Source organism: Streptomyces sp. CA-142005 (genome assembly GCF_050942335.1).
In the GTDB taxonomy this organism is placed as follows: domain Bacteria; phylum Actinomycetota; class Actinomycetes; order Streptomycetales; family Streptomycetaceae; genus Streptomyces.
In genome coordinates, this window is sequence record NZ_CP192078.1 from 8,552,759 (window position 1) to 8,607,792 (window position 55,034).

At 71.4% G+C, this 55,034-nt stretch carries 55 protein-coding genes, 1 tRNA gene, 1 pseudogene and 1 riboswitch (2 of these 58 running past the window's edge); of the genes and pseudogenes, 24 read left to right on the top strand and 33 right to left on the bottom strand.

What is annotated here, in order from left to right; genetic code table 11:
* The 3 genes from ACQPXS_RS39460 to ACQPXS_RS39470 all read left to right on the top strand — a co-directional run.
* A protein-coding gene (locus ACQPXS_RS39460) for an ATP-binding cassette domain-containing protein (protein WP_433454284.1) crosses the window boundary here: on the top strand, positions 1-131 show its 3' portion. Its footprint begins 775 nt before the window's first position; 131 of the gene's 906 nt are visible here — the last part of the coding sequence; the start codon falls outside the window, past its left edge; its stop codon occupies positions 129-131.
* A gap of 2 nt (positions 132-133) precedes the next feature.
* Complete coding sequence (locus tag ACQPXS_RS39465) at positions 134-1,042, top strand: sugar phosphate isomerase/epimerase family protein (protein ID WP_433454286.1); 909 nt, start codon at positions 134-136, stop codon at positions 1,040-1,042.
* 147 nt (positions 1,043-1,189) lie between these two features.
* The gene (locus tag ACQPXS_RS39470; protein ID WP_351808067.1) at positions 1,190-1,384 is read left to right on the top strand and encodes a hypothetical protein; all 195 of its coding nucleotides are present in this window, start codon (positions 1,190-1,192) and stop codon (positions 1,382-1,384) included.
* Between the two features lie 46 nt (positions 1,385-1,430).
* Here the strand turns inward: ACQPXS_RS39470 and ACQPXS_RS39475 are convergent, their stop codons facing one another.
* From ACQPXS_RS39475 to ACQPXS_RS39485, 3 genes are all read right to left on the bottom strand, one after another.
* Positions 1,431-2,435: a Gfo/Idh/MocA family protein gene (locus ACQPXS_RS39475; RefSeq protein ID WP_433454288.1), complete on the bottom strand. Its 1,005-nt coding sequence runs from the start codon at positions 2,433-2,435 to the stop codon at positions 1,431-1,433.
* Positions 2,436-2,506: 71 nt separating this feature from the next.
* Complete coding sequence (locus tag ACQPXS_RS39480; protein ID WP_433454289.1) at positions 2,507-3,295, bottom strand: SDR family oxidoreductase; 789 nt, start codon at positions 3,293-3,295, stop codon at positions 2,507-2,509.
* Positions 3,296-3,313: 18 nt separating this feature from the next.
* Entirely contained in the window at positions 3,314-4,480 is a 1,167-nt protein-coding gene (locus ACQPXS_RS39485) for a phytanoyl-CoA dioxygenase family protein (protein ID WP_433456166.1), read from the bottom strand.
* A gap of 209 nt (positions 4,481-4,689) precedes the next feature.
* Here ACQPXS_RS39485 and ACQPXS_RS39490 point away from each other — a divergent pair, with 209 nt between their 5' ends.
* Both ACQPXS_RS39490 and ACQPXS_RS39495 read left to right on the top strand, forming a co-directional pair.
* The gene (locus ACQPXS_RS39490) at positions 4,690-5,721 is read left to right on the top strand and encodes a LacI family DNA-binding transcriptional regulator (protein WP_356316273.1); all 1,032 of its coding nucleotides are present in this window, start codon (positions 4,690-4,692) and stop codon (positions 5,719-5,721) included.
* 14 nt (positions 5,722-5,735) lie between these two features.
* A complete protein-coding gene (locus tag ACQPXS_RS39495) occupies positions 5,736-6,323 on the top strand; it encodes a poly-gamma-glutamate hydrolase family protein (RefSeq protein WP_433454291.1) in 588 nt (195 codons plus the stop codon).
* Positions 6,324-6,378: 55 nt separating this feature from the next.
* Here the strand turns inward: ACQPXS_RS39495 and ACQPXS_RS39500 are convergent, their stop codons facing one another.
* Entirely contained in the window at positions 6,379-6,723 is a 345-nt protein-coding gene (locus tag ACQPXS_RS39500; protein ID WP_433454293.1) for a cupin domain-containing protein, read from the bottom strand.
* 130 nt (positions 6,724-6,853) lie between these two features.
* Here ACQPXS_RS39500 and ACQPXS_RS39505 point away from each other — a divergent pair, with 130 nt between their 5' ends.
* Positions 6,854-7,369 (top strand): hypothetical protein, encoded by a 516-nt coding sequence (locus ACQPXS_RS39505; RefSeq protein WP_433454295.1) that lies wholly within the window; start codon positions 6,854-6,856, stop codon positions 7,367-7,369.
* 57 nt (positions 7,370-7,426) lie between these two features.
* Here the strand turns inward: ACQPXS_RS39505 and ACQPXS_RS39510 are convergent, their stop codons facing one another.
* The gene (locus ACQPXS_RS39510; protein ID WP_351808074.1) at positions 7,427-8,005 is read right to left on the bottom strand and encodes a TetR/AcrR family transcriptional regulator; all 579 of its coding nucleotides are present in this window, start codon (positions 8,003-8,005) and stop codon (positions 7,427-7,429) included.
* A 194-nt stretch (positions 8,006-8,199) separates the two neighbouring features.
* Here ACQPXS_RS39510 and ACQPXS_RS39515 point away from each other — a divergent pair, with 194 nt between their 5' ends.
* Together ACQPXS_RS39515 and ACQPXS_RS39520 are read left to right on the top strand one after the other, a co-directional pair.
* On the top strand, positions 8,200-9,627 hold the full coding sequence (locus ACQPXS_RS39515) for an MFS transporter (protein ID WP_433454297.1): 1,428 nt from the start codon (positions 8,200-8,202) through the stop codon (positions 9,625-9,627).
* A gap of 45 nt (positions 9,628-9,672) precedes the next feature.
* Positions 9,673-9,749 (top strand) — tRNA-Pro (locus ACQPXS_RS39520).
* Between the two features lie 96 nt (positions 9,750-9,845).
* On the opposite strand, the gene ACQPXS_RS39525 is transcribed toward ACQPXS_RS39520, so the two are convergent.
* Positions 9,846-10,757: an MBL fold metallo-hydrolase gene (locus ACQPXS_RS39525; protein ID WP_433454299.1), complete on the bottom strand. Its 912-nt coding sequence runs from the start codon at positions 10,755-10,757 to the stop codon at positions 9,846-9,848.
* 293 nt (positions 10,758-11,050) lie between these two features.
* On the opposite strand from ACQPXS_RS39525, the gene ACQPXS_RS39530 reads away from it, so the two are divergent.
* Both ACQPXS_RS39530 and ACQPXS_RS39535 read left to right on the top strand, forming a co-directional pair.
* Positions 11,051-11,842 (top strand): AfsR/SARP family transcriptional regulator, encoded by a 792-nt coding sequence (locus ACQPXS_RS39530; RefSeq protein ID WP_433454301.1) that lies wholly within the window; start codon positions 11,051-11,053, stop codon positions 11,840-11,842.
* Positions 11,843-11,995: 153 nt separating this feature from the next.
* Positions 11,996-12,577 (top strand): NADPH-dependent FMN reductase, encoded by a 582-nt coding sequence (locus ACQPXS_RS39535; protein WP_433454302.1) that lies wholly within the window; start codon positions 11,996-11,998, stop codon positions 12,575-12,577.
* Positions 12,578-12,665: 88 nt separating this feature from the next.
* Here ACQPXS_RS39535 and ACQPXS_RS39540 read toward each other — a convergent pair whose 3' ends face one another.
* The 9 genes from ACQPXS_RS39540 to ACQPXS_RS39580 form a co-directional block, all read right to left on the bottom strand.
* A complete protein-coding gene (locus ACQPXS_RS39540; RefSeq protein ID WP_433454304.1) occupies positions 12,666-14,372 on the bottom strand; it encodes an NAD(P)/FAD-dependent oxidoreductase in 1,707 nt (568 codons plus the stop codon).
* Positions 14,373-14,477: 105 nt separating this feature from the next.
* The gene (locus tag ACQPXS_RS39545; protein ID WP_433454305.1) at positions 14,478-15,785 is read right to left on the bottom strand and encodes a cation:proton antiporter domain-containing protein; all 1,308 of its coding nucleotides are present in this window, start codon (positions 15,783-15,785) and stop codon (positions 14,478-14,480) included.
* A gap of 17 nt (positions 15,786-15,802) precedes the next feature.
* A complete protein-coding gene (locus tag ACQPXS_RS39550; protein ID WP_433454306.1) occupies positions 15,803-16,720 on the bottom strand; it encodes an aromatase/cyclase in 918 nt (305 codons plus the stop codon).
* A gap of 14 nt (positions 16,721-16,734) precedes the next feature.
* Positions 16,735-16,989 (bottom strand): acyl carrier protein, encoded by a 255-nt coding sequence (locus ACQPXS_RS39555; RefSeq protein ID WP_365322697.1) that lies wholly within the window; start codon positions 16,987-16,989, stop codon positions 16,735-16,737.
* Positions 16,990-16,991: 2 nt separating this feature from the next.
* Positions 16,992-18,209 (bottom strand): ketosynthase chain-length factor, encoded by a 1,218-nt coding sequence (locus ACQPXS_RS39560; RefSeq protein WP_433454307.1) that lies wholly within the window; start codon positions 18,207-18,209, stop codon positions 16,992-16,994.
* Entirely contained in the window at positions 18,206-19,474 is a 1,269-nt protein-coding gene (locus ACQPXS_RS39565) for a beta-ketoacyl-[acyl-carrier-protein] synthase family protein (RefSeq protein WP_433454308.1), read from the bottom strand. Before ACQPXS_RS39565 ends, ACQPXS_RS39560 begins: the two co-directional genes overlap by 4 nt.
* Positions 19,471-19,983, bottom strand: coding sequence for a lipocalin-like domain-containing protein (locus ACQPXS_RS39570; RefSeq protein ID WP_433454309.1), 513 nt, complete (start codon positions 19,981-19,983; stop codon positions 19,471-19,473). The genes ACQPXS_RS39565 and ACQPXS_RS39570 overlap by 4 nt, the downstream gene beginning before the upstream one ends.
* A gap of 21 nt (positions 19,984-20,004) precedes the next feature.
* Positions 20,005-21,165, bottom strand: a complete 1,161-nt coding sequence (locus ACQPXS_RS39575) for an alpha/beta hydrolase family protein (RefSeq protein ID WP_433454310.1) — start codon at positions 21,163-21,165, stop codon at positions 20,005-20,007.
* Positions 21,166-21,197: 32 nt separating this feature from the next.
* On the bottom strand, positions 21,198-21,989 hold the full coding sequence (locus ACQPXS_RS39580) for an SDR family NAD(P)-dependent oxidoreductase (RefSeq protein ID WP_433454311.1): 792 nt from the start codon (positions 21,987-21,989) through the stop codon (positions 21,198-21,200).
* 237 nt (positions 21,990-22,226) lie between these two features.
* On the opposite strand from ACQPXS_RS39580, the gene ACQPXS_RS39585 reads away from it, so the two are divergent.
* Positions 22,227-22,652 (top strand): nuclear transport factor 2 family protein, encoded by a 426-nt coding sequence (locus tag ACQPXS_RS39585; protein ID WP_433454312.1) that lies wholly within the window; start codon positions 22,227-22,229, stop codon positions 22,650-22,652.
* A gap of 78 nt (positions 22,653-22,730) precedes the next feature.
* Here the strand turns inward: ACQPXS_RS39585 and ACQPXS_RS39590 are convergent, their stop codons facing one another.
* Positions 22,731-23,612, bottom strand: a complete 882-nt coding sequence (locus ACQPXS_RS39590) for an NAD(P)H-binding protein (RefSeq protein WP_433454313.1) — start codon at positions 23,610-23,612, stop codon at positions 22,731-22,733.
* A 119-nt stretch (positions 23,613-23,731) separates the two neighbouring features.
* Here ACQPXS_RS39590 and ACQPXS_RS39595 point away from each other — a divergent pair, with 119 nt between their 5' ends.
* Positions 23,732-24,322, top strand: coding sequence for a TetR/AcrR family transcriptional regulator (locus ACQPXS_RS39595; RefSeq protein WP_433454314.1), 591 nt, complete (start codon positions 23,732-23,734; stop codon positions 24,320-24,322).
* A gap of 17 nt (positions 24,323-24,339) precedes the next feature.
* Here the strand turns inward: ACQPXS_RS39595 and ACQPXS_RS39600 are convergent, their stop codons facing one another.
* From ACQPXS_RS39600 to ACQPXS_RS39640, 9 genes are all read right to left on the bottom strand, one after another.
* Entirely contained in the window at positions 24,340-25,770 is a 1,431-nt protein-coding gene (locus tag ACQPXS_RS39600; RefSeq protein ID WP_433454315.1) for an FAD-binding oxidoreductase, read from the bottom strand.
* An 84-nt stretch (positions 25,771-25,854) separates the two neighbouring features.
* Complete coding sequence (locus tag ACQPXS_RS39605; RefSeq protein WP_433454317.1) at positions 25,855-27,387, bottom strand: long-chain-fatty-acid--CoA ligase; 1,533 nt, start codon at positions 27,385-27,387, stop codon at positions 25,855-25,857.
* Positions 27,384-28,610 (bottom strand): 5-aminolevulinate synthase, encoded by a 1,227-nt coding sequence (gene hemA / locus ACQPXS_RS39610; protein ID WP_433454318.1) that lies wholly within the window; start codon positions 28,608-28,610, stop codon positions 27,384-27,386. Before hemA ends, ACQPXS_RS39605 begins: the two co-directional genes overlap by 4 nt.
* Before the next feature lie 9 nt (positions 28,611-28,619).
* Positions 28,620-30,185 carry a class I adenylate-forming enzyme family protein gene (locus tag ACQPXS_RS39615; RefSeq protein ID WP_433454319.1) on the bottom strand — a complete coding sequence of 522 codons (1,566 nt, stop codon included), beginning with the start codon at positions 30,183-30,185 and terminating at the stop codon, positions 28,620-28,622.
* A 47-nt stretch (positions 30,186-30,232) separates the two neighbouring features.
* Positions 30,233-31,477, bottom strand: a complete 1,245-nt coding sequence (locus ACQPXS_RS39620; protein WP_433454320.1) for a cytochrome P450 — start codon at positions 31,475-31,477, stop codon at positions 30,233-30,235.
* Positions 31,478-31,526: 49 nt separating this feature from the next.
* Complete coding sequence (locus ACQPXS_RS39625) at positions 31,527-32,762, bottom strand: NAD(P)/FAD-dependent oxidoreductase (RefSeq protein WP_356317141.1); 1,236 nt, start codon at positions 32,760-32,762, stop codon at positions 31,527-31,529.
* Between the two features lie 35 nt (positions 32,763-32,797).
* Complete coding sequence (locus ACQPXS_RS39630; protein WP_433454322.1) at positions 32,798-33,202, bottom strand: SCP2 sterol-binding domain-containing protein; 405 nt, start codon at positions 33,200-33,202, stop codon at positions 32,798-32,800.
* A complete protein-coding gene (locus ACQPXS_RS39635; RefSeq protein ID WP_433454324.1) occupies positions 33,199-34,461 on the bottom strand; it encodes a cytochrome P450 in 1,263 nt (420 codons plus the stop codon). Before ACQPXS_RS39635 ends, ACQPXS_RS39630 begins: the two co-directional genes overlap by 4 nt.
* 14 nt (positions 34,462-34,475) lie before the next feature.
* The gene (locus ACQPXS_RS39640; protein ID WP_433454325.1) at positions 34,476-35,531 is read right to left on the bottom strand and encodes a methyltransferase; all 1,056 of its coding nucleotides are present in this window, start codon (positions 35,529-35,531) and stop codon (positions 34,476-34,478) included.
* Between the two features lie 262 nt (positions 35,532-35,793).
* Between ACQPXS_RS39640 and ACQPXS_RS39645 the strand changes: the two genes are divergently transcribed.
* The 3 genes from ACQPXS_RS39645 to ACQPXS_RS39655 are packed head-to-tail and all read left to right on the top strand — an operon-like array spanning position 35,794 to position 37,787.
* Positions 35,794-37,341 (top strand): acyl-CoA carboxylase subunit beta, encoded by a 1,548-nt coding sequence (locus ACQPXS_RS39645; RefSeq protein ID WP_433454327.1) that lies wholly within the window; start codon positions 35,794-35,796, stop codon positions 37,339-37,341.
* A gap of 37 nt (positions 37,342-37,378) precedes the next feature.
* Complete coding sequence (locus ACQPXS_RS39650; protein WP_433454329.1) at positions 37,379-37,546, top strand: carboxyl transferase domain-containing protein; 168 nt, start codon at positions 37,379-37,381, stop codon at positions 37,544-37,546.
* A gap of 37 nt (positions 37,547-37,583) precedes the next feature.
* Positions 37,584-37,787 (top strand): acyl-CoA carboxylase subunit epsilon, encoded by a 204-nt coding sequence (locus ACQPXS_RS39655; RefSeq protein ID WP_433454331.1) that lies wholly within the window; start codon positions 37,584-37,586, stop codon positions 37,785-37,787.
* Between the two features lie 17 nt (positions 37,788-37,804).
* Here the strand turns inward: ACQPXS_RS39655 and ACQPXS_RS39660 are convergent, their stop codons facing one another.
* The gene (locus ACQPXS_RS39660) at positions 37,805-39,226 is read right to left on the bottom strand and encodes an amino acid permease (RefSeq protein WP_433454332.1); all 1,422 of its coding nucleotides are present in this window, start codon (positions 39,224-39,226) and stop codon (positions 37,805-37,807) included.
* Between the two features lie 502 nt (positions 39,227-39,728).
* On the opposite strand from ACQPXS_RS39660, the gene ACQPXS_RS39665 reads away from it, so the two are divergent.
* A complete protein-coding gene (locus tag ACQPXS_RS39665; protein WP_433454334.1) occupies positions 39,729-39,869 on the top strand; it encodes a hypothetical protein in 141 nt (46 codons plus the stop codon).
* Here ACQPXS_RS39665 and ACQPXS_RS39670 read toward each other — a convergent pair.
* The 6 genes from ACQPXS_RS39670 to ACQPXS_RS39695 all read right to left on the bottom strand — a co-directional run bounded on the left by ACQPXS_RS39670 (position 39,866) and on the right by ACQPXS_RS39695 (position 45,448).
* Positions 39,866-40,555: a GntR family transcriptional regulator gene (locus ACQPXS_RS39670; protein WP_356317125.1), complete on the bottom strand. Its 690-nt coding sequence runs from the start codon at positions 40,553-40,555 to the stop codon at positions 39,866-39,868. The genes ACQPXS_RS39665 and ACQPXS_RS39670 overlap by 4 nt on opposite strands.
* A 33-nt stretch (positions 40,556-40,588) precedes the next feature.
* Positions 40,589-41,590: a proline racemase family protein gene (locus tag ACQPXS_RS39675; protein ID WP_433454336.1), complete on the bottom strand. Its 1,002-nt coding sequence runs from the start codon at positions 41,588-41,590 to the stop codon at positions 40,589-40,591.
* 22 nt (positions 41,591-41,612) lie between these two features.
* Positions 41,613-42,509: a dihydrodipicolinate synthase family protein gene (locus ACQPXS_RS39680; protein WP_433454337.1), complete on the bottom strand. Its 897-nt coding sequence runs from the start codon at positions 42,507-42,509 to the stop codon at positions 41,613-41,615.
* Between the two features lie 77 nt (positions 42,510-42,586).
* On the bottom strand, positions 42,587-43,987 hold the full coding sequence (locus ACQPXS_RS39685; RefSeq protein ID WP_433454338.1) for an FAD-dependent oxidoreductase: 1,401 nt from the start codon (positions 43,985-43,987) through the stop codon (positions 42,587-42,589).
* The gene (locus tag ACQPXS_RS39690; RefSeq protein ID WP_433454339.1) at positions 43,980-44,282 is read right to left on the bottom strand and encodes a (2Fe-2S)-binding protein; all 303 of its coding nucleotides are present in this window, start codon (positions 44,280-44,282) and stop codon (positions 43,980-43,982) included. Before ACQPXS_RS39690 ends, ACQPXS_RS39685 begins: the two co-directional genes overlap by 8 nt.
* Complete coding sequence (locus ACQPXS_RS39695) at positions 44,279-45,448, bottom strand: NAD(P)/FAD-dependent oxidoreductase (protein WP_433454341.1); 1,170 nt, start codon at positions 45,446-45,448, stop codon at positions 44,279-44,281. Before ACQPXS_RS39695 ends, ACQPXS_RS39690 begins: the two co-directional genes overlap by 4 nt.
* A gap of 152 nt (positions 45,449-45,600) precedes the next feature.
* Here ACQPXS_RS39695 and ACQPXS_RS39700 point away from each other — a divergent pair, with 152 nt between their 5' ends.
* The 8 genes and pseudogenes from ACQPXS_RS39700 to ACQPXS_RS39735 all read left to right on the top strand — a co-directional run bounded on the left by ACQPXS_RS39700 (position 45,601) and on the right by ACQPXS_RS39735 (position 53,865).
* Positions 45,601-45,723: a putative leader peptide gene (locus ACQPXS_RS39700; protein WP_433454343.1), complete on the top strand. Its 123-nt coding sequence runs from the start codon at positions 45,601-45,603 to the stop codon at positions 45,721-45,723.
* Positions 45,724-45,787: 64 nt separating this feature from the next.
* Entirely contained in the window at positions 45,788-46,675 is an 888-nt protein-coding gene (locus ACQPXS_RS39705; RefSeq protein ID WP_433454344.1) for a glutathione S-transferase C-terminal domain-containing protein, read from the top strand.
* 78 nt (positions 46,676-46,753) lie between these two features.
* Positions 46,754-46,865: riboswitch (SAM riboswitch) on the top strand.
* Between the two features lie 371 nt (positions 46,866-47,236).
* Positions 47,237-48,217 (top strand): amino acid ABC transporter permease, encoded by a 981-nt coding sequence (locus ACQPXS_RS39710; protein ID WP_433454345.1) that lies wholly within the window; start codon positions 47,237-47,239, stop codon positions 48,215-48,217.
* On the top strand, positions 48,214-49,005 hold the full coding sequence (locus ACQPXS_RS39715) for an amino acid ABC transporter ATP-binding protein (RefSeq protein ID WP_433454347.1): 792 nt from the start codon (positions 48,214-48,216) through the stop codon (positions 49,003-49,005). Before ACQPXS_RS39710 ends, ACQPXS_RS39715 begins: the two co-directional genes overlap by 4 nt.
* A gap of 52 nt (positions 49,006-49,057) precedes the next feature.
* Positions 49,058-50,077, top strand: coding sequence for an ABC transporter substrate-binding protein (locus tag ACQPXS_RS39720; protein WP_433454348.1), 1,020 nt, complete (start codon positions 49,058-49,060; stop codon positions 50,075-50,077).
* Between the two features lie 43 nt (positions 50,078-50,120).
* A pseudogene (locus ACQPXS_RS39725) lies at positions 50,121-50,947 on the top strand (GNAT family N-acetyltransferase).
* A 301-nt stretch (positions 50,948-51,248) separates the two neighbouring features.
* Positions 51,249-52,457 carry an LLM class flavin-dependent oxidoreductase gene (locus tag ACQPXS_RS39730; protein WP_433454350.1) on the top strand — a complete coding sequence of 403 codons (1,209 nt, stop codon included), beginning with the start codon at positions 51,249-51,251 and terminating at the stop codon, positions 52,455-52,457.
* 25 nt (positions 52,458-52,482) lie between these two features.
* Positions 52,483-53,865, top strand: a complete 1,383-nt coding sequence (locus ACQPXS_RS39735) for an NtaA/DmoA family FMN-dependent monooxygenase (protein ID WP_433454351.1) — start codon at positions 52,483-52,485, stop codon at positions 53,863-53,865.
* 109 nt (positions 53,866-53,974) lie between these two features.
* Here the strand turns inward: ACQPXS_RS39735 and absR1 are convergent, their stop codons facing one another.
* Positions 53,975-55,034 carry the 3' portion of a beta-glucuronidase AbsR1 gene (gene absR1 / locus ACQPXS_RS39740; RefSeq protein ID WP_433454352.1) on the bottom strand. Its footprint extends 32 nt past the window's final position, so only the last 1,060 of its 1,092 coding nucleotides appear in the window; its start codon lies off the right edge, out of view — the gene reads right to left on this strand; its stop codon occupies positions 53,975-53,977.

Consider the following 55,034-nt stretch of genomic DNA (forward strand, 5'->3'; position numbering starts at 1 on the left):
TGGCCGGCGGTGCCGAACTCGCCGCCCTCAAACACGAACTGGCCCAGGTACGCGGCGTCGACACCGACGAACTGCCCGAAGAGGACGACCTCACCGCACCCGTCGCGCCCTCTGCGGAAGGAACCCCCTGACCATGGCCACCCCCACCCCGCTGGACCGCATCCGGGTCGGCTCGGCCCCCGATTCCTGGGGAGTCTGGTTCCCCGACGACCCACGGCAGGTGCCCTGGGAACGCTTCCTGGACGAGGTGTCCGAGGCCGGCTACGAGTGGATCGAACTCGGCCCCTACGGCTACCTCCCCACCGATCCCGCGCGGCTCAGGGACGAGGTGGCCCGGCGGAACCTGAAGGTCTCCGCGGGGACGGTCTTCACCGGCATGCACCGCGGCCCGTCCGTCTGGGCGGAGACCTGGGAGCATGTCAGCCAGGTCGCCGCGCTCACCCAGGCGATGGGCGCGCGGCACCTGGTGGTCATCCCGTCCTTCTGGCGGGACGACAAGACCGCCGAGATCCTGGAGCCGCCGGAGCTGACCGCCGAGCAGTGGGCGCACCTGACCAAGGGCATGGAGCGGCTCGGCCACGAGGTCAAGGAGACGTACGGCCTGGACATCGTGGTCCACCCGCACGCCGACACCCACATCGACACCGAGGACCACGTCGAACGCTTCCTGGACTCCACCGACACCGAGCTGGTCAACCTCTGCCTGGACACCGGGCACTACGCCTACTGCGGCGGGGACAGCGTCAAGCTCATCGAGACCTACGGCGAGCGCATCGGCTACCTCCACCTCAAGCAGGTCGACCCGGACGTCCTCGCCGAGGTGATCGCCGGCGGGGTGCCGTTCGGGCCGGCGGTGCAGCGTGGGGTGATGTGCGAACCGCCTTCCGGCGTGCCGGAGTTGGGGCCTGTGCTGGAGGCCGCGCAGGGGCTGGGGGTGGAACTGTTCGCGATCGTCGAGCAGGACATGTATCCCTGCGAGCCGGACAAGCCCCTGCCGATCGCGGTACGGACGCGGCGGTTCCTGCGGTCCTGCGGGGCCTGAGCCGCAACCTTGTGAACCGGGCTTCCCGTCGGGGGCCCGGTTCCTGCGTAACGGCAAGGGATTCGGCCCGAATCCGGCCGGGAACAACCGGGGGCACGCGGCCGTTGTCGGGACGACGGGGGATGCCCGCGCAGACGGGAGGACGAGATGACGAAGGCCAGTGAAGCCCGGGAGACCGCGCAGGACACCACCGACGCGGCGGTGCTCCGCCGCACCCGCTTCGGCTCGCTGCCCGAGCGGATACGCCCGGAGGACACGGTCGAGACCAAGCCGGCCACGGTGCCGGACCCGGCGCGGGACACCTACAACCCGGACGAGTGGCTGATCCGCTACTGCGGCTGAGACACGGATACGGCGCCGGGCGCATGCCCGGCGCCGTCCGGTTGCCTCACGCCTGCCGCACCTCGGCGATGGTCACCGGCCGGTGCTCGTGCAGCGAGAGGGTGCAGGCCTCCGCGATCCAGCCCGCCTCCAGGGCGTCCTCGACGGTGCAGGGGGAGGGGCGGGTGCCGGCCACGACCTCGGTGAACGCGGTGAGTTCGGCGCGGTAGGCGTCGGTGAACCGGTCCATGAAGAAGTCGTGCGGGGTGCCGGACGGGAAGGTCACGCCCGGTTCGACCGAGCGCAGCGGGAGCTTGTCGTCCAGGCCGACGGCGATGGAGTCGGCGAAGCCGTGGAGCTCCATGCGCACGTCGTAACCCCGGGCGTTGTGGCGGGAGTTGGAGACCACCGCGATGGTGCCGTCGTCCAGGGTGAGGATCGCGCCGGTGGTGTCGGCGTCGCCCGCCGCCGCGATGTAGTCGGCGCCCCCGTTGCCGCCGACCGCGTACACCTCGGTGACCTCGCGGCCCGTCACCCAGCGGATGATGTCGAAGTCGTGTACGGAACAGTCCCGGAAGATGCCACCCGACGCGGCGATGTACGCGGCCGGCGGCGGCGCCGGGTCCAGGGTCGTGGAGCGGACCGTGTGCAGCTTGCCCAGCTCGCCCGCCTGTACGGCGGCGCGCGCGGCGGTGAAGCCCGCGTCGAAGCGGCGGTTGTAGCCGATCTGGATCGGCACGTCGCTGTCGCGCACGGCCTTCAGCACCTCGACGCCCTCCCTCATCGTCTTCGCGACGGGCTTTTCGCAGAAGACCGGGACCCCGGCCTCGACGCCGGCCAGGATCAGGGCGGGGTGGGCGTCGGTCGCGGCGGCCACCACGATGCCGTCCACGCCCGCGGCCAGCAGCGCCTCCGGCGAGTCCACGACCTCGGCGTCGAACCGCTCGGCGGCGGCCTTGGCGGCGTCCGCGAACGGGTCGGTGACGACGAGCGACTCGACGGCGTCGAGTCCGGACAGGGTCTCGGCGTGGAAGGCGCCGATGCGGCCGAGGCCGAGGATTCCGATGCGCATGGGGATGACGCTCCTTGCGGTTCTTACGGGGACGAGCGGAGAGGAAGGTCGAGACGGGCGGAGGGGGAGGTTCAGTCGAGACCGCCGAGGACGTTCTGGTCCCAGTCGATCACCGACCCCGTCACCACCCCCGACCGGTCGGACAGCAGGAAGACCACGAAGTCGGCGATCTCCTCCGGTTGGCCCAGCTTGCCCATCGGCAGCTTCGCCGCGGCCTGCTCGCGCCAGTCGTCGCCGGCGTCGTGGAAGGCGCGCTGGGTGGCGTCCTCGCCCTCCGTCGCCGTCCAGCCGATGTTCAGGCCGTTGATCCGGATCCGGTCCCAGCGGTGGGCGTGCGCCGCGTTGCGGGTCAGACCGGCAAGGCCCGCCTTGGCGGCGACGTACGGCGCGAGGAACGGCTGACCGCCGTGCGCCGACGAGGTGATGATGTTGACGATCGTGCCGGGCGCCTTGCGGGCCACCATGTCGGCGACCGCCGCCTGCATCGCGAAGAACGGCCCCTTGAGGTTGATCGCGATGTGCGCGTCGAACAGCTCCGGGGTCGTGTCCAGCAGCGTGCCCCGGGAGGTCAGCCCGGCGGAGTTCACCAGGCAGTCGATGCGGCCGTAGGCGTCCACCACCTCGGCGACGGCCGCCTTGGCCTGCTCGGCGTCCGCCAGATCGGCGCGCACGAACATCGCCTTGGCCCCGGCCGAGGCCAGCTCGGCGACCAGCGCCTCGCCCGGCTGCGCACGGCGGCCGGTGACCGCCACGACGGCGCCCTCCCGGGCGGCCGCCCGCGCGATCGCGGCACCGACCCCCTGGCTGCCGCCGTTGACCAGGACGATCCTCTCCCGGAGGAGTCCGTCGGGAAGTCCCATGATCTGCCCCGCCCTTCCTCAGCTCTCTCGCCGTTCGGCAGCACTCCGCAGCTCCGCACGCAGCCGCTCCGGGGCCCACCCCTCGCGCACCGCCCGCCGCAGCAGGTCCGCCTGCGCCGGCGGGGCCAGACCGTCGACCGGCGGGTCGCTGTCCAGGTTGGTCGGGAAGGGATAGCCCTCGGCGCTCGCCGCGATCACGTTCTCCAGCCACGCCTCGCCGGCACCCTCGGCCGCCCGCCGCAGCAGCACCGGGAACACCGCGTTCGCCACCGCCTCCCGGTCCACCGTCTCCATCGCGCGCCCGAAGGCCGAGGACACCTGGAGCAGATTGGCCGTGCGCCGCACGTCCGCCGTGCGATTGGTGCCGGCGGCGTGGAAGAGCGCCGGGTTGAAGAAGGCCGCGTCGCCCTTGGCGAGCGGGAGCTGTACGTGGTGCGCCTCGAAGTGCGCCCGGAACGCGGGGAGCCGCCAGGCCAGATAGCCCGGCTCGTACCGCTGCGAGTACGGCAGATAGAGCGTCGGGCCCGATTCCACCGGCATGTCGCAGTGGGCGACCGCGCCCTGGAGGGTGAGCACCGGGGAGAGCCGGTGCACATGGGCCGGATAGGCGGCCGCGGCCGCGTTGCTCAGGAAGCCGAGGTGGTAGTCCCGGTGCGCGGTCTGCCCCGCACCGCCCGGGTTGACCACGTTGACCTGCGAGGTCACCTGGTAGCCGGGCCCCAGCCAGGCCGAGCAGACCAGGGCCAGGACGTCGTTCGCGTAGTAGTCGGCGAACGCCTGAGGGTCGTCCAGGGCCGTCTTCTCCAGCGCGTTCCACACGCGGTCGTTGGCACCCGGCTGCGCGAAGTGGTCGCCGGCGGTGGCCCCGGAGGCCCGCTGCTCGGCGATCAGCGCCTCGAACACGGCCGTGACCCGGTCGACGACCGCCGGGTCGGGGTAGGCACCCTGGACGACGACGATGCCGGGGCCGTCGGCGAGCGCCCGCACCAGCTCGGCGCGCAGCTCGTCCCGGTCCTCGGTGGCGCGCAGCCGCTCACCCTCGTACACCAGGACGTTCTCCGCCACCGAGGCGGCGTGCGGGTAGTCCGCGAGGCGGGTCGTCCGGTCGATCAGGGCGCGGAAGGCGTCCAGGTCGCAGTCCTGCTCGGACAGCCAGGCGCGCCCTGGCGCGGAGGCGACGGACATCGGTGTCCTCTCGGTCATGGCCTTGCGGCTCGGTCCTGGCCCGGCGGCCCCGGGCCGACGATCACGGCCCTTCGATCACGGCCCCTCGATCACGGCCCTTCGATCACGGCTTTCGGTCACGGCGACGACGCGGCCCTGTCATTCTTGTCATGACAAACCCCTCGAACAACCAGCAGCCAGCCATCAAAAACCCCTCAAGGAGTCGGCCCATGGGTCACCCCTTCCCGATCCGGGAGATCGCACGTCAGGCGGGTCTGAGCGAGGCCACGGTGGACCGTGTGCTCAACGGCAGGGGAGGGGTGCGCGAGAGCACCGCGCAGGAGGTGCACCGGGCCATCGCCGACCTCGACCGGCAGCGCACCCAGGTGCGGCTGGTCGGCCGCACCTTCATGGTCGACATCGTGGTGCAGGCGCCGGAACGGTTCAGCACCGCCGTACGGGCCGCGCTGGAGGCCGAACTGCCCTCCCTGCACCCGGCCGTGGTGCGCTCACGCTTCCACTTCCGGGAGACCGGCCCGGCCGCCGAGCAGGTCAGGACGCTGGACCGGATCGCCCGGCGCGGCTCCCAGGGCGTGATCCTCAAGGCGCCGGACGTCCCCGAGGTCACCGCCGCCGTGGGTCGGCTCACCGCGGCCGGCATACCGGTCGTCACCCTGGTCACCGACCTGCCCGCCAGCGGCCGGATCGGCTATGTCGGCAGCGACAACCGGGCCGCCGGCGCCACCGCCGCCTATCTGACGGGCCAGTGGCTCGGCGACCGGCCCGGCCATGTCCTCACCAGTCTGAGCAGCGGCTTCTTCCGCAACGAGGAGGAGCGCGAGATGGGGTTCCGGAGCGTGATGCGGGCCCGGCATCCCGAACGCACCCTGGTGGAGATCGCCGAGGGACAGGGCCTGGACGCCACCCAGTACGACCTGGTCCGCGCCGCCCTGGAGCGCGACCCGGAGATCCGGGCCGTGTACTCCATCGGCGGCGGCAACGACGCCACCCTGCGCGCCTTCGCCGACCTCGGCCGCGCCTGCGCGGTGTTCATCGCCCACGACCTCGACCACGACAACACCCGGCTGCTGCGCGAGCACAAGCTGTCCGCCGTGCTCCACCACGACCTGCGCCAGGACATGCGGGAGGCCTGCCACCTCGTGATGCGGGCGCACGGCGCGCTGCCCCCGGCCGGCCCGGCGCTGCCGTCCGCGATCCAGGTCGTCACGCCGTACAACATGCCCGCGCCGACGGCCGAGTGAAGGGGGCGATCCGGTTGACCCGCACCGAGCACGTGGAGATCGAGGGCACACCCATGGTCGCGACCCTCGTGCCGGGCAGCGCGATCGGGCTGCTGGCCCTGCACGGCAGCAACGAAGGGGGTACGGCCGAACTCGCGGACCTGGTGGCCCGCCGCTGCGGCGCCACCAGCCTCGTCTTCACCCAGCCGGGAGTACGGCGGCCCGTGCACGTCCCGTCCGCGCGCATGGCGGCCGACCACTGCGCACTCCTGCGGGAGTTCCTGGAGCGGGTCCTCGTCACGGTCTCCCTGCACGGCCACATGCGCCCCGACGCACCGCACACGATCTTCCTGGGCGGCGGCAACCGGGCCGCGGCCCACGTCCTCGCCGAGGCGCTCGCCGCCGGGGTCCCGCGGTTCCCGGTCGTCACCGACCTGGCGGCGATCCCGCCCGCCCTGCGCGGCGTGCATCCCAGGAACCCGGTCAATCTCAGCCGCCTGGGCGGGGTCCAGGTGGAACTGCCGCTGACGGCCCGCACGAGCGGGAGCACCGACGTCCCGCCGGGGCCGGTGACCGACGCGCTGACGGCGGGCGTGAAGGAGCTGAGCAGATCAGCGCCCTGAGCTGCCGCGCCCCACAGGGGCGCGGGAAACTGCGCCAGCCCGACCGCGCGCGGTCTCACAGGTTGATCGCGTAAGCCTTGCGCAGCGTCTCGTGCACGGTCCACGTCGTACGGTCGCCCGCGCGCAGCACCGCCATGTCGCCCGGGCCCACCGACAGCGTCGGCCCGTCCTGGACCTCGATCGTCGCCGAACCGCTGATCACGACGAACAGTTCGTCCGCCTCCGTGTCGGTGACCACCCCCGGCGTGATCTGCCAGATCCCGCGGATCTGCCGGCCGTCCGGCGACTCCCAGACCACCTTCCCGGTGACCTCGGGGTCGCCGGAGACGATCTGTTCCGGGTCGAGGGGCTCGGGTTCGAGGTCGGCGTCCGGGATGTGGAGCGCGAAGCTGTGCGTCATGCGGCGAGCCTAGCCAGCGCCCGTGCGGTGCCGTAGTCGACAGTGTGTGGGGTATCGGGGCTGCTGGGAGGACGGTTCGTCGGTCCGTGCGGACTGGCGGAGCGGCGTGGCACGGGTGATCGTGGGAGGCATGGCTGAGTCCCCGTCGGCCGGCCCGGCACCGCCCCGGCAGCACGGCACCCGCGAGGCCGTCCTGTTCGGCGGCGTGTACGGCGCCGTCCTCGCCAGCGCGATGGTGGCGGCGCTCACCCGGTACGGGCACACGTCGGCGAAGGTCCGTGGCTATGACGCCGCCTGGGTGCTGGTGACCGCGCTGGCCTCCGCCCTCGCCCACGGCTACGCCCACTGCATCGCCGAGCGCGCCCCGCACCGCCGCTGGGACGTGCTGCGCTCGATGTGGGAGGAGTGGCCGCTGGTGGTGGCCGTGCTGCCCACGGTCTTCCTGCTGGCGGGCGCGTACTGGCGCTGGTGGCCGGCGAAGGGCGTCGAGTACGCGGCGTTCGTGCTCAACATCCTGATCCTGTTCGGCCTCGGCCTCATCACCGCCCGCTGGTCGGCCCGGGGTTGGCCGACGGCGGTCCTCATAGGGGCCGGGGACGCGCTGCTCGGCATGATCGTGGTGGTGGCCAACGCGCTGATCAAGTAGGCGGCGATCCAGGGGCGCCGGCCCGCTGAGCGGCTCGCCGCCGCCGGACCGCCGGTCTCAGCGGCCGGTCCGCACTCCGTCAAGCGCGATGGCGAGCACCCGGTCGCGCTGGGCGTCGTCGTCGAAGGCCGTGGCCGTGATGCCGGCGACCATCCGCAGCAGGTCGACGAAGTCCATGTCCGGCCGGGCCACGCCCGCGCGCTGGGCGCGCTCCAGCAGTGGGCCTCCGGCGGCGTACATCGAGTCGCGGCAGGTCTGGAAGATCTCCGACTCGTCGTTCAGCGCCTCGCGCACCGCGCGCTTGGTGACCATGTAGCCGGCGAACCGGTCCAGCCACGCCGTCAGGGCCTCCCACGGCTGCAGGTCGGCGACGTCCTCGGCCGCCCGGCACAGGGCGTTGACCTCGTCGGCGTAGACGCTCTCGAAGAGGTCTCGGCGGGTGGGGAAGTTCCGGTACAGCGTGCCGATGCCGACGCCCGCCCGGCGGGCGATGTCCTCCAGCGAGGCGTCCGAGCCGTGCTCGGCGAACGCCTCGCGGGCGGCGGCGAGCAGGGCGTCGTAGTTGCGGGCGGCGTCCTTTCGGTGCGGCCGGCGGGCCGCCACGATCTCGCCGATGGGGAACGGCGTGGCCGTCACTGCTGCCTCCCAGGGGAATCGATGAACCGGAGGAATGCATCCGCTTCAGGTTGAACCGGAGGTGTGCCTCCGCTAGAGTGGAGGGGCACCTCCACTTTAGCAGTGCGGGGGCCGACTCCGCCTTGGCAGACGTGCCCGGCAGCACATGCCCCCCTTCTCCCATCCACAGCGCTCCCCCTCGGAGAGGCTCGCTCATGCCCCGCAAGTCCACTCGTCTCACCTTCGCGGTCCTCGCGACCGGTGCAGGCGTGTTCTCCATGCTCCAGTCGCTGATCGCACCGGCCCTGCCGACCGTCCAGCACGCCCTGCACACCTCCCAGTCGACCGCGACCTGGGTGATGACCGCCTATCTGCTGTCCGCCTCGGTCTTCACCCCGATCCTCGGCCGGGTCGGCGACCTCGTCGGCAAGAAGCGCACGCTCGTCGGCGTCCTGCTCGCTGTCCTGGCCGGCTGTCTCGTCGCCGCGCTCGCCCCTAACATCGGTGTCCTCATCGTCGCCCGGGTCGTCCAGGGCGTCGGCGGCGCCTTGTTCCCGCTGTCCTTCGGCATCATCCGCGACGAGTTCGCGCCGGGTGAGGTGAGCGGCAGCATCAGCAACCTCTCCGCGGTCATCGCCGCAGGCGGCGGAGTCGGCATCGTGGCCGCCGGACCGATCGTCTCCGCACTCGACTACCGCTGGCTCTTCTGGATCCCCGTGGCGATCGTCGCCGCGACGGTCCTGATCGCCGTGGCGTACGTCCCCGAGTCGCCCAAGCGGGCCCAGGGGAAAGTCAGTTGGTACGGCGCCACACTGCTCTCCGCATGGCTGGTGGCCCTGCTGCTGCCGCTGAGCCAGGCCGGGCGGTGGGGCTGGGGCTCGCCCAAGGTGCTCGGCCTGTTCGCCGCCGCCGTCGTGCTGTTCGCCCTGTGGCTCACGACCGAGGCCCGCTCCCGCACCCCGCTGATCGACCTGCGCGTGATGCGGCTGCCGGCGGTGTGGACCACCAACGCCGCCGCCCTGCTCTTCGGCGCGGGCATGTACGCCATCTGGTCCTTCCTGCCGGGCTTCGTCCAGACCCCGTCCACGGCCGGCTACGGCTTCGGGGCGAGCGTCACCGCCTCCGGCCTCCTCATGCTCCCGATGCTGCTGGCGATGTTCCTCTCCGGCGTCCTCTCGGGTCGCCTCGAGCCCCGCGTCGGCGCCAAGGCGCTCCTGACCGCGGGTGCCGCCCTCGGCGCGCTGGCCTGCGGCTTCCTCACCCTCTGGCACGACGCCCAGTGGCAGGTCGCCGTCGTGGCCGGGCTGTTCGGCCTCGGCATCGGACTGGCCTTCGCCTCCATGGCCAACCTCATCGTGGGCAGCGTCCCGCCCGAGCAGACCGGCGCCGCGACCGGCATGAACGCCAACATCCGCACCATCGGCGGCTCCATCGGCGCCGCGCTCACCAGCGTCCTCGTCACCGGAAGCCTCCAGCCCTCGGGCCTGCCCTACGCCTCCGGCTACACCCACGGCTGGGCCCTGCTCGCCCTCCTCTGCCTGGCGGCGACCGGCGCCGCCCTCCTCGTCCCGGCCCGCCGCCAGAGCGGTACGACGGCCACCGCCACGTCGGCGGCGACACGAGCACCCGCTCAGGTGCGGTAGGGTTGACCTGCGTGATCACACGGGACGCCCCGGGTGAGACCGCACCGGGACGTGGCGCAGCTTGGTAGCGCACTTGACTGGGGGTCAAGGGGTCGCAGGTTCAAATCCTGTCGTCCCGACCAGGACGGATGTCCATGGTCACCGGCGAAGGCCCGTATCCGCAGAGCGGATACGGGCCTTCGGTGCGCCAAGAGGGCCGCTCCCGCGCTCGGCGGGGGTCAGGCGTGGCACTGCGGAAGGCCGCCGTGCAGGTCCACCATCTCCGCGAACAGCTGGTCCACCCCGGCCGGAGTGTGCCCGGCGTCGTCGCGCAGTTCGTCGTAGGCCCGGTGCAGGTTCGGTGCGAGCCGCTCGCTGTCGAGCAGATCGCCGAACGGCCCCAGGTCCGCCTGCCGCGCGGCCTCCAGCGGGGGCAGTCCCCGGGCGAGGCCGGCCCGGGCGAGTTCGGCCAGCCAGTCCAGATAGCGCTCCGTCGCGTCCAGCAACTCCGGCCCGCCGACCGGGCCGTGCCCCGGTACGACGGTCACCGGGTCCAGCTTCCGCAGGGCCGTCACGGCGGACCGGAGCCCGCGTACGGATCCGGTGAGAACGAACGGAGTCACACCCGACATCACCAGGTCGCCGGCGAACAGCACGCGCTCGCGGGGCAGCCAGACGGCAGTGTCGCAACCGCTGTGGGCGGGGCCGAAGGAATGCAGTTCGGCTTCGTGGGCACCGAGCCGCAGCGTCACCGGTCCGCCGAAGGTCAGCTGCGGCAGCACCACCTCCACGTCGCCCCAGTCGACGTGCGGCCACAGACCGGTGAGATGCAGACCGGTCCGCTCGGCCTCCTTTCGGGTCTCCTCGTGCCCCATCACGAGCGCCTCGGGGAAGACGACGTTCCCGAAGGTGTGGTCGCCGTGCGCATGGGTGCTGACGATCAGCCTCGGCGGAGCGCCGGCGACCTCCAGCGCGTGCGCGCGCAGCAGCCTGGCCCGTGCCACGGTGGCCGCCGTGTCGACGAGCACACAGCCGCCCTCGGAGACGATCAGACCAGCGTTGTTCAGACACCAGCCGCCATCGGGCTGCAGAAAGGCGTGTACTCCCGCGGAAATCGCTTTCAGTTGCGGTTCACCGGTGAAAAGGCGCATGTGCGGGACTCTTGCAGCGGCCGCTCGACTATCGCTCAAAGCCGCTTCTGGAATTGATCATTCCGGCCACCTGATGGATATCCGTGAGAAGGCTGCAAAGTACACGCAATGCGGTGGTAAAATATCCTTTACTCGGGAGGGATGACTTCGTTCCGGAAAATGGGAACGGACAATTCCGGCACGAACCTTGTAGTCTCGCACATGCGACGCGCCGGGCGGCGGGTTTCAATGGAGCACGTGGTCGGGTAGCGTCGGTGGCTGAGTGGGCAGCATGCCGAACGGGGAGATCATAGATGATCGGCGATCGTTTACGGATCAAATTACTCGGACCCCTCGAGATCAACTATCAATCCGAATCAGGGCGAGAGGCGAGCGAATCGCCTTTCCAGGTGACCGCAATCAAACTCCGACAAGTACTGGCGATGCTCGCCGTGAACGCGAACGCGATGGTGAGCACGGAACAGCTCATCGACGAGCTGTGGCCCTATGGCCCGCCGCGCACGGTGAAGACCATCGTGCAGACCTACGTCTACCAGTTGCGCAAGCTCTTCTGCGGCAACTTTCCTGCTGCACAGGAGACGTCCGTCCTGATCACCCGGCCCGGCGGATACCTGCTGGCCGTGCCCCGCGAGAACGTCGACGTCTTCGAATTCCAGGGGCTGGTGGACAGCGGCCGGAACGCTCTGGACCAAGGGCGGGCCGGATGCGCGGCGGGACTCCTGCGGGAAGCCCTGACAGTGTGGCGCGGGCCGTTGCCGGCCGACATCGTTCATGGCCCTTCCTTGAGCGGGCTCTCCGCGTATCTGGAGGAACAGCGGCTGGAGGCCGTGTCCCTGCGCATCGAGGCGGACATGGCGAACAACCGGCACCGGGAAATCGTCGGTGAACTCCGTTCACTGGTGGCCACCCATCATCTGCACGAGCCGTTTCACGTTCGGCTCATGCAGGCATTGCACCGTTCCGGACGGCGCGGTGAGGCACTCACCGTGTATCACCAGCTGCGTCGCATTCTGGACGACGAGCTGGGCCTTGAGCCCTCGTCCGAGGCGCAGAAACTCCACCACGAGATCATTGCCAGTCGATAGCGTCATTTCCCACCGGCGCGCCATCACGGAAATTCCTGGCCATATCCGGGACTCGAGGTCGCCGAGCAGTGCGTCTTGAGCGGCTTTCGAGCCCTTTGGTGACACTGGATAGGCATGACATCCGCTGTTCCACCGACGTCACGGGAAGAGAAGATGGCGAAGGAATTCCGTCTGGCGATGCTGGTGGCCTGCTCGTCATCGAGCCGTACGGGTGCCATGATCGCGGACTGGCTCTGCGAGACGGCATCCGATGTGAGCGGTTTCGATCTGGACCGGATCGACCTCGCGGAGTGGGAACTGCCTCCCGTTCCCACCCTCGCGCCCGCTCCCGACGTCGAGGAGCGCGTGCAGCGACTGCGGGGACGGCTCGATGACGCGGACGCCTTCGTCATCGTCACACCCGAGTACAACCACAGCTTCCCCGCCCTGCTGAAGATCGTCATCGACTGGAACCACAAGCAGTGGCAGGCGAAGCCGGTGACGTTCGTGTCCTACGGCGGACGCTCCGGCGGCATCCGTGCCGCCGAGCAGCTGCGGCAGGTGTTCGCGGAACTCCACGCGGTCTCACTGCGGGACGGAATGAGCTTCCACGGCCCCCGGGACCGCTTCGACGCCGACGGACGGCCCGAGGACGTGGCGGGCACGCGCACCGCGGCCAAGGTGATGCTGAACCAGCTGTCGTGGTGGGCACGCGCGCTGGCGGACGCCCGCCGCAAGAACCCCTACACCCTGTGAACACACAAGAGCCGGCGGCCGGGCGGGAAATCCCGCCCGGCCACCGGCTCCTTCGTATGTCGGTACGGCCCGGGTCAGCCCGGGGCGATCAGGAGGCGTCCGCGAGCAGCGGGTCGGCCAGCAGGCCCTGCAACCCCTCCGCGATCTCGTCGGCCTCGGCGAGCGTCAGCAGCACGTCGCCGCCGAACAGCCCGTCGGCCTGCCAGTCGCCGGGCCGCAGGCTGACGGCGTACGGATTGACCGGCACCCCGGGGTCCGGGCGCTCGGCGAGGTTGCGGGCGGCCCGGTGGAAGATGCCCACGGTCATGGCCTCGGTCACCGCGACATTGCGCGCGAGGGCCGACCTCAGCTCCTCGTCGGTGTAGTCCTGGATGAGTGCCGTGGCGCTCTCGCGGACCGCCTTCGCCGTGTTGTGGGCCTTCGCCGGACCCGTCGGCCGCACCCGCTCCAGCAGGTTCCAGTCCCGGAAGATCTGCTGCACCCGCTCGTTGAGCGCGTAGAGCTTCTCGATGTCCCCGCTCACGCTCTTGAGGAACTCGTAGTCGAGGAACCGGTTCTGGACGAACAGCAGGACCACGCCGTAGTGGTTCAGCATCCTGTCCCAGCTCAGCTTCGGCACCATCACGGCCGGATTGCCGAAGGCCGGATAGTGGTCCTCCACCTTGGACAGCACATAGGCGAAGGTCTTCAGGTGGAAGTCGTTGTAGAACTCCAGCCGTTCGGCGATGTCCTCGCCGGCGAGGTCCCTGGTGATCAGGTCCGTGGTGGCGGAGTTGCCGTAGCCGATCATGTCGGAGCCGGGGGAGTAGAAGGCGTCGGCGAAGGCACCGGCCTCGCCGACCAGGCTCCATCGGTCGGGGGAGTAGACGCGCTCCACCCCGAAGGCGAAGTCCCGTACGCTCAGGAAGTCCGCCACGTCGTCCACGCGTTTGGCCACGGCCTCGGCCAGCTGCGGTTCGTGGCGGCGCAGCCAGTCGAGCGCCCGGCCGAAGTCGTTGATCGCCTCGTACGGGTGCAGGCGCGGATCGGCGCAGATGCCGATGCTGATGTGGTCCGAGCCCAGCGGGATCAGCCAGACCCAGTAGCCGTCCCCCATGAGGTGGTTCGTGCTGAACTGACGTATGTTCGCCCGGCGCATCCGGGACAGCCAGGCCGGGTTGTCCGCCCCCCACTGCTCGAGGTCGATGCCGCCGGCGAGGCGGAACCAGGACGCGTTGATGGTGTGGGCGACCTCGCGGCCGATGCCGAGGTGGCGCTTGATGACCCCGGCCCGGCCCGCGGCGTCGACCAGCCATCGGGACCGCAGCTCGCGCTCCTCGCCGTCCTGGGCGAAGCCGACGCGGTGCTCGGACTCCGGCCGCAGCTCCACGCCCCGCACATCGCAGCCCTGCCGCAGGTCGACGCCCAGCGCGAGCGCCACCCGGGTCAGCTCGTTCTCGAAACGGCCGCGGTCGATCTGGTAGTTGACGTGCACCGGGAAGTCCAGCGACCCCAGCTCGATCCGGTGCGTCAGGTCGCTGTTGTCACCCGACGGCTGGAAGAAGCGCAGCCCGTTCTTCTGCAGATGGAACTTCTCCAGGTGCTCCTTCATGCCGATGACCTCGGCGAAGTAGTGCGCGCCGGTGGGGACGGTCGACTCACCGACCTTGAACGCCGCCTCCGGCGCGAGTCCCTTGCGCTTGTCGAGCACGACGACGTCCGTTTCCGGGCGCGCGTTCTTGAGCTGGATCGCGAGCGTGAGGCCGGCGAGCCCGCCCCCCAGGATCACGACGTCGCGGTTGCGCTGGTCTGGCATGGGTCCTCCCGCTGTTGGGCACGTGGACAGAGAAGCTGTGGTCGGGGCGGCTCGGCGCCGCTCGACTCACCGTGGAGGGACCGCGTTCGCGGCCTCAGGTGGTACTCAGTCGGCTCGGCCGGCTTCGGTGAGCCGCAGCGAGACGTCCTCGCGCGGCCAGGTCCATCCGGTCTCCGGCGGGCGGTAGCGGATGAACACGCCGGCCGCCGCCGTGGTCACCAGCGCCATGAGAACCATGACCGTGTACATGCGGCCGTCGAGGACGCCCATGCTGACGCCCACGTTGATCACGATCAGCTCGGTGAGCCCCCGCATGTTCATCAGCACCCCGAGCGTGCCGGCGTCCCGCCACTCCAGGCCGCTCAGCCGGCCCGGAACGCTCGCTCCCAGGAGCTTGCCCGCGCAGGCGACCGCGGTGACCGCGGCGCATTCGGCCAGGTCGGCGGCGCCGAGCGAGCGGACGTTCACCGAGAGCCCGACCTGGATGAAGAACACCGGGAGCAGCAGCAGGCTGACCTGCTCCATCGGCACGCGCACCTGCCGGGTGAGCGGTTCCACGGGCTCGCGCGGCATGACACAGCCGAAGACGAAGGCGCCGAAGACGGCGTGGATGCCCATCCACGAGGTGGCGGCGGCCGACAGGAACACTCCCGCGCCGATCGGGGCCAGAAGTGTCAGGCGCCCGCCGCCCTCCTGGCCCCACCGCCTGACGAGCACGCGCAGCGCGGGGCGCACCAGCAGCCCCATGGCGAGGGCGTAGAGGAGCAGTTGGCCGGCCATCTTCAGCAGCGCCCCGGGCCCGGTCACCTGCACGATCGCCACCACCACGGCGAGCAGCAACCAGGACAGGGCGTCACAGGCCGCCGCACTGGCCAGGGCCAGCTCGCCGACCCGCGTGCCGCTCATCCTGGTGTCGACCAGAAAGCGGGCCAGCACCGGGAAGGCGGTGATGGAGATCGCCGTACCGAGGTAGAGGACGAAGGCGGCCCGCCCCACGTGGTGGCTCCCGACGTGGTCGTGCCGCCCGTACAGGGCCAGCGCCAGGGCGGCTCCGCCGAGGAACGGCACCGCCATGGAGGACAGGGACACCGACACGATCGTCGTCCGCAGCCGCCCGCGCAGGATGTCCCGGTTGAACTCCCAGCCGATCAGGAACATGAACAGCAGGATCCCGAGCTGCGAGACCACGGACAGGAACGGGCGTGCGTCCACCGGGAACAGACGTGTGCTCAGGTGCCCGGGCAGCAGCCCCAGCAGGCTGGGGCCGAGGGCGACACCCGCCAGCAGTTCGGCCACCACAGGCGGCTGACGTACCCACTTGGCGACCTTCATCAGCAGTGAGCCGACGAGAAGGATCACCGCGATGTCTGCGAGCACGACCGTCGTCGTCGACTCCAGCTGATGAGCACTCACACGTTCCCCCGGTTTCGTCAGTGAAGGCTCTCGCCGGCGAACTTGCCGGCCATGGCCAGGGTCGCCCGCCCGTTGCCGCCGAGCGCGGCACGCAGATGGCTGCGCGCCTGCGCCAGTGTGGAGTCGTGGCCCAGCACCTCGCGGGCGGCCTCGGGATCGATGGCCACCGTGTGCGTGGCCGTCACCTCGACACCGCGGTCGACGGGGGTGAACGTCCAGCGTCCGCTGTGGCCGAGCAGCATGCGCGGCGGCAGGAGCTGCTTGTAGGAGATCAGCGAGGGCGCCGTGCACACCCGTATCGAGCGAGTGGTGTGTGCCGTACCGTCCGCTGTGACGGTGTCCATCTCCATGTGCTGGATCCCCGCCGCGTCCTCGGACAGGTCCACCCGGGCGACATGCGGCAGCCGCTCGGGCCACAGGTCGCTCCGGTGGACGAACGCGTAGACGTCTTCGAGCGACCCGTCCACCACGACCGTGTCGGAGAAGGTGTCGATCACCTGGTCCACGGGGTGGCCGAGTTCGGTGATCCGGCCCAGCGCGGCCAGTTCCTCCATGCTGTTGCGGTCCACCGCGGCGCGGATGCCGGCCATGGCCTCCTCGTCGGCCACCGAGAACGTGTGGTCGAGACGCACCTCGGTCCTGCCGTCCGGCAGCGGCTGGAACGACCATGCTCCGGCCATGGCGGTGATCGGTGGATGAGTGCGTTCCTGGCGGAAGGTGATCCGCCGGGCGACCGGGTCGAGTTCCCGCCGGGACACCCAGCTGTGCACCTCCCCGCCGACCACCGCCCACAGCTGGAATCGCTCCTCGCGCTCGCTCCGGTGGGCGTGCCGGACATGCACGGTCGGTCCGAAGACCACCGGCCACAGGGTCACATCGGCGACGACGCGGTAGATGTCGTCCGCCGGCGCCGCCACCAGGCGGGTGTGTGTCATCGAGACCTGCATGGCTAGGCCGCTATCCGGTCGTTGATCAGCTTCAGCAGCTCCGCCGGGGTCCCGACCTCGGTGATCAGGTCGTCCGGGATGACCACGCCGTGGTCCAGCTTGAGCCGGGCCGCCGTCTCGATGAGCGCCAGCGAGTCGTATCCGAGGTCGTCGAAGGCGAGATCCGCGAAGTCCTCGCGCGGCGCGTCCCCGTCGTCGCCGCCCGCGCAGGCGATCAGGATGCCGCGCAGCTCCTCGATGCTCATGGTCCTGCTCATGGTCAACTCCCGTTCGGTGAACTGCGGATGACAACGGCCGCGTTGAACCCCCAGCGGCCTCGGGCGAGTACGAGCGCGGTGCTGACCCGCGCTTCACGGGGTTCGCCGAGGACGACGTCGATGCCGTACTCGGCGGGTACCGTGCCGGTGCCGAAGGTCGGCGGTATCACCTGGTCCTGGATGCTCATCAGGGCGGACACGACGTCCAGCACCCCGCCGCCGGAGAACAGCCGGCCGGTGAGCGCCTTGGGCGCCGTCACCGGGACACCGCGCACCCCGAAGACCTCGCGCAGGGCCTCGGCCTCGGACCGGTCCAGCTCGGGCACTCCCGCGGCGTCGGCGAAGACCACGTCGACCTCGCCGGCGGCGATCCCGGCGTCGGCCAGGGCGAGTTCGGCGGCGCGCCGCAGCCCGGGCGGCCGCCCGGAGTCCGGGGCGGGGTCGAACGTGGCGGCGTACCCGGCGAGTTCGCCGTACACACGGGCGCCCCGGTCGTCCGCCGACCGGGCGTCCTCCAGGATGCAGAGGGCGCCACCCTCACCGGGGACGTAACCGCTCGCCCCGGTGTCGAAGGGCCGGTAGGCGGTGTCCGGGTCGGGGTCGGCGCTGACCCGCCCGCTGGACAGATGGGAGACCCAGCCCCAGGGGTCGAAGGCGGAGTCCACACCGCCGGTCACCATGAGCGGCACGCCCGCGCGGATGCTGCGCCGTGCCTGGCCGAGCGCATCCAGCCCGCCGGCCTGTTCGGCCACCAGCGCGCAGCTCGGGCCACGCATCCCGTGCCGGATGGAGATCTGGCCGGTGTTCACCGCGTAGAACCAGGCGAAGGACTCATAGGCGCTGACATGCTGCGAGCCCTGCGACCACAGCTTCCGGAACTCCCGGTGGGTGAACTCGAATCCGCCGGAGGCATTGGCCGTGACGACGCCCATGTCGTAGTCGGTCATCGCGGCGGTGTCCAGATCCGCGTCCTCGATGGCACTCTGGGCGGCGACGAGGGCGAGCCGGGTCGACACGTCGGTCTGCGGCAAGAGCCTGCCGGGCAGGTGCTCCGCCGGGTCGATGTCGCGCACCAGGGCGGCCAGCCGCGCGGATTGCCCGGAGGTGTCGAACCGGTCCAGCTCGCCGATGCCGCTGCGGCCCGTCAGCGTCGCCGCCCAGAACTCCTTGACGCCGACACCGTTGGGTGCCACCACACCCAGCCCGGTGATCACGCTCATGCGGCCACCTGCTTCGGCCGGGTGAGGACCATCGCGCTCTGGAAGCCGCCGAAGCCGCTGCCGACGGTCAGCACCGTGTCGGTGCGGTGCTCCCGCGCCACCACCGGCACATAGTCCAGATCGCATTCGGGGTCCCTGACCTGGTGATTCGCGGTCGGCGGTACGACCTGGCGCTCGATGGCCAGCAGGGACGCGGCGATCTCCACCGAGCCGATGGCGCCCAGCGAGTGCCCGACCATCGACTTGATCGAGCTGACCGGTGTGCGGTAGGCGTGCTCGCCGAGGCTCCGCTTGAACGCCGCGGTCTCGTGGCGGTCGTTCTGCTTGGTGCCCGAGCCGTGTGCGTTGACGTAGTCCACGTCCGAGGGGTCCAGCCTGGCCTGGTCGAGCGCCGCGCGGATCGCCTCGGTCATCTCCCGGCCGTCGGGCTTGAGGCCGGTCATGTGGTAGGCGTTGCAGCGGGTGGCGTAGCCGCCCACCTCGGCGTAGACGCGCGCGCCCCGGCGCCGGGCGGCCGTCAGCTCCTCCAGGACGAACATGGCCGCACCCTCGGCCAGTACGAAGCCGTTGCGGGTGCCGTCGAAGGGCCGGGAGGCGTGTTCCGGGTCGTCGTTGTACGTCGTGGTGGCCTTGATGGCGTCGAAACTGGCCACCACGATCGGCGTGATCGGGGTGTCCGCGGCGCCCGCGACCATGATGTCGGCACTGCCCTCACGGATCAGCGAGACGGCGTGTCCGACGGAGTCGAGCCCCGAGGTGCAGCCGTTGGACACCATCGCGACCGGCCCCTCCGCACCCACCGCCCAGGCGATCTCGGCCGGCATGATGCTGGGGATCATGTAGTCGAACATGTGCGGGGACAGGTGCTCCGGCGACATCACCCACTGCCTGCCGGAGTCCGACAGCACCAGGTACTCCTGCTCCAGGCTGGTCGCCGCGGCGACGGCGCTGCCCAGGCTCACCCCGACCCGGTGCGGTGCCACCGCCTCCAGGTCGATTCCGCTGTCGGCCACCGCCTCGCGGGCGCAGACCACCGCGAACTGGGTCGCCCGGTCCATCCGCCGGATCTCGCGCGGGCTCAGGCCCTCGGCCGCGGCATCGAAGTCCACCTCCGCCGCGACCTGCGACCGGTACGGCGAGGGGTCGAAGAAGGAGATCCGGCGGGTCGCCGTACGCCCGTCGGACAGCAGCTTCCAGAAGGAGTCCCTGCCCAGCCCGCCGGGCGCCCGGACGCCCATTCCGGTAATGACCACCCGGCGGTTCACGAAGCACCACCTGCCATGTCGATGCCGTTCATCTGCGTGACTTTCTTCTCGGTAGGTGTGGGGTCGGCGCGTCGCCACTGCAGGACGAGGGAGCGCGGCGCTCCACCGAGGCGTTCGCGCAGGGTCAGCCGGCCGTTGTCCAGCCGGGCCTCCCGGACCTGCTCGGTGCCGACGATGCGGGGATGCGAGCCGACCAGGACCTCGTGGATCACCCGGTCGCCCGCCACCCGCCAGCGCCCCGAGTAGCCCATGTATGCGACCGGCGTCCCCGGGCCGTCGGCGACCGGGCGGCCGGTGCGCATCAGCGCGGCCGACATGTACCCGTGGCCGTCGTAGATCAGCAGGCCTTCGGCGTGCTCGCCGCACGGGCCGGGGCGGGTGGAGCCGTCCTCGGCGAGAAAGAAGTGGGAGACCAGGCGCCAGGAACCGACGAGGCGTTCCTCGGAGATGTCGTCCGGTGCTGTGCCGTGGACTGCTGTTCCTTCTTCTGCGGTGCCTTGTTCCGGCAACAATGCGTGTCCCTTGGATGACTAGGCCGGCCGGAGCTGATCGGCCACCCAGTCGGCCGCGTCGATGCTCCACAGGTTGACCAGATTGGGGCAGATATGAGCCTCGTTCTCGTGCACCACGAGCCGGTGCTTTCCTCCCCAGGCCCGGTCCAGCTCCTTCAGAGCCGTCACCGGGAATATGTCGTCCCTGTCGCCGTGGACGCTCAGCACCGGGGCGCCGGCGGGCACGGTGAGGTCTATCTCCAACGCGTCGAAACGCGCTTGCATGTCCACCGGTTCGCCACAGGCGAAGACGAAACGGAAATCGTCCTTCAAGCGGCGGGGAAGTCCGTCGAAAGGCGCGATGCGCGGGCCGCCCGAGAGGTTCACCAGGCAGGTGAAGAGCGAGCCCAGGTGCTGGGCCATGCGCAGTGTGAAGTACCCGCCGAAACTGATGCCGAAAAAGGCCAGCCGGTCGTCGGCGATTCGCGGGTCCCGCCGCAGCACCGCCACCAGTTCCGCCACGACCGATTCCATCTCGACGAGCAGCGGGACCTGCCCGACGTGGATGCCCTGGCCGGGTCCGTCGAACAGCAGCGCCGCGATGCCGCGTTCGAGGTAGGACTCGGCGAGCGCCAGCACCTCTACCTCGGTCATCGAGTCCAGGCCGTTGGACATGATGACGCAGGGAACCGGCTGCGATCCCGCGCGCGGCGACGGCGGCAGGACGAGCCAGTACGGCACCCGGCACGGGGTTTCGGCGGTGCCGGTTGTGACGGTCAACTCGCCTTGTCCGACCGGGAGTTCACTGCCCTTCAGGCTGCGCAGAAAGTGCTCGCGCACCTGCGAGCGCAGCCGGAGTTTGCGCTGCCGGTCGCCGAAGTCCATGAACTCGGCCCAGTGGTAGCAGACCGCCGCACTGCGCTCCGCCCGGATGCGTCCGGCGGTGGTGGACGAGTTCCGGGCCAGTTCGCCGTACCGCTCGCCATGGGCGATCCAGCGGCTCTGCCACTCGTCCCAGAAGCGCGGCGATCCCACGTCGCTGCTTTCCTCGGGGAAATCGCGCAGTACCGTTGCGATGTCCCCCCAGTGCGTCTGCGGCGCGTACCGCGAGTTCAGGAACATCAGGCGCGGAAGATAGTAGATGCACTCCGACATCAGCGAGCCCGAGGTACGGGCCGGCGACGGCGCTGTGCGCGGCATAGCGGAAGCCACCCTTCGTGAAGGCGAGGATCTCAGTAGTTGCCGAGCCCGCCGCAGACGTTGAGCGCCTGAGCGGTGACGGCGGCCGCACCGGGGCCGATCAGGTACTCGACCATGGCCGCCACCTCACTCGGTTCCACATAGCGGCCGATCGGCACGCGTGCCGTGATGCGGGCGTGGACCTCGGTCTCGTCGACCCCCCAGATCCCGGCGTAGTGCTCGCGCACCTGCTCGGCCATCGGCGTCTCGACGAAACCCGGGCAGACCGCGTTCACGGTGATCCCGGTCTTGGCGAGTTCGAGCCCCAGCGCCTTGGTGAAGCCGACCACCCCGTGTTTGGAGGCGGAGTACGGGGCGGCGTGGACGACGCCCTGCTTGCCGCCGGTCGAGGCGATGTTGATGATCCGGCCGTGGCCGAGACCGAGCATGCCGCCGGTGGTGAGGGCTTCCTTGGTCATCCTGAAGACGCTGGTGAGGTTGGTGTCGATGACCTCGCACCACAGCTCGTCGGAGATCTCCGCGGTCTGTCCGCCCCCCGGGCGGCCGGCGTTGTTCACCAGGATGTCGAGGGGGCCGAAACGGTCGACGGCCCGCCGCACCAGCTCATGGATCTGCGCCGCAGACCTCACGTCGCAGCCGTGTCCGTCGACGGTGTGTCCCTGCTGCTGCATTTCCTTCACCGTCGCCGCCACGTCGTCGTGGTTGCGGGAACAGAGAAATACCGCGATATCGCGCCCGGCCAGCATCCTGGCGATTTCCAAGCCGATTCCGCGGGTGGCACCAGTGACAAGGGCAACCGGCTGTGTGCGTTCGGCCGTGGTCATCCACATCCCCCTGCTGTTGTCGTGGTCGCCGCTTTTGCCGATGCCGTCGTGGTGATCGGGCGGCGAACGAGGAGATTTGTCATCGACGCGATCAACGTAACCAGGGCACCTAGAAGCTCCCTCAAGGCACACTGAGCGGCCGTCCGCGCAAGTCCGCGGTGCAGCGCGGCGCTCGACCGAAGTTCGAGGGGCGTGCCGGAAACTTGCGCGCTGTCGCCAGAAACCTGGGAGAGTGCCATGACCACAGTTCCCGCCCGGCTCGATCTGGGCACCATGTATCCCCGTGTTCAGCAGTTCTACGCGGCGCAGATGCAGCTGCTGGACGGGCGTGACATCTCCGGCTACGCCGGCACCTTCACCGAGGACGCCGAATTCGCGCACACCCCCGGACGTCCGCCGGCCCGGACCCGGGACGGCATCATCGCGGACCTGACGGACTTTCACCGGCGGTTCGAGGACGACCCGATGCAGCGGCGGCACCACGTCAACATGATCGACCTGCGGCCGCTGGAGGACGGCGCCCTGCGCTCGACCGCCTACTGCCTGGTCGTCAAGGTCCGGCCGCAGCAGGAGCCCATGTTCGTCAGCTGTGTCATGCACGACGTGCTCGTGGAGGCCGACGGTGAGTTCCTGACCCGCTCGCGGCACGTCAGCTACGACTGATCCGACACGAAGACGCCGTGGGGGCGTTCGACCGGTGCGACCCGGTCGAACGCCCCCACGGCGGTGGAGGTGCGTGGTTCAGGAAAGGACGGCCGGCTTGAGGACCTCCTCGCACCACTGGCGGAACGTGGTGGGGGTGCTGGCTTCCGGGGTGCGCGGCTCGACACGGTAGATGTCGCGCTCCTCGACCTCGGTCGCCATGTCGACCAGGCCCTGGGCCCAGGCCGGACTGATCCCGTTCTGCGTCAGCGAGGCCAGGTAGCCCTCGCTCGGGACCTGCTGGAAGCGGATCGGCCGGTCCAGCACCTCGGACATGATCTGCGCCATGTCGTTGGGCGACAGGTCCTCGGGGCCGAGCACCGGGACGCCGGCCTGTCCGGTCCAGGAGTCGTCGAGCAGCAGCCGGGCCGCGACGGTGGCGATGTCGCGCGTGGCGCAGGTCGGGAGCTTGTGGTCGGGGGAGATGGTCATGAAGAACATGCCCCGGTGCTTGATGGCTCCCGCCTGCAGGAGCATGTTCTCCATGAAGCCCGGCATCCGCAGGGCGCGGTAGGCGACGCCGGTGCTCTCGATCAGTTCGTCCATGGCGAGCGCCGCCGACACCTGGCCGGCGTTCTTCGCCACGCCGCGGCCCAGGGTCGAGATGCCGACGACGCGCTTGACGCCCTGGCTCCTGATGGCCTCACAGGCCGGCCGGGTGAAGTCCAGGATGTGGCCGTCGACGCTCTCGGCCCGCACGTTCGGGGGCACGAGCCAGAAGACGGTGTCGGCCCCGGCGAACGCCTCGTTCACCACGGCGGGGTCGGAGTGCGTTCCCTGCACGACCTCCACGCGCTCGCGCACATGCGCCGGGAGCTTCCCGGGATCGCGGGCGATGACACGGATGGGCCGGTCGCCTTCCAGCACTTTCTCCAGGACCTGACGGCCGATCTGGCCGGTGGGGGCGGTGATGACGAGCATGAGGACCTCCAGGCGGGGCCGGCAATAACAGGAAGCGGAACTCCACTTCCGTCTTGTGGGCTCGACGATAGTGAATTAAGGTTCCGGTTGTCAATCGACCCCGACGCGATTGCCGAGCGATGTCTGAAACCGAACGACCGCTGCGCGCGGACGCCCGTCGCAACCGTGCGCGCATCATGGCCTCCGCGCGGGAGCTCTTCGCCCAACGCGGTCGCGAGGCCCAGATGGAGGAGATCGCCGCCCACTGCGGCCTGGGCATGGGCACCCTCTACCGCCACTTCCCGAGCAAGCAGGCGCTGCTCACCGCGATGGTCCGGGAGCGTTACGAGGGGATGGCCGACCTGGCCCGTGCCGCCGAGCAGGTCACCGACCCCGGTGAAGCGTTCGAGACGGTCCTGCGCAGCTACCTGGAGGCCGCCGACGGCGACGCCAGTTTCCAGCTGGCGCTCATGGGCGCGGGCGACATCGAGTGGGAAGGCCTGGAGCAGCAGAAGGCCGAGTTCGCCGAGATCGTCACCCGCATCATCGACCGCGCCGTCGCCGCCGGGGCCGTCCGCAGCGACCTCACCTACGCCGACTTCCCGCTGCTCACCCGCGGCGTGATGTCCACCATGTACTTCCGCCCCGCGGGCAGCGCCGGCTGGCGCCGCCACCTCGAGCTGGCGCTCGACGGGGTCAGGGGCGACGCCAGGGCGAAGACCGCCCGCTGAGTCCGGCGGGCGGTGGCTCAGCGGATGTTGTGGTTGATGCGGAACCGGTTCGCCGGGTCGTAGGTGTGCTTGAGGCTCAGCAGCCGGTTCCAGTCGCTGTCGGTGTAGGCGCTGCGCACCGCTGCCACGGAGGTGTCCACGGTGCCGAGGAAGGTCGGGACCGTGCGGCCGGTGAGCACCGGAGCCAGGTTCGTGAGGATCGTCTGCTGCGCCTGCTCGATCGAGCCGGCCGCATCCGGCTGGGGCACCGTGTTGCTCAGGAACACCAGGTACTGCGCGTCCCGGTTCCCGATCGCGCTCGGCGCCGCTGGAGGCCGCGAGAACGCGCCGCCCATGTGCCGGATCTCGGCCACGCCCGACGGAAGGGTGGCGCCGAAGCCCACCGCGTTCAGCACGACCTCGACGCCGGCGGCGTCCAGGGTGCCGATGAGACCGCTCTCCACGAGGTTCGCGGTCGGCTTGGTCGGGACGTTGAAGATGGTGTCCATCTGGGCGATCGGGACGTCGGTGACCGAGTCCGAGACCGGGTTGAGGGCCCGCAACGGGGCGATCTCCGCGGCGCCGTCGGTCGCGGAGCCGACGTAGACGACCTCGATCCGCAGCACCTGGCTGGTCGGTGTGCGGATGAACGAGGCCACGGAGGTGATCCGGTCCGAGGCGGTCTTCGTCCACTCGACGTAGCCCCGGTACGCCTGCGCGGACGCCGCCGCGGGGAACACCAGGCCGCCGCCGTACACCGTCGCGGCCGGCAGCAGATCGATCTCGAAGGAGGTGACGGCGCCGAAATTGCTGCCTCCGCCGCGCACCGCCCAGAACAGGTCGGACTCCCGCTGCGGGGTCAGGCACCGCAGCCGCCCGTCCGGGGTGACCAGTTCGATGCTGCGCACCCGGTCGGAGGCGAATCCATAGGTTCGGCCGAGGACCGGCACCCCGCCGCCCGTCGCGTAGCCGGTGGCCCCGACGTCCGAGGTGGAACCGACCGGCGGGAGCAGGCCCGCCGGGGCGGCGACGGCGAGTACGTCGCTCCACCGGGCGCCGCCGGATATCCGCGCGGTCCGCGCGGCCGTGTCGACGGCGACCCCGTTCATCTCCCGCATGTTGATCAGCAGGGCACCGTCGGCGGGGACACAGATGCCGTGTCCGGTCGCCTGCACCGCGATCGGCCAGCCGGTGCCGCCGCCGATGCGCACCGCCGTCGCGACGTCCTGCGGCGTCTGCGCGAGCACGATGGCGTTCGGGCTCTGCTGGAACAGGGTGTTGAACCCGGCGCGTTCGGCGTCGTAGTCCGGATCGCCCGGGAACAGCACCTTCCCGCCGAGCGCGGTGCGCAGGTCGTCGGCGCTGAGGCGGTCGCGAGCCGCGGTGGCGACGCCCGCGCCCGGGCCGGCACCCACCGCGAGCGCCGCCACGCCCATCCCGACGGCCTTCAGAGCAGTTCGTCTGCTCACCTGTTCGCTCACTGCACGTCCCTCCCCACGTCACACGGTTCCCGCTCGGGAACGGCCGCAACTCTGGCAGAGACGGCTCAAGGATCAATCGATTCCGGCACCGCCGCGCACCGCGTCCGGGCCGAAGAGCGCGGCCAGTTCGCGCTTGAGGACCTTTCCGCTCGCGCCGACCGGGAACGCCCCGACGAACTCGACCCGGCGCGGATACTTGTACGCGGCCAGCCGTTCCTTGGTCCAGGCGGAGATCTCCGCGCCGAGCTCCGGTCCGACCGCCGTACCGGGGACCGTACGGACCACCGCGCACACCTCCTCCCCGTACCGGGGATCGGGCACGCCGATCACCGCCGCCTGGGCGACCGCCGGGTGACGCAGCAGCACTTCCTCGACCTCACGCGGATAGACGTTGTATCCGCCGCGCAGCACCATGTCCTTCTTGCGGTCGACGATGGTGAGGTAGCCGTCCTCGTCCTTGACACCGAGGTCGCCGGAGCGGAACCAGCCGTCCACCACGGCCGCGGCGGTCGCCTCCGGGCGCCCGAGGTAACCCGCCATCACATTGTGGCCGCGGACGACGACCTCGCCGACCTCGCCCGCCGGCAGGAGTTCGACGCGTTCCTCCAGGTCCGCCCGCGCGATCTCCGCCTGCACGCCCCACACCGGGAAACCCACCGTACCCGGCCGGCGGGGCAGACCCGGCTGGTTGTACGCGATCACCGGTGAGGTCTCGGTCATCCCGTACCCCTCGTAGATCGGGCAGCCGAACTCCCGCTCGAACTCCTCGAGGACCTTGACCGGGAGCGCGGAACCGCCCGAGTAGGCCCGCCGCAGGGTGGGGCCGGCCGGGCCGCCGGTCTCCAGCAGGGCGAGGTACATCGTCGGTACGCCCATGAACACCGTGCAGCGGTGCTCCGCCATCAGGCCGACGGCGCGTGCCGCGTCGAACGCGGGCATCAGCACCAGGGTCGCGCCGGCCCGGAAGCACACGCCCATCCCGCAGATCTGACCGAACGTATGGGACAACGGCAGGGCCCCGAGCAGCACGTCGTCCGCTCCGAAGGCGAACGGGGAGACCATGCTGACCGTGATGTTCAGGATCAGCCCCAGATGGGTCAGCAACGCCCCCTTCGGCCGGCCCGTGGTGCCCGAGGTGTAGAGCACCACGGCGATGTCGTCGGGCGCCCGCGGCACCCAGTCCGCGACCGGGACCGCCCGCCGGGCGCGGGCGTCGAGGCGCCGCGCCGCCAGCAGCGGGACATCCGCGCGTGCGGCCGCCTCGACACCCTCACCCGGCAGCGTGTCGTCGCAGACCAGGAGTCCGGCCCCGGAATCCCGCAGCACGTACTCGATCTCGTCCGCCTTCAGCAGCGTGTGCACCGGCACCACGATGGCGCCCAGCGCCAGTGCGCCGTAGTACGCCATCGGAAAGTGCGGTGAGTTGGGGAGCAGCAGGGCCACCGTGTCACCGCACCCGACCCCGTCCTCGGCCAGGACGGCCGCGAACCGCCGTGCCTGGAGCCAGAGTTCCCCGTACGTCAGCACCTCCGTCCCGCAGACGAGCGCGGGATGGCCGGGACGCCGTGCCGCCGACTCGGCGAGCACGGCCGCCAGGGAGATCACGGCTTGCCGGGAACGGCCGTGGGCAGCCCGAGTTCCTGCCAGATGCCGTCCAGGGCGCCGGCGAACTTCTCGATGTCCTGCGTCGTGTGGGTGGCCGACGGCGCGACCCGCAGAATCTCCTCGCCCTCCCGCACGCTCGGCGCGTTGATCGGCTGGACGTAGATCCCGTGCCGCTCCATCAGCAGCGCGGAGCCCCTGCGGCACCGCCGGTCGTCGCCGACGAAGACGGACACGATGTGCGAGTCCGCCGAGATGAACGGGATGCCCCGCTCCCTGAGCAGCCGGTGCAGCAGCTGCGCGTTCTCGGCGAGCCGGGCCCGCTCGTACTCCGAGGAGCGAAGATGCCGGACGGCGGCCAGCGCACCGGCCGCGGTCGACGGCGGCAGCGAGGTGGTGAAGATGAACGAACGGGAGAAGCTGCGCACCGCGTCGATCAGGACGGCCGGGCCGGCGACGTACCCGCCCGCGGTGCCGAACCCCTTCGCCACCGTGCCCATGACGACGGTGAACTCCCCGTCCAGGCCCTCCCGCGCCGCGATGCCCGCGCCCTGCGGACCGTACATGCCGACCGCGTGGACCTCGTCGACATAGGTGGTGGCCCGGTACCGGGCGGCGAGAGCGGCCACCTCGGCGAGCGGGGCCACGTCGCCGGACATCGAGTACACCGACTCCAGGACGATCAGCTTCGGCCGGTCCGGGTCCGCGGCGGCGAGCAGCTCGTCCAGATGGGCGGTGTCGTTGTGCCGGAAGATCTTCTTCTCCGCACGGCTGTGCCGCAGGCCGTCGATGATCGAGGCGTGGTTGAGCTCGTCGGAGAAGACGAGGGTCCCCGGCGCCCGGCCGGCCAGCACCGACAGCGCACCGTCGTTGGCGGTGTAACCGGACGGGAAGACGACCGCGGCCTCCTTGCCGTGCAGCGACGCGAGTTCCTTCTCCAGCAGCACGTGGTAGTGGTTCGTGCCGCCGATGTTGCGCGAGCCGCCCGAACCGGCGCCGAAGGCGTCCACCGCGTCCTTGACCGCCTCCAGCACGACGGGGTGTTGGCCCATGCCGAGGTAGTCGTTGCTGCACCAGACACTGATCTCCTGCTCGCCGGCGCCGCCGTCCCGCCGGGCGATGGCGCTCGGGAACAGCCCGGCCCGCCTGCCTATCTCCAGGAACTCCCTCTTGCGGTCGGCGAATGCGGCCATCTCACGGGTGAAGTGCTCAAGGTGTGCGTTCATGTTCGTGGGTCACCTTCCAGACGCGGTGCCGACCAGCGCGCCGGTCTCCCGGCGCAGCCGTGCCTTGTCCGGCTTGCCGGACGCGCTGAGCGGCATCGTGTCGAGCAGCAGGACTTCTTCGGGTGCGTGCAGTGCGGACAGTGCCGTCCTGACCTGGTCGCGGACTTCGGCGGGCGTGACACGCGCGCCCTCGCGGAGCACGATCGCCGCGTGGATGTGCTCGATCCGGTAGCCGTCCCGGATGCCGTAGACCGCCGCCTGGGCCACCCCGGGCATCCGGAGGATCTCCCGCTCGACGACGGCCGGGTACACCTTGATGCCCTCGGTCTTGATGACGTCGGCGATCCGGTCGAGCAGATGCAGCCGCCCCTGCTCGTCCAGGTGGCCGAGGTCTCCGGTGCGGTACCAGCCACCGCGCAGCGCCTGGGCCGTGCGCGCCGGGTCCTGCCAGTAACCGTCCATCAGATGCGGCGAGTTCACGCACACCTCGCCGGTCTCGCCCACGGCCACCTCCTCGTCGGTGCCGGGGACGCAGACCTTGATCCGGACGCCCGGGAACGGCCGGCCCACGGTTACCGCCAGCTCGGGGTCCAGATGGTCGCGCGGGCCGAGGAAGGTGATGCGGCCGCTCTCGCTGGCCCCGTACCCCTGGACCAGCACCGGCCCGAACGCCTCGGCGGCCTCGGCGATCCGGGTGGGCGAGGCGGGACAGCCGCCGTAGATCAGCTGGCGGAGCGAGGACAGGTCGGCCTTGGTGACGCGGTACTGGTCGACCATCTCGTACACCTGCGGAGTGGCCAGGTACATCCGGGTGATGCGGTGTTCCGCGATGGCCCGCAGTGCCTCCTCCGGGCGCATCTGCTCGTGCAGGACCACGCGGCCCCCGGAGGCGAGGACCGCGTCGGCCATCGGGCCGACGGTGTGGCTCAGCGGGGTCGTGACCAGGATCCTGACCTCTTCGTCCGGTGTGGCGGAGGCCGACGCCGCCTCGACGCGGCTCGTCCAGGCGCGCGCGGACAGCAGGATCCCCTTGGGCCGGCCGGTGCTGCCACTGGTCAGGCCGATGACGGCGGCCGCCTCCGGCGACCAGAGGGCAGCGGGTCCGGGGTCGCCCGGCGCGGGCAGGTCCGCGGTCCGGATCACCGTGACGCGGCCGCGGGCCCGCTCGGCGAGAATCCTCGCCCGGTCCTCGTTCTCGGGGTCGGTGAGCAGGGCGGCGGCGCCGGTGTCGAGCAGGATCCGCAGCTGCTCGTCCGTGGAGAGCACCGGGACGGTCGAACCGGCGTTGGTGGAGCGCAGGTAGCAGACGGCGGCGCCGACCAGGTGGGCCGCGTACCGTGCCGACAGCATGTCGGGGCTGTTCGGCGCCACCAGGACGCCCAGCACGCTGCCCGGGCCGACCTTCGCGTCCCGCAGGGCGTGTGCCGTCCGGGCGACCGAGCCGGCCAGTTCGCCGGCCCCGATCGCCCGGCCGCGCCAGTGCACGGCGGTGCGGTCGGGGTCCATGGCCAGACGCGACATGATCCGGGCGGCGTAACCGTCGTGCTCCGACCACCAGGGGTCAGAAACGGCCATCTTCTCCTTCTTTCGGCTGGGAGGTTCGATGCGGTGCGGGCGGGGCCTCACGCGCTGGAGCTGAGCGTGAGCGGGAGTTCCGCCAGACCCCGGGTCGTGTTGTTCAGATGCCAGCGCGGCGGACTGCTCGTCTCGATCGCCGCGGCGTGCCGCGTGAGCGCCCGGAGCATGACGTCCGCCTCCAGATAGGCGACGATCCGCCCGACGCAGGCGTGGATGCCGGCCCCGAACCCGAGGTGTCCGCCCGACCTGCGGGTGATGTCGAACTCGTCGGGGCGGTCCCAGCGGCGCGGATCCCGGTTGGCCGCACCGAAGAGCAGCAGGATCTTCTCCCCGGCGGGCAGTTCCACCCCGTCCAGCACCGTGTCCTTCACGACGGCCCGGAAGAACATCCGGGTCGGCGACTCCAGGCGTACGGCCTCGTCGAACGCCGCCCGGATCAGGTCGGGCCGGGCGCGCAGCGCGGCGTACTGCTCCGGGTGCGTGGCGAGCAGCCACAGCACCGAACCCAGGCCCCGCACCGTGGTGTCGATGCCCGCGGCCAGCAACGACCGTACGAGTACGGCCCCTTCGTCGAGGCTGTACCCCTCGCTTTCGGCGAGCCGGTGGATCTGCGCGCCCCATCCGTCCGGGCTGAGCCGGTCGGGGTAGCAGTGCCGCACCACCCAGGGCAGGGTCGCGTCGCCGCCCGCCACGGACTTCCGGAACAGCTCGTTGGGCGGCCCGAAGGCGTTGAACGCGAAGTCCGCGAAAGGCAACAGGTTCTCCCCGCGCCCCTCCCTGGGCAGGCCGACCGCGTCGGCGAACAGACGCAGCGGCAGCTCCTGGGCCAGCCGGCTGATCCCGTCGAACTCGCCGGTGTCGACCAGCTGCCCCACCATGGACTCGGCCTGCGCGGTCCACGACTCGGTCTTCGCCCGTATCGCGCTGGGGGAGAGCACCGAACCGACCACGCGCCGGGCCCGGGTGTGGTCGGGTTGGTCCTGTTCCAGCAGCAGGCTGGGGGTGCGCCAGCCCGTCCCCCGGCCGGCGCCGGCCATCCCGGCGTCCGCCTGCGAGGGACCGGGCTGCCGACGCAGGTCCGCGAGCCCGACCCCCGCGGCGGAACTGAACGTCTCGTGGTCGAGCACGGCGGCGCGCACCGCGCTGAAGCGCGCCGACGCCCACACGCCATGGCGCTCCAGCCACACCACCGGCCCGGCCTCGCGCAGCCGCTCGTACGCCGGATACGGATCGGTCAGGACGTCGAGCGAGAAGGGATCGATGTCACTGACCGGCACAGTCTGGTTCATCGTCGACCTCAGCCAACCTCTCGTGTACGGCGGGGCACTCGGCCCGCGCCTAGTGCAGCTGCCAGCCCTCGACCGCCTTGGCCAGGCCGGAGACGAGGACGATGAAGTCCTCCCGGGCCTTGCGCTGCTCCTCGGGGTCGATGAGGTCGCGCGCCTTCTCGAAGTACTCCTCGACCTCCTTGTTCTGGTCGTAGAAGAACCGCACGAAGTCGACCACCACGTCGAGGACCGCGTGGTACTCCTTCTCGTAGCTGTGCAGCAGCTCTGGCTCGGACTCCGGCTTGTCGAGGATCCGGTGCGCGGCGTGCGCCGCCAGCGAGCCGCCCTTGAGGGCCAGCATCACGCCGGTGGAGAACAGCGGGTCGATGAACGCGGCGGCATCGCCGACCTGCAGGAAGCCGGGTCCGCTCATCCGCTCGCAGGTGTACGACCAGTCCTTGGCCGTGCGCACCTGGGCCACCTCGACGGCCCCGGAGAGCATGCGCCGGATCTGCTCGGTCTCGCCGATCTGCCGGTAGAGCATGTCGGCGGGCGACAGGTCCGAGGTGGCGAACTTCTCGCTGGGGGCGACATATCCGACGCTGCAGGTGTTGTCGCTGAACGGAATCATCCACAGCCAGCCCGGCGGGCAGGCCTCGACCACGATGTTGCCGGCGTCCTCCCCGGCGAGACGGCTTCCGCCCTGGTAGTACGTCCAGACGGCCAGGTTCTTCAGATCCTGGTGCCAGTCGACGCTGTCGAACCGCCTGCCCATGAACTTGGCCTGGCCGGAGGCGTCGACGACCAGCGGGGCGCGCACCTCGACGACCTCGTCGGAGTGGGCCGGGCTGTACCGCACGCCGGTGCACCGGTCGCCCTCGAAGATCGCCTCGCGGACGTACGCCTCCTCGACGACCGTGGTGCCGAGCCGCCGGGAGTGGGTCAGCAGCATGTTGTCGAACTCCGCCCGCTTGACCTCGTAGGCGTAGGGGCGCGGGGCCGACTCCTCGACCGGGGCGTTCGTCGCTATCTCGTCGAAGCGGATGGTCCAGGGTTCGGGGCTCGGCCCCCAGATCAGCGTCACACCGTTCTTGCGCTGCGCGCCCAGCTCCTCCAGGGCCTTGGCCGCGCCCAGTTCCCTGATGACCGGCATGACACCGGGAATGAGCGACTCCCCGATGTGGTAGCGCGGGAACTTCTCCTTCTCCAGCAGGAGCACCCGGCGCCCCCACATGGACAGCAGTCCCGAGGCCGCGGCGCCGCTGGGGCCTCCGCCCACGACGATGACGTCGTACTGACTCCGCATTGGTCGTCCTCCTCTTGGCTTCGGTGGCTCGTGCGTCATCGTGTGGTCCGGGACCACAGGTCAGCGGTGAACTCGTGGTAGCGCCCCGACTGCAGCACCACCATCAGCTCCAGCAGCTTCGCCTTGTCCCCGGTGACCGCGAACTGCCCGGTGACGAAGGCCGTGGCGGCGTGCAGGTCGCCGGCCTGGAAGTCGGCCAGGTCCTGGTACGCGGCCGTGATGGCGAGGTCGCTGTCCGGGAGCCGGCCGCGGCCGGCCCCCGTGACGACGCCCTGGCCGATCAGGACGTAGTAGTCCACCGTGCCCTCGGGGGTGCCGGTCGCGTGGAACTGCAGCCGGACGTTCACGTGCGGCAGCGCCTGCTGTTCTCCCGGCGTCAGCGTCTCCAGTTCCGCCAGGTACGCCTCGGACAGGAAGCGGATCCCGGTGTCGGTGGTCACCGTGCCTCCCCGGGGGCGGTTCCCATCCGGATGCGCAGGGCTTCGAGCCCGGGCAGGGTCACCCGCGGCTGCGGGCGCGGCGGTTCGGCGATCTCCAGGTGCGGGAACCGCTGGAGCAGCGCGGTGAAGACCGCCTCGGCCTGCAGGCGTGCGAGCCGCCAGCCGGGGCAGCCGTGGATGCCGGCGCCGAAGGAGATCGACATGCCCTCGTCGCGGGTCACATCGAACACGTCGGGGTCCGTGTAGCGCGCCGGGTCGCGGTTGGCCGCGGCGATCAGCATCATCATCCGCGAGCCCGCCGGAATCTCCACGCCGCCGATCTCCAGCGGCTCGCCGACCGTCCGGGGGAGCATGTGGACGGGCGGATCGAACCGCAGCACCTCCTCGATCGCGCCCTTCAGCAGGCCGGGGTCGGCGCGCACCAGGTCAGCCTGGTCGGGGTGTTCGATGAACAGCCGGATGCCGTTGTTCAGGAAGTGCGTGGCGGTCTCGGAACCGGCCGCGATGAGCATGTGGCAGATCCCGGCGAGTTCCAGGTCGTCCAGCGGATCCTCGTCCTCTGCGGCGATCAGCGCGGAGAGCAGGTCGTCGCCCGGCCGGCGCCGCTTGTGCCGTACGAGCGCAGCGAAGTAGTCGTCGAGGAACGCCGCCCCCTCGTCGGCCACCCGCAGTTCCAGGGCGGTCATGCCCAGTTCGAAGGTCCGCTGGAAGTTCCGGATCGGCTCCCGCAGCAGCGGCGCCTCCTCCTGCGGGACGCCGACGAGCCCGGCGACGACGCTGATGGGCAGCAGGTAGCAGAAGTCGTTGCAGATGTCGCCGCCACCGGCCCTGGCGAAGGGCTCGAGGAGTTCGTCGACCTTCCGGACGATGAACTCCTGATGCGCCATCACCCGCTTGGCGGTGAAGGCCTGGTTGATGATCCGGCGCAGCCTGGTGTGCTCGGGCGGGTTGGCCCACAGCATGCTGGTGGCCAGCTTGCGCAGCGCGGCGTGCTGCTCCCACTCGCCGTTGAACCGGCCGGACAGGAAGGTGTACACGTCCTTGCCGACCCGCTTGTCGCGCAACGCCTCGAAGACGTCGTCGTAGCGGCTGAGCACCCAGATCCCGAGGGGGCTGCGGTGCACGGGCACGGCCTCCCGCAGGCGGTGGTAGCGCGAGTACGGGTCGGTCCTGCCCTCGGGCGAGAAGAGGATCTCCGCCAGGGCCGTGTTGGCGGCGTGCTCGGCGCCGCCGGGCGGCGCCATCGTCGGGGTGCTCACGTCGGCCTCCTCGGTCACTGGGGGACGGAAGCCTCGACCACGTGCAGGAGAGGCCTGACCTCGCTGACGCCGTCGACCCGGAGACCGGCCCGCTCGACCAGACCGGCGATGCCGCTCCTGGTGTGCCGCTTGCCGTTGGTGTTCAGCAGGAACAGCAGGTCGATGCCGGTCGCGTAGCGGATCTCCGGACTGTCGTCGACCAGGTTCGTCGCGATGAGGATCCGGCTGTCGGGCCGGCCCGCCGCGACGGCGTTGCGCAGCGCGGTGACGGTCCGGTCGTCGTCCCACTCGAGGATGCTCTTGAAGAGGTAGACGTCCGCCTCCACCGGGATCTTCTCGAGGCAGTTGCCCTCCATGACGCGGGCACGGGACGCCAGTGCGCCGTCGGGGCGGAGCCGGGGGTCCGGGTGGGCGACCGCCGCGGGCAGGTCGACCAGGGTTCCCCGCAGGTGCGGGTTCTTCTCCAGCAGGGTCGACAGCGTGTAGCCGCGGCCGCCGCCGACATCCGCGAGGGTGCGGAAACCGCTGAGATCCAGTGCTTCCGCGAGCGCCGCGGAGGTGAGCCGGCTCAGCTCGGTCTGGGATTTGTTGAAAATCTCGGTCGACGCCGGCCACTCCTTGTGGAGGTACGCGAAGAATTCGGCGCCGTATTTCTCTTCGAAGAGGTCCTTGCCGGTGTTCCGCACGGCCTCTTCGAGGTGCGGCCACAATTCCCAGGCCCACGGCTCGGTGACCCAGAGCACCCAGTACTTCAGGCTCTGCGGGTCGTCCTCGCGCAGCAGCCGGGAGGTGGGCGTGTGCGCGTATCCGTCCTCCGCCCGGGCGAAGACGCCGTACTGCTCCAGGGTGAGGAGGAGCCGCCCGAGGACCCCGGCGTCCACCTTCAGGCTCTTCGCCAACCGCTCGACCGCGACGGGCCGGTCGCCGATCTCGTCGGCGACGCCGACGAGGATGGCCGCCCGCAGCGCCGCCGGGGCGGCCGCGGCGAGCGAGATCTCACGCAGGCTGGTGATTGCCGCGATGCGCTTGTCCTCGGCATTACCGGACGGACTACTTTTCACAATGCTCATCTGCATCCCTTTGAGGCCGCAACTTCCGATGGCGCAGCTTTCCGTTCCGGGCTCAGATGTTTGCGGCCTGGCCTAGAGGGGGCCTCAAATCTGGCTATGCGGGAGGGAACACGGTGTGCGGGGGCCCGGACCGGAGCGGCATTCGAGCCGCCCTCAAGGTGGCCGGGATAGAGACGGACGGGTGAGCACAGGCGCACGGCGGGGCGGCGGACGGCAGCCGCCGGCGGCTCGCCGCGCCCCGCCCCGACCGACGAGGAGCCAGATGCTGACCGAGCGTGTCGAAGAACTCCGTCAGCTCCGCGGCCGGGTCCAGGCCGGCCCGAGCGAGAAGGCGACGCGGACCCAGCACGCCAAGGGGAAGCTGACGGTGCGTGAGCGGATCGCGCTGCTGCTGGACGAGGACTCGTTCCACGAGGTGGAGCCGCTGCGGCGGCACCGGGCGAGCGGATTCGGGCTGGAACAGCGAAAGCCGCACACCGACGGGGTGGTGACCGGCTGGGGGACCGTGCACGGGCGGACCGTCTTCGTCTACGCGCACGACTTCCGCATCTTCGGCGGGGCGCTGGGGGAGGCGCACGCCGAGAAGATCCACAAGGTCATGGACCTGGCCATCGCGGCCGGTGCCCCGCTGGTCTCCCTCAACGACGGCGCCGGCGCCCGCATCCAGGAGGGCGTGACCGCCCTGGCCGGCTACGGGGGCATCTTCACCCGCAACACCAGGGCCTCCGGGGTGATCCCGCAGATCTCCGTGATGCTGGGGCCCTGCGCGGGCGGCGCCGCCTACTCGCCGGCGCTGACGGACTTCGTGTTCATGGTCCGGGAGACCTCGCAGATGTTCATCACCGGCCCCGACGTCGTCCGGGCCGTGACAGGGGAACAGGTCTCCCAGGACGGCCTGGGCGGGGCGGACGTGCACGCCGAGCTGTCGGGGGTGTGCCACTTCGCCTACGACGACGAGCAGACCTGTCTGGAGGAGGTCCGCTATCTGCTGTCCCTGCTGCCGCAGAACAACCGTGAGACCCCGCCCGCCCAGTCCACCGGGGACCCCGCCGACCGGCGCTGCGCGGAACTGCTCGACCTGGTCCCGGAGGACGGCAACCGCGCCTACGACATGCGGGCCGTCCTGGAGGCGGTCGTGGACGAGGGCGAGTACCTGGAGGTCCACGAGCGCTGGGCGACCAATGTGATCGTGGCGCTGGCCCGGCTGGACGGCCAGGTGGTCGGGCTCGTCGCCAACCAGCCGCAGTCCCTGGCCGGGGTGCTGGACATCAACGCCTCGGAGAAGGCGGCCCGCTTCGTGCAGATGTGCGACGCCTTCAACATCCCCCTGGTCACCCTCCTGGACGTCCCCGGCTTCCTGCCGGGCGTGGACCAGGAGCACGGCGGGATCATCCGGCACGGCGCCAAACTGCTGTACGCGTACTGCAACGCCACCGTGCCGCGCGTCCAGGTGATCCTGCGCAAGGCGTACGGCGGCGCCTACATCGTCATGGACTCCCGCTCGGTCGGCACCGACCTGTCGTACGCGTGGCCGGCCAACGAGATCGCGGTGATGGGCGCCGAGGGGGCCGCGGGCGTGATCTTCCGCCGCCGGATAGCGGAGGCGGAGGACCCCGAGGCCATGCGTCAGAAGCTGGTCAAGGAGTACAAGGCCGAGCTGATGCACCCCTACTACGCGGCCGAGCGCGGTCTGGTCGACGACGTCATCGATCCCGCCGACACCCGCCGCGTGCTGATCCGGTCCCTGCGCATGCTGCGGACCAAGCACGCCGCCCTGCCCGTCCGCAAGCACGGCAACCCGCCCCAGTGACCCGGCGGCCCCGTCCCCGGGGCGGAAGGAGTACCCCATGACCACCGTGGTCGCGGAACAGCCCCTCGTGCGCGTCGAGCGCGGTCGGCTCGACGACGTCATCGATCCCGCCGGCACCCGCCGCGTGCTGATCCGGTCCCTGCGCATGCTGCGGACCAAGCACGCCGCCCTGCCCGTCCGCAAGCACGGCAACCCGCCCCAGTGACCCGGCGGCCCCGTTCCCGGGGCGGAAGGAGTACCCCATGACCACCGTGGTCGCGGAACAGCCCCTCGTGCGCGTCGAGCGCGGTCGGCTCGACGAGGACGAACTCGCCGCCCTCGTCGCAGTCCTGCTCTCGCGCGTGGGCGTGGCCGGAGAGGACCGTGCGGCCGTTCCGGTCGTCCCGCACTGGAACCGCCCCGAGCGCAGTGCCCCGTACCACTCGCCGGTGAGCTGGCAGCGCTGACGGCCCCGGCCCGCCGGCTATGTCGCGTGGCGCTGCCGCCGCGCCGCCATCACCGCGTAGACCAGGATGCCGACGAACAGGAACAGCACGCCCTGGTACACCGCCGCGTAGCCGGCGCCCGCCATCAGCCAGACCGAGAAGGCGGCCGCGATCGCGGTGATCACCGAGTCCCGCACCAGACGCGTCCGGTCCACCGACCTGCCGGAGACCAGGTGGAAGAGCTGCGCGGCGGTCGCCAGCAGGTACGGCACGGTCGCGGTGAACGTGGTGACGAGGACCAGGACGTCGAAGACCTTCGCCGAACCGGACAGGTAGTTGTATGCCGTGAGGAGGGAGGACAGGACGACCGTGACGCCGACGCCGACCGTCGGCACGCCCCGCCGGCGGCGCGCGAAGGCGGCCGGGAACAGGCCGTCCTTGGCCGCGGCGTACGGGGTCTGCGCGCTCAGCAGCGTCCAGCCGTTGAGGCAGCCGGTCATCGACACCAGCGCCGCCAGCGCCACCGCCGTACCGCCCCAGCTCCCCCCGAACATCGCGTTCACGGCGTCGGAGAAGGGGGCCGTGGAGGCCACCAGCCGGTTGTGCGCCACCGTGCCGAAGACGGACAGCGTGCCCAGCAGGTAGACCAGCGCGGCACCCGCGGTGCCGATCACGGTGGCGCGCCCCACGTTGCGGCGCGCGTTCCTCACCTCGCCCGCGCTCACCGCGGCGGACTCCACCCCGAGGTAGGAGAAGAGCAGCAGGGCGGCGGAGGCGGACACGGCGCCGATCGCGCTGTGACCACTGGAGTTGAACGGTCCGAGCCGGGACGGGTCGAAGAAGAACAGCCCGCCGACCGCGACGAGCAGCAGCGGCACGAACTTCAGCACCGTCGAGACCAGCTGGACCGCACCCACGTACCGGGTGCCGGCGAAGTTGGCGAGGGCCGGCAGCCACTGCAGGACCAGGGCGGCCAGACACGCGGTCCACTTGTGGTCGTTGACCGGGACCAGGACGTCCAGGTAGCCGACGGCGGCCACGGCGAGCGCCGCGTTGGACACCCAGGTGGTGATCCAGTACGCCCAGGCGGCGAGGAATCCGGCGAAGTCGCCGAAGGCCTCGCGGGCGTAGACATAGGGGCCGCCGGTACGGGGGTCGCGCGCGGCGAGCCGGCCGAAGACCAGCGCGAGCGCGATGGCACCCACCGTCAGCACACCGAAGGCCACCAGGCTGACCCAGCCGTACGGGGCGATGGAGGCGGGGAGCAGGAAGATGCCGCCGCCGATGATGTTGCCCATGACCAGCGCGGTCGCGACCGGCAGACCGAAGCGGCGGGCGTGCTTGCCGGGGGAACCGTGGGCGTCCGTGACGCCGGTGGTGCCGGGAAGGTCTCCGACGGCAGCCTCGAGCTCCTCGGAGGGGGCCGGAGCCGGCTGGGGGGCGGTTCCGGTGACGTGCATGGGTGGTGCGCCTCTCATCGAACAGATGTCCCAGGATCGCCGGGACTCAGCCATGGTCCGGGATGCCCCTGCCCGCCGCAAAATCGCCGTTTCTTGTGCCGTCCGGACGGGCTGCTGCTGGAAAAAGTCCACTGTCGCGGTGTCTGCACCGCGAGATATCCGGCGCCCCGGACCCGCGGGGGGAGCGCCACGGGTGCGATGATCTGACGGCATGAGCACGGAAGAGGCCACCCCGGCGGCTCGCTGTCCCGGCAGGCCGGCGTGCCGGAGGAGTGGCTGCGGGGCGCGCTCGACGGCGGCCCGGCATCAGCCGCGCTGCCGCGGCGGGTCGGCCTGGCGCTGGGCCTGCACGCGGCGGACGTATTCGTGCCGGCCGGTCAGGAGGTCCCGGAGGAACTCGCACCCGTGGACTCCTGGGCCGGCCACCTGGTCCCGGGCCTCGTGCGGCACGCCGTGGAACTGTCGCCGTACGGCCTCCCCATCCTCGCCCCCCGACCTCGCCGTGCTCACCGGAGCCGCCCCGTGCGAGGTTGCGCGGCGGACGACCGGCACGGGGCTGGGCGAGCTGATCGCGGACGGCCGGCGGCTCACCCGCGACCAGCTGCGCCGGACCGTCGACCTGGCCGGCGCGCTGCGGGACTAGGCTCCGCCGCCGGCCCACAGGCTGCGGACGTGCCCCAGATGACGGGTCATGATCGCGTGGACGGCCTTCTCGTCCCGTTCCAGCAGGGCGTCGAGGAGCTCCAGGTGCTCCTCGGCGGAGGCGAGCAGCCGGCCGGCCTCCACCAGTGCCGTCAGGCCGTAGAGGCGGGAGCGTTTGCGCAGGTCGGCGACCACCTCGACCAGGTGGGCGTTGCCGGCCAGGGCGAGCAGACCGAGATGGAAGCGGGTGTCGGCCTCGACATAGGCGATCAGGTCGCCCGCCACCGCCGCCGTGACGATCTCGCGGGCCGCCGGCCGCAGCGCCTCCAGCGAGACGCGGTCGGCGGTGCGGGCGAGCTCCACGACGGTCGGTATCTCGATCAGGGCCCGGATGTGCGTGTACTCGTCCAGCTGCTTGTCGGAGACGACGGTGACCCGGAAGCCCTTGTTCGGCACGGTGTCGACCAGTCCCTCCTTGGCCAGGTCCAGCATCGCCTCCCGCACCGGCGTCGCCGAGACGCCGAAGCGGGCGGCGAGCGAGGGCGCGGAGTAGACCTCGCCCGGCCGCAGCTCGCCCGCGATCAGCGCGGCGCGCAGCGCGTCGGCGACCCGCTCGCGGTAGCTGCTGCGCCGGCCGCCGAGCCGGGGGAGCGCGGGCATCTCCGTGCCGCGCGTGTTCTGTGCCATGTCACGCATCACCGAGTGAGTCTAGAGGACGCTCTAGAGGACGAAGCCCTCCGGGAAGGGGTCGGTGGGGTCCAGGAGGTACTGGGCGGTGCCGGTGATCCAGGCGCGGCCGGTGAAGCTGGGCAGGACGGCCGGGCGGCCCGCGACCTGCGTCGTGCCCAGCAGCCGTCCGGTGAACCGGGTGCCGATGAAGGACTCGTTCACGAACTCGGTGTGCAACGGCAGTTCGCCGCGCGCGTGCAGCTGCGCCATGCGCGCGCTCGTGCCGGTTCCGCAGGGGGAGCGGTCGAACCAGCCGGGGTGGATGACCATCGCGTGGCGCGAGTGGCGTGCCGTGGCGCCGGGCGCGTACAGGTGGACGTGGTGGCAGCCGTGGATGGAGGGATCCTCCGGATGCACCGGCTCCGCCTCGGAGTTGATCGCGTCCATCAGGGTCAGACCGGCCGCGAGGATGTCGTCCTTGCGGGCGCGGTCGAAGGGCAGCCCGAAGGCGTCGAGCGGGAGGATCGCGTAGAAGTTGCCGCCGTAGGCGAGGTCGTAGGTGACCGTGCGCCCGTCGGGCAGGGTGATCTTGCGGTCCAGGCCGACGGCGAACGACGGCACGTTCTTCAGGGTCACGCTCCGCGCGGCCCCGTCCTCCACCGACACCTCGGCGACCACCAGCCCCGCCGGGGTGTCGAGCCGGATCGTGGTCACCGGCTCCACCACCTCCACCATGCCGGTCTCCACCAGCACGGTCGCCACACCGATGGTGCCGTGCCCGCACATCGGCAGATAACCGGAGACCTCGATGTAGATGACGCCCCAGTCGCAGTCGGGCCGGGTCGGCGGCTGCAGGATCGCGCCGCTCATCGCGGAGTGGCCCCGCGGCTCGTTCATCAGCAACCGCTTGACGTGGTCGCGGTGTTCCCGGAAGTACAGCCGCCGCTCGTTCATCGTCGCACCCGGCACGGTGCCGATCCCGCCGATGATCACCCGGGTCGGCATGCCCTCGGTGTGCGAGTCGACGGCGTGCAGGACGAGTGTGCTGCGCATGATCCGACTCCCTTGTGCGCGCTTATGCGAGGCCCGCGGCGACGGCCTTCTCGGTGGCGGCCCGGACCTGGGCCTCCTGCTCCGGGAGCAGCGGAACGCGCGGTGCGCGCACCGGGCCGCCGTACCGGCCGACGACGTCCATGGACAGTTTGATCGCCTGCACGAACTCCACCCGCGAGTCCCAGCGCAGCAGCGGGTGGAGCTGCCGGTACAGGGGAAGCGCGGTGGTGAGGTCCCCGGCGACCGCGGCGCGGTACAACTGCACCGAGGCCTTGGGGAGCGCGTTCGGATACCCGGCCACCCAGCCCTTGGCGCCCGCCACGGCCAGCTCCAGCAGGACGTCGTCGGCGCCGATCAACAGGTCCAGTTCCGGGGCGAGTTCGGCGATGCGGTAGGCGCGGCGGACGTCACCGGAGAACTCCTTGACGCCGTGGATGTGGCCCTCGCCGTGGAGCCGTGCGAGGAGTTCGGGCACCAGGTCGACCTTAGTGTCGATCGGGTTGTTGTACGCCACCACCGGCAGTCCCGCGCGCGCGACCTCGGCGTAGTGGGCGAGGACGGAACGCTCGTCGGCGCGGTAGGCGTTGGGCGGCAGCAGCATCACCGACGCGCAGCCGGCCTCGCCCGCCTGCTCGGCCCAGCGCCGGGCCTCGGCCGAGCCGTACGCGGCGACGCCCGGCATCACCCGCGCGCCGCCGATCGCCGCCACGGCCGTCTCCACCACCCGGGCGCGTTCCTCGGGAGTGAGCACCTGGTACTCGCCGAGCGAGCCGTTCGGTACGACGCCGTCGCAGCCGTGTCCGACCAGCCAGGCGCAGTGCTCGGCATAGCGGTCGTAGTCGATCGAGAGGTCGTCGCGCAGTGGGAGGGCGGTGGCGACGAGCACGCCGCGCCAGGGACGGTTCGGTGACTGGGCCATGCGGAGGTCCCCCATCCGATGAGGTGTGACATATTACTGAGTGTGGTGACCTGTGGACAGGTCCCCCTTGGGGTGATTCAGTCCGGTGATGCGGTCTCCGGCAACGCGGCCAGGACGCCGAGCGGTACCGGCCGGGCGAAGGGGCGGCGGCCCGCAGCGAGCGGGCATCCGGTCAGGCCGGCCACCGCGGGCGCGCACATCCGGCCCTGGCACCAGCCCATCCCGGCCCGGGTGAGCAGCTTCGCGGTGCGCAGATCCCCCGCGCCGAGCGCGCCGGCGGCCGTACGGACCTGACCGGCGGTGACCTCCTCGCACCGGCACACGACCGTGTCGTCCGTGATCCGGTCGGCCCAGCCCGCAGGCGGCGCGTACACCGTCTCCAGGGCCGCGAAGAAGGCCCGCTGCCGGGCCCTGGCCCGGGCGGCCGCCGCCCAGGAGCGCGGGTCGGGTGCGGTGCCGCGCAGACGGGCGGCGATCGAGCGGCCCGCGATGTGTCCCTCGGCGAGCGCGAGGGCCGCGCCACCGATCCCGGTGGTCTCCCCGGCGGCCCAGACGCCGGGCACGTCGGTGCGCTGCTCGTCGTCGACCCGTACGTCCGTGCCGGTCAGGGTGCAGCCGAGGGTCTCGGCGAGGTCGGTGTGCGGCAGCATGCCGTGACCGACGGCGAGGGCGTCACAGGGGATGCGGCGCGCGCCGCCGGGCCTGATCCGGCCGTCCCTCTCCAGCGCGGCGACGGTGACCGCCTCCAGCCGGTCGGTGCCGTGCGCCTCCAGCACGGTGTGCCGGGGCAGTGTGTGCACCTTGTGCCGCAGCAACCGCGCCGCGTACCAGGCGCCTTCGGCGAGCTTGCCGGGCTCCGCCGCGAGGGCCGGAGTGCGGCGCAGTACGGCGCCGGGGGCGGCGGACTCGACCAGCGCGGCCACTCGCGCCCCGGCCGCGGCGAGCCCCGTGGCCACCGGAAGCAGCAGCGGTCCGGTGCCGGCGACCACGACCGTGCGGCCGGGCAGCGCCAGTCCGCCCTTGAGCATGGCCTGCGCGCCGCCGGCCGTGACGACACCGGGAAGCGTCCAGCCGGGGAAGGGCAGCACGCGCTCGTACCCGCCGGTGGCGAGCAGGACGGAGTCGGCGCGGACGGAGACCCCTTCCTCCTGCGCGGGGCCGCGCAGGGCGTGCACGGTGAAACTGCCGGACTCCCGCTGCACACACCAGACATGGTGGTCCGTCAGGTGAGTGATGTGTCCGGTGTCGATGTGCCGGTCGATGCCGTCCCGCAGGCGCTGCCAGGTGCGCCACTGGTGGTGCAGGGCCTCGGGGCGGCGGGCGCCGAGGGCCCGGGCGGGCTGCCGGTAGAACTGGCCGCCCGCCTGCTCGGCCGCGTCGACGAGGGTGACCCGTACGCCCCGGGCGGCCGCCGCCAGTGCCCCGGCGAGCCCCGCCGGGCCCGCCCCGACGACGGCGAGGTGCGCTCGCTCAGTCATCGTCCCGTCCCGTCCCCTCCTGTGTGCGGATCACGTCGCCCGGCCGTACCGGCACCAGGCAAGCCCGTTGGTTCGCCCGGCCGTTGACGGTCACCAGGCAGTCGAAGCACACCCCGATTCCGCAGAACACCCCGCGCGGCCGGCCGGCCCCGCGGGTGCTGCGCCAGGAGGTCACCCCCGCCGCCCACAGCGCCGCCGCGACCGTCTGCCCGGGCAGGGCCGCGAGGGGCCGCCCGTCGAAGGTGACGGTGAAGGCCTCGCCGGGCTGGGCCCGGGCCAGCTCCAGGGGATTCATGGCGTGTCGCCTCGGTCGGTGTCGTGTCCCTCGAACCGCTCCGGCCGGAACGGCGTGAGATCCAGTTCCGGGGTCTTCCCCGTGAGCGTCTGCGCGATCAACTGCCCGGTGCCGGTGGCGAGTCCGATGCCGGCGCCCTCGTGTCCGCAGGCGTGGAACAGCCCCGGCGCGCGGGGGTCGGGGCCGATCGCCGGGAGGTGGTCGGGCAGGTACGGCCGGAAGCCCGCGTACGTCCGCAGCGCGCGCACCCGCTGCAGGAACGGGAACAGTCCGATGGCCCCGGCCGCGAGCGCCCGTACGGCCGGAAGCGACAGCGAGCGGTCGAAGCCGATCCGCTCCCGGCTCGCGCCGATCAGCACCGGACCGGCGGCCGTGCCCTCCACCACCGGCGAGGTGCGCAGGGCGGCCGAGTCGCTCGCGACGTCGGCCACATAGTCGGCGGCGTACACCTTGTGCCGCACCATCCGCGGCAGTGGCTCGGTGACCAGGACGAAGCCGCGCCTGGGGAGCACCGGCAGCCGGACGCCGGCGAGCGCCGCGAGGTCGCCACCCCAGGTGCCGGCCGCGTTCACCACGGCCGGTGCGTGCAGGTCGCCCTGGTCGGTACGGACGCCGGCCACCGCGCCGTCGGCCGTGCGCAGCACCCCGGTCACCGTCCGGCCCGTGTGCAGGCGGGCGCCGGAGGCGCGGAGCAGGTGGGCGGCGGCGAGGGCGGGCATGACCTGGGCGTCCTGCGGATAGTGCACCCCGCCCGCCAGGCCGGGAGCCAAGTGGGGTTCCAGGGAGGGCAGTCGGTCCGCGGTCACCGGGTCGGCCACGACTCCCGCGGAGCGCTGGCCGGCCGCGAACGCGTGCAGCGCGGCGAGGGTCTCGGGGCTGGAGGCGACCACGAGGCCGCCCTTGGGCTCGTACTCGACCGCCGCTCCCAGCTCGTCGCCCAGCCGTGCCCACAACCGGGCGGACAGCAGGGCAAGTTCGAGCTCGGGTCCGGGTTCCTTGTCGGAGACGAGCAGGTTGCCCTCGCCGGCGCCGGTGGTGCCGCCGGCCACCGGGCCCCGGTCCACCACCCGCACGTCGAGCCCGGCCCGCGCGGCGTACAGGGCGCAGGCCGCGCCGACCATGCCGGCCCCGACCACCACGACATCGCAGGTCAGTCCCTTTGCCACGCCAGTACTATGTCACATGGTGCCGTTTCTGAGGAGACCTCCGGCACGCTCGGCCGACCACACGCACGTCCCAGGCGTGGACGCCCCCTTGACGGCGCCGGATGCCGGATCGACACTCCGGAGTGGGAATCCTAGTGAACAGGTAGGGAATCATGACGTGCCTCGACACGGTCACCGGCCTCGCGGGCCGCACGCCGTTGCGCGCGCCCCTGCTCACCTCCCGCCGGCACATCGACCTGCTGCGCGTCTGCAGCGCGATCAGCGGCCACCGCTGAGCCGGGCGCCGCGCGCCCCTCGGCCGACGCCGCACTTCCGCACGCCCACCACCCGGGGAGACGCATGTCCACCACTCCGCTCGCCACCCTCCCGCCCGCCCACCGCACCGCCCCCGTCTTCCGGGGCCGGATCGGCCGGGACGCGCGTAGCGGCCACTACGCCGTGCCGCACCGCTACCGGCTCCATCTGTCGACCGCCTGCCCCGACGGGCTGCGCCTCGCCGTCGGCCACCACCTCCTCGGCCTGGACGGCGGTTGTCCGGTCACGGTCCTGCCCGCCGTACCGGACTGTCCCGGCGGCGGCCACTCCGCGCTGCGCCCGCTGTACGAGGCGAGCGCCCACCGCTACACCGGCCCGGCCCTCGCGCCCGTGCTCAGCGACGACTGGTCCGGACGCATCGTCAGCACCCACGCCCGCGACATCCTGCGCGACCTCGACCGCTTCCCGCACGAGGGCCGCGCCGCCCTGTACCCGTGCGGCCTGGAGTCGGTGATCGAGGCCGTCGAACGGATGTGTGCCGAGGGCATCGAGGAGGCCGCGCAGCGCGCCGGTCAGGCCGGCACCGACCCCGCCGAGCGGGCCGCCGCCCTGGACGTCCTCCTGGACACCCTGGGCCGGCTGGACAACCGGCTGGCCGCGGAGGAGTACCTGGTCGACGGCCGGCTCACCGCGGCCGACGTGGAACTGTGGGTCGCCCTGGTGCAGTTGGACACCGTCCACCGCTGTCACCTCGACGCCTCCGCCGTCCACCGCATCGCCGGCCACCGCGCCCTGTGGGCCTACGCAGGCCGCCTGGCCGCCCACCCCGCCTTCGGCCGCCCTCTCGACCTCGACGGCATCTCCCGCCGCCACCACGGCCGTTGCCAGGGCCTGGAGGCCGCCGGAGCGGCCGTCCAGATCCTGGACTGGGCGCGCCACGCCGCGGCCGCCCAGGACGCTTCCCGCAGGTGAGCAACGGTCGGACGGCGTCCACCACGCGGACGGCCGTTGACATTCGAACGGGCAACTGCCTTACTTACGGCTCAGAACGGTCATGAGCGTCAGCGCCAAGCCCTGGCTCGCTGACCGGCAACCCTCGCACCGCGGTGGGGTGCCCCAGGTGACGACCGGACCGGAATGACGTTTTCGGTAAGCGCGAGGGCCCCGCGGGGCCGGAACAGTGACAGGTGACGCCATGTACGCAGCTCCCAGGACGGCCGCGAGCCGCCCCCAGGGCTGCGTACGGTCATACGGCGGGCTCCTCGTCGCCGACCGCGCCGTCGATCTGCTCCGCGTCAACAGCGCACTGTGTACCGCACCGGGCTCTGCCCGCTGCCAGGGCTGACGACCTTTCCAGCCCCCCTTCTCCCGCCTCGCGTTCCTGACGCACATCGCAGCCGTGGTGTGCCGTCCCGCCCGCCCAGCCCCCGGTTCCCGCGCGCCGCCGTGCGCCGCCGCCTCGTGCCGTAGTGCCGTAGCGGTGCCCGCACCCGCGCGCCGCGAGCCGGGTGTCCGACTCCGCCGGAGCCCGCCATGAGTGAACCCCCAGGCGCCGCCGTCTCCCTCGCCGAGGCGCCGCCAGCCGCCACCCCGACAACCCCCCTGAAAGCGCAGCGAGTTCAGCCGCTGCGCCGGCCCGGACGGTGGATCGCCACCGCCGTCGTCCTCGTGCTCGTCGCGCAGTTCCTGCACGGGCTGGCCACGAACCCGTTCTACCAGTGGGACCGCTTCCGCTACTGGTTCCTGCGCCCCACCGTCCTCGACGGACTCCTCGTCACCCTCGAAGTCGCCGCGCTCAGCGCCGTCTTCGGACTCCTGGGCGGCATCCTGCTGGCCCTCGGCCGGCAGTCCGGCAGCCCGGTACTGCGCGCCGTGAGCTGGACCTACACCTGGCTGTTCCGCTCGGTGCCGCTGATCGTCGTCCTGATCTTCCTCTACAACTTCAGCGCCCTGTACAAGACGCTGAGCCTCGGCATCCCCTTCGGCCCCGCCTTCGTCAGCTTCGACGAGTCCAGGCTCGCCACCGACATGACTGTCGCCGTGGTCGGGCTCAGCCTCAACGAGGCAGCGTACGCGGCCGAGGTCGTACGCGGCGGCATCATCTCCGTCGACCAGGGCCAGCACGAGGCGGCCGCCGCACTCGGCCTGCCCACGGGCTACCAGTTCACCCGGATCGTCTTCCCGCAGGCTCTCAGGTCCATCACACCGAACTACGTCAACCAGCTCATCGGCCTCGTCAAGAGCACCTCGCTGGTGTTCTACGTCTCGCTGCTCGACCTCTTCGGCTCCGTGCAGACCATGGGCAGCACCTACCCCGGCGACATCGTGCCCCTGCTGCTGGTCGCCACCGTCTGGTACCTGATCCTCACCAGCGCCGTGTCCGTCGTCCAGTTCTACGTCGAGCGGTACTTCGCGCGGGGCGCCACCCGCACCCTGCCGCCGACCCCGCTGCAGAAGGCGCGCGCGGGCCTCGGCGAGTTCCGGGCCCGGCTGCGCAGGGAGGCCGCCGTATGACCGCCACCGACAGCCTCGAGACCACCCCGGCCGCACTGGAGGTCCACGGCGTCCACAAGTGGTACGGCACCCACCGCGTGCTCGACGGTATCGACCTGACCGTGCGCCCCGGCGAGGTCACCGTCGTCATCGGCCCCTCCGGCTCCGGCAAGTCCACCCTGCTGCGCGTCGTCAACCACCTGGAGAAACCCGAGGTCGGCCACGTCAGCGTCGGAGGCGAGCCGATCGGCGTCCAACGCGGCAGCGACGGCCGGCTCAAGGAGCTCAGCGAGCGCGCCATCCTGGCCCAGCGCAGCCGCATCGGCTTCGTCTTCCAGAACTTCCATCTCTTCCCGCACCTGAGCGCACTCGACAATGTCGCCGCCGCGCCCGTCGCCACCGGCAAGCTCACCAGGCCCGAAGCGCTGGATCTGGCCCGCGACCTGCTCACCCGGGTCGGCCTCGGCGACCGTACCGGCGCCTACCCGCGCCAGCTCTCCGGCGGACAGCAGCAGCGCGTCGCCATCGCCCGCGCCCTCGCGCTGCGGCCCGGCATCATCCTCTTCGACGAGCCGACCTCCGCGCTCGATCCCGAGACGGTCGGCGAGGTGCTCTCCGTCATCAAGGACCTCGCCACCAGCGGCACCACCCTGGTCATCGTCACCCACGAGATCGGCTTCGCCCGCGAGGTCGCCGACCGGATCGTCTTCCTCGACGGCGGCCGGATCGTCGAACAGGGACCGCCCCAGGAGGTCCTGGACAGGCCCCGGCACGAACGCACCCGGGACTTCCTCGCCAAGGTCCTCTGACCCCGCACCCACCGCAGTTCCCGAACGACACTTCCGAACGACAAGGACAGCCATGCGCAGCCACCTTTCCCGACGCGGCCTGATACGCGGCATCACCGCGGCGACCGCCGTCGCCACCCTCGCCACCGGGCTCGCCGCCTGCGGGGGTGACAGCGACGCCGCGACCACCACCGACGCCGCCGGCAGCGTGACCGTCGGCCGGCTCTCCAACGGTGCCGCCAAGCAGACCACGCTGAAGGTTTCCGAGGTCAAGTCCATCAGCGCGCAACTGCCCGCCTCCGTACGCAAGAGCGGCAGGCTCACCATCGGCGTCGGCGCCCTGCCGGCCGGCTTCGCGCCACTGGCGTACGTCGGCAGCGACCAGAAGACCCTCACCGGCGCCGAACCCGACTTCGGCCGGCTGGTCGCCGCCGTGCTCGGACTGAAGCCCGAGATCCGCAACTTCACCTGGGAGAACCTCTTCGTCGGCATCGACAGCGGCAAGGTCGACGTCGCCTTCTCGAACGTCACCGACACCGAGGAGCGCAAGAAGAAGTACGAGTTCGCCTCCTACCGGCAGGACAACCTCGGCTTCGAGGTGCGCAAGTCCAGCACGTGGAACTTCGACGGCGACTACGAGAAGCTCGCCGGGCTGACCGTCTCCGTCGGCTCCGGGACCAACCAGGAGAAGATCCTCCTGGAGTGGAAGAAGAAGCTCCAGAGCGAGGGCAAGGACCTCACCGTCAAGTACTACCCCGACCGCAACGGCACCTATCTGGCCCTGGACAGCGGCAAGATCGACGCCTTCTTCGGGCCCAATCCGGGCATCGCCTACAACATCGCGAAGACCGCGGGCACCCCCAAGGCGACCCGCAGCGCGGGCACCTTCTCCGGCGCGGGCGCCTCGCTCCAGGGGCTGATCGCCGCCACCGCCAAGAAGGACAGCGGCCTGGCGAAGCCCATCGCCGCGGCCGTCAACCACCTGATCGAAAACGGGCAGTACGCCAAGTGGCTGGCCGCCTACCACCTCTCCAACGAGGCCGTCGCCAAGTCCGAGGTCAATCCGCCCGGCCTGCCGCTGGACAACTCATGACCCACCGTGCAACCGAACCGAGCCGAGAGAGGCACCGCCTGTCGTGCCGTCCCCTCAAACCGGCCTCCGCGGAGGCGGAGTCCAGCCCCCGACCGACGACCCGGCCCTCGACAACGCCGTCTGGGCGGCCCTGACCGGCCCGCACGCCCACCTCGCCGAACGGGTCGGCCGCGCCGCCCGGTACGAGGACGGCATCTACGCCTTCGCCGCCCTCGACGACCCCGCCGATCCGGCCGCCTGGGCCGACCTGCGCACCCTCCTGAGCCCGGCAACCGCCGTACGGGTCAAGCCCGTCGACCGGGTGCCCGACGGCTGGCGGGTCGAAGCCGACGGGGAGGGCGTGCAGTTGGTGGACACCGCACTGCGTGCCGAACCCGCCCCGGAAGCGGTACGGCTCGGGACCGACGACGTCCCCGAGATCCTCGACCTCGTCGCCCGGACCCGGCCCGGCCCGTTCCTCCGGCGGACCGTCGAGATGGGCGGCTACCTCGGCATCCGGCACGAAGGGCGGCTCATCGCGATGGCGGGGGAGAGGCTACGGCTGCCGGGCTGGACCGAGGTCAGCGCCGTCTGCACCGATCCCGGTCACCGCGGCCGGGGCCTGGCAACCCGCCTGGTGCGTGCGGTCGCCTTCGGGATCCGGGAGCGGGGGGACACCCGTTCCTGCACGCCGCCGCCGGCAACACACCGGCGATCCGGCTCTACGAGTCGATCGGCTTCACCCTGCGCCGCCGCTCGCGCATCGTGCGGGTGCGCAGTGCGGAACCAGGCGAGCGGGTCCGCAGCTCGGACATGCGCCGGCGGGCCGGCAGCGCGGGAACAATCGCGGTCGGCCGTACGGGAACAACCGAAGGCGGCCGCGCGTTGTGAGTCATGACGAGATCCGCGAGGCGGTCGCCCACCCGGCCCGCCCGCGCGCCCGACGGACGGAGGTGACGGCCGTGACACGCGTACTCCCGCTGTGCGCCCCGCGCCCGTACCGCTCGGTCCGCCTGATATCCCGGCCGCACATAGATCTCCAGCGCGTGTCCGCCGCGCTCTGTCGCCACTGACCTCTTCTCCCCGGCCTGCCCAGCCGCACGGCCCGGATCCGCCCCTGCCGCGCTCGCCCTCGCCGACGCCTGCCCTCGCGAGCCGGTGTTCTCGTACGGACATCAAGGAAGGCACCGAAGTGTCCTCAACTCCCGCTACCCTTCTGCACCTTGCCGTCGCCCTGGACGGCACCGGCTGGCACCCCGCGTCCTGGCGCGAGCCGGTCGCCCGCCCCCGGGACCTGTTCACCGCCGGCTACTGGGCCGATCTGGTCGCCGAGGCCGAACGCGGCCTCCTCGACTTCGTCACCATCGAGGACGGCCTCGGCCCGCAGTCCGCGCACTTCCTCGACCCCGACGAGCGCACCGACCAGGTGCGCGGCCGGCTCGACGCGGTCCTCGTCGCCTCCCGCGTCGCCCCGCTCACCCGGCACATAGGCCTGGTGCCGACCGTGGTGGCCACGCACACCGAGCCGTTCCACATCTCCAAGGCGATCGCCACCCTCGACTACGTCAGCACCGGCCGCGCGGGCCTGCGGGTGCAGATCAGCGCCCGGCCGAACGAGGCCGCCCACTTCGGCCGCCGTACCATCGGCCGGATCGAGGCCTACGACAGCCCGGCCGCACGGGACCTCGTCACCGAACTGTTCGACGAGGCCGCCGACCACGTGGAAGTGGTGCGCCGGCTCTGGGACAGCTGGGAGGACGACGCCGAGATCCGGGACGCGGCGACGGGCCGCTTCATCGACCGGGACAAGCTGCACTACATCGACTTCGAGGGCCGCCACTTCAGCGTCAAGGGACCCTCGATCACACCCCGCCCGCCCCAGGGGCAGCCGCCGGTCACGGCCCTCGCCCACCAGAGCGTCCCGTACCGGCTCGTCGCCCGCCAGGCCGACGTCGGCTATGTCACCCCGCACGACGTGGACCAGGCCCGGGCGATCGTCGCCGAGATCCGCGCCGAGCAGCGAGCGGCGGGCCGCGCCGCGGAGACCCTGCACGTCTTCGGCGACCTCGTCGTCTTCCTCGACGACAGCCGGGCCGAGGCCGAGGCCAGGCGGCAACGGCTGGACACGCTCGCGGGTGAGCCGTACACCGGCGACGCCCGGATCTTCACCGGCACGGCCAGCCAACTCGCCGATCTGCTGGAGGAGTTGGCGGCGGGCGGGCTGACCGGGTTCCGGCTGCGACCCGCCGTCGCCGGGCACGATCTGCCCCGCATCAGCCGCGCCCTGGTACCCGAACTCCAGCGCCGGGGCCGCTTCCGGCAGGCCTACGAGGCCGACACCCTGCGCGGCCTGCTCGGCCTCGCCCGCCCCGCCAACCGCTACGCCGCAGCCACCGCCTGAGCAGCCGGAGAGGACGACCGCACCCATGAGCAAGCCGCTGAAGCAGATCCATCTGGCCGCCCACTTCCCTGGCGTCAACAACACCACCGTGTGGAGCGACCCGGCCGCCGGCAGCCACATCGAGTTCAGCTCCTTCGCGCACTTCGCGCGGACCGCCGAACGCGCCAAGTTCGACTTCCTGTTCCTCGCCGAGGGACTCAGGCTGCGCGAACAAGGCGGGAAGATCTACGACCTGGACGTCGTCGGCCGCCCCGACACCTTCACCGTGCTGGCCGCACTGGCCGCCGTCACCGACCGGCTCGGCCTGACCGGCACCATCAACTCCACCTTCAACGAGCCGTACGAGGTGGCCCGCCAGTTCGCCAGCCTCGACCACCTCTCCGGCGGCCGCTCCGCCTGGAACGTGGTCACCTCCTGGGACGCCTTCACCGGCGAGAACTTCCGCCGCGGCGGCTTCCTGCCGCAGGAGGAGCGCTACTCCCGCGCCAAGGAGTTCCTCGCCACCGCGCACGAACTCTTCGACTCCTGGCGCGGCGACGAGATCCTCGCCGACCAGGCCACCGGCACCTTCCTCCGGGACGCCGAGGCCGGCGCCTTCGTGCACCGGGGGCAGCACTTCGACATCCACGGCCGCTTCAACGTCCCGCGGTCCCCGCAGGGCCGCCCGGTGATCTTCCAGGCCGGGGACTCCGACGAGGGCCGTGAGTTCGCCGCGTCCGACGCGGACGCGATCTTCAGCCGTTACTCCACGCTGAAGGAGGGCCAGGCCTTCTACACGGACGTCAAGTCCCGCCTCGCCAAGTACGGCCGCCGTCCCGACCAGCTCCTCATCCTGCCCGCCGCCACCTTCGTCCTCGGCGACACCGACCAGGACGCAGCCGAACTCGCCCGTGAGGTGCGCCGGCAGCAGGTCAGCGGCGCCACCGCCCTCAAGCACCTGGAGTTCGTCTGGAACCGGGACCTGTCGGGGTACGACCCGGAGGGCCCGCTGCCCGACGTCGACCCGGTGGTGAGCGAGGAGCACATCTCCCGGGGCCGCGCCCAGGTGCGGATGTACCGGGACCCGATCGCCATCGCCCGCGAGTGGCGGCAGCTCGCCGAGGCCAACAAGTGGTCCATCCGCGACCTGGTCATCAACACCGGCAACCGGCAGACCTTCGTCGGCTCCCCGGCCACGGTCGCCCGGACCATCAACGACTTCGTGCAGGCGGACGCCTCCGACGGCTTCATCCTCGTCCCGCACATCACCCCCGGCGGCCTCGACCCCTTCGCCGACAAGGTCGTACCCCTGCTCCAGGAACAGGGCGTGTTCCGCGCCGACTACACGGGCACGACCCTGCGCGACCACCTCGGCCTCGCCCACCCCGACGCCGGCACCACCGCCGCGCCCGAGCGGGCCGCGTCCTGAACCGGCGTCCGCGCACAACCGGCGTGGCCGTGGACGTCTCCTCCCCCGTAGGTGACGTCCACGGCCACTCCCCCGGTGCCGGACCTTGGGATGTGTCGTCAGCGTGTGCTCACCAGCACATGACCGCCGTCTCTCCCGACCCCCATGTGGAGTACAGACGGACGCGGACGACATAGCGGCGGCCCTTGACGAGCCGGACGCTGACGGCGGCGTTGTCCGGTGTGCCGCCGTCGTCGTGGCCCCCGAGGAAGCGCGGCACCCCGTCGCGCTCCTCGAAGACCACGAGCACGGTGTCGGCGTCGCCGAAGGTGCCCACGGTGTAGTCGCGGGTCTCCGGCGGCTCGACGATGAAGTCGGCCTGCTCGCCCGGTCCGAGACCGAGCGGCGCCGACCGGAACGGCACCAGCACCGGCGGTCCGGCCGGGCCGGCCGGCGGATACCAGCGCAGCACGAACTCCTTGTCGGCCGGGGACGGGCCATCGGACGGAGACAGCCCCCCGCGGTACTGCTCCGGCTCCAGCACCAGCCCCGGCCCGAACGGGAACGTCATCACCGACTGCGGATCCCACACCGAGCCGCTCGCCTCACCGGCGGCCAGCTCGCGCAGGACGTTCGTGTACGTCGTCTCCCGGTTCCAGAAGTTCGGCGGGCCCGCCAGCTCGGCGTACACGGCCTCGTCGTCCCAGTGGAGCCCGGCGTACGGGCTCTGGTGCTCGTGCACCATGCCGAGCGCGTGCCCGATCTCGTGCAGCACCGTCCCGCGCTCCCCGGCCCCGGTCACGTCCCAGCCCAGGTTCATGGTGCGCTCGCTCCGGCCGACCGACAGCGCCTCCCGGCCCACCGCCGACCAGGAACCGCCGCCGGCCTGGAACCCGATCCGCAGCTCCGCCTCGCGCCGGTCGCCGACCTCGGCGAACGTGACGCCGATGCCGAGTCCCTGCCACTCGCGGAAGGCATCACGGACCGCCTCCCGCTGCTCCTCCCCGCCGGCCCACGGCACCCGGCGCAGCTCACCGGTCCCGGGGACCGGGATCACCGAGCTGTCGGTGCCGTCGGTGCCGTCGTAGAGGTAGTAGTGCAGGACCGTGCCGTTGACCCACATCCGCCGCCCGGCGAGCAGCGCACCGAGCCGCTCGGCGGTCAGCCCCGGTGCGAAGCACGGGGCCGGC

Coding starts and splice junctions, on each gene's coding strand:
- ACQPXS_RS39465 (WP_433454286.1), top strand. CDS start 134: ATGGCCACCCCCACCCCGCTGGACCGCATCCGGGTCGGCTCGGCCCCC.
- ACQPXS_RS39470 (WP_351808067.1), top strand. CDS start 1,190: ATGACGAAGGCCAGTGAAGCCCGGGAGACCGCGCAGGACACCACCGAC.
- ACQPXS_RS39475 (WP_433454288.1), bottom strand. CDS start 2,435: ATGCGCATCGGAATCCTCGGCCTCGGCCGCATCGGCGCCTTCCACGCC.
- ACQPXS_RS39480 (WP_433454289.1), bottom strand. CDS start 3,295: ATGGGACTTCCCGACGGACTCCTCCGGGAGAGGATCGTCCTGGTCAAC.
- ACQPXS_RS39485 (WP_433456166.1), bottom strand. CDS start 4,480: ATGTCCGTCGCCTCCGCGCCAGGGCGCGCCTGGCTGTCCGAGCAGGAC.
- ACQPXS_RS39490 (WP_356316273.1), top strand. CDS start 4,690: ATGGGTCACCCCTTCCCGATCCGGGAGATCGCACGTCAGGCGGGTCTG.
- ACQPXS_RS39500 (WP_433454293.1), bottom strand. CDS start 6,723: ATGACGCACAGCTTCGCGCTCCACATCCCGGACGCCGACCTCGAACCC.
- ACQPXS_RS39505 (WP_433454295.1), top strand. CDS start 6,854: ATGGCTGAGTCCCCGTCGGCCGGCCCGGCACCGCCCCGGCAGCACGGC.
- ACQPXS_RS39515 (WP_433454297.1), top strand. CDS start 8,200: ATGCCCCGCAAGTCCACTCGTCTCACCTTCGCGGTCCTCGCGACCGGT.
- ACQPXS_RS39525 (WP_433454299.1), bottom strand. CDS start 10,757: ATGCGCCTTTTCACCGGTGAACCGCAACTGAAAGCGATTTCCGCGGGA.
- ACQPXS_RS39530 (WP_433454301.1), top strand. CDS start 11,051: ATGATCGGCGATCGTTTACGGATCAAATTACTCGGACCCCTCGAGATC.
- ACQPXS_RS39535 (WP_433454302.1), top strand. CDS start 11,996: ATGGCGAAGGAATTCCGTCTGGCGATGCTGGTGGCCTGCTCGTCATCG.
- ACQPXS_RS39540 (WP_433454304.1), bottom strand. CDS start 14,372: ATGCCAGACCAGCGCAACCGCGACGTCGTGATCCTGGGGGGCGGGCTC.
- ACQPXS_RS39550 (WP_433454306.1), bottom strand. CDS start 16,720: ATGACACACACCCGCCTGGTGGCGGCGCCGGCGGACGACATCTACCGC.
- ACQPXS_RS39555 (WP_365322697.1), bottom strand. CDS start 16,989: ATGAGCAGGACCATGAGCATCGAGGAGCTGCGCGGCATCCTGATCGCC.
- ACQPXS_RS39560 (WP_433454307.1), bottom strand. CDS start 18,209: ATGAGCGTGATCACCGGGCTGGGTGTGGTGGCACCCAACGGTGTCGGC.
- ACQPXS_RS39575 (WP_433454310.1), bottom strand. CDS start 21,165: ATGCCGCGCACAGCGCCGTCGCCGGCCCGTACCTCGGGCTCGCTGATG.
- ACQPXS_RS39580 (WP_433454311.1), bottom strand. CDS start 21,989: ATGACCACGGCCGAACGCACACAGCCGGTTGCCCTTGTCACTGGTGCC.
- ACQPXS_RS39585 (WP_433454312.1), top strand. CDS start 22,227: ATGACCACAGTTCCCGCCCGGCTCGATCTGGGCACCATGTATCCCCGT.
- ACQPXS_RS39590 (WP_433454313.1), bottom strand. CDS start 23,612: ATGCTCGTCATCACCGCCCCCACCGGCCAGATCGGCCGTCAGGTCCTG.
- ACQPXS_RS39595 (WP_433454314.1), top strand. CDS start 23,732: ATGTCTGAAACCGAACGACCGCTGCGCGCGGACGCCCGTCGCAACCGT.
- hemA (WP_433454318.1), bottom strand. CDS start 28,610: ATGAACGCACACCTTGAGCACTTCACCCGTGAGATGGCCGCATTCGCC.
- ACQPXS_RS39615 (WP_433454319.1), bottom strand. CDS start 30,185: ATGGCCGTTTCTGACCCCTGGTGGTCGGAGCACGACGGTTACGCCGCC.
- ACQPXS_RS39620 (WP_433454320.1), bottom strand. CDS start 31,477: ATGAACCAGACTGTGCCGGTCAGTGACATCGATCCCTTCTCGCTCGAC.
- ACQPXS_RS39625 (WP_356317141.1), bottom strand. CDS start 32,762: ATGCGGAGTCAGTACGACGTCATCGTCGTGGGCGGAGGCCCCAGCGGC.
- ACQPXS_RS39640 (WP_433454325.1), bottom strand. CDS start 35,531: ATGAGCATTGTGAAAAGTAGTCCGTCCGGTAATGCCGAGGACAAGCGC.
- ACQPXS_RS39645 (WP_433454327.1), top strand. CDS start 35,794: ATGCTGACCGAGCGTGTCGAAGAACTCCGTCAGCTCCGCGGCCGGGTC.
- ACQPXS_RS39650 (WP_433454329.1), top strand. CDS start 37,379: ATGACCACCGTGGTCGCGGAACAGCCCCTCGTGCGCGTCGAGCGCGGT.
- ACQPXS_RS39655 (WP_433454331.1), top strand. CDS start 37,584: ATGACCACCGTGGTCGCGGAACAGCCCCTCGTGCGCGTCGAGCGCGGT.
- ACQPXS_RS39660 (WP_433454332.1), bottom strand. CDS start 39,226: ATGCACGTCACCGGAACCGCCCCCCAGCCGGCTCCGGCCCCCTCCGAG.
- ACQPXS_RS39670 (WP_356317125.1), bottom strand. CDS start 40,555: ATGGCACAGAACACGCGCGGCACGGAGATGCCCGCGCTCCCCCGGCTC.
- ACQPXS_RS39675 (WP_433454336.1), bottom strand. CDS start 41,590: ATGCGCAGCACACTCGTCCTGCACGCCGTCGACTCGCACACCGAGGGC.
- ACQPXS_RS39680 (WP_433454337.1), bottom strand. CDS start 42,509: ATGGCCCAGTCACCGAACCGTCCCTGGCGCGGCGTGCTCGTCGCCACC.
- ACQPXS_RS39685 (WP_433454338.1), bottom strand. CDS start 43,987: ATGACTGAGCGAGCGCACCTCGCCGTCGTCGGGGCGGGCCCGGCGGGG.
- ACQPXS_RS39690 (WP_433454339.1), bottom strand. CDS start 44,282: ATGAATCCCCTGGAGCTGGCCCGGGCCCAGCCCGGCGAGGCCTTCACC.
- ACQPXS_RS39700 (WP_433454343.1), top strand. CDS start 45,601: ATGACGTGCCTCGACACGGTCACCGGCCTCGCGGGCCGCACGCCGTTG.
- ACQPXS_RS39705 (WP_433454344.1), top strand. CDS start 45,788: ATGTCCACCACTCCGCTCGCCACCCTCCCGCCCGCCCACCGCACCGCC.
- ACQPXS_RS39710 (WP_433454345.1), top strand. CDS start 47,237: ATGAGTGAACCCCCAGGCGCCGCCGTCTCCCTCGCCGAGGCGCCGCCA.
- ACQPXS_RS39715 (WP_433454347.1), top strand. CDS start 48,214: ATGACCGCCACCGACAGCCTCGAGACCACCCCGGCCGCACTGGAGGTC.
- ACQPXS_RS39720 (WP_433454348.1), top strand. CDS start 49,058: ATGCGCAGCCACCTTTCCCGACGCGGCCTGATACGCGGCATCACCGCG.
- ACQPXS_RS39735 (WP_433454351.1), top strand. CDS start 52,483: ATGAGCAAGCCGCTGAAGCAGATCCATCTGGCCGCCCACTTCCCTGGC.